40 protein-coding genes, 1 tRNA gene and 3 pseudogenes (1 of these 44 only partly in view) are annotated in these 57,671 nt (G+C 59.4%); 29 read left to right on the top strand and 15 right to left on the bottom strand.

Features of this window, described 5'->3' with window-relative positions:
- The first annotated feature begins 1,545 nt into the window (after nt 1-1,545).
- Nucleotides 1,546-2,271, top strand: coding sequence for a metallophosphoesterase (locus tag MA07_RS10635; protein ID WP_081928907.1), 726 nt, complete (start codon nt 1,546-1,548; stop codon nt 2,269-2,271).
- A 68-nt stretch (nt 2,272-2,339) separates the two neighbouring features.
- Here MA07_RS10635 and MA07_RS10640 read toward each other — a convergent pair whose 3' ends face one another.
- Nucleotides 2,340-3,221, bottom strand: a complete 882-nt coding sequence (locus MA07_RS10640) for a hypothetical protein (RefSeq protein ID WP_036350307.1) — start codon at nt 3,219-3,221, stop codon at nt 2,340-2,342.
- Nucleotides 3,222-3,774: 553 nt separating this feature from the next.
- Here MA07_RS10640 and MA07_RS27755 point away from each other — a divergent pair.
- The 3 genes from MA07_RS27755 to MA07_RS10660 all read left to right on the top strand — a co-directional run bounded on the left by MA07_RS27755 (nt 3,775) and on the right by MA07_RS10660 (nt 7,728).
- The gene (locus tag MA07_RS27755; protein WP_160195425.1) at nt 3,775-4,140 is read left to right on the top strand and encodes a DUF3572 domain-containing protein; all 366 of its coding nucleotides are present in this window, start codon (nt 3,775-3,777) and stop codon (nt 4,138-4,140) included.
- 1,001 nt (nt 4,141-5,141) lie between these two features.
- A complete protein-coding gene (locus MA07_RS10655) occupies nt 5,142-6,740 on the top strand; it encodes a hypothetical protein (RefSeq protein WP_036350311.1) in 1,599 nt (532 codons plus the stop codon).
- A complete protein-coding gene (locus MA07_RS10660; RefSeq protein ID WP_036350313.1) occupies nt 6,724-7,728 on the top strand; it encodes a PAN/Apple domain-containing protein in 1,005 nt (334 codons plus the stop codon). The genes MA07_RS10655 and MA07_RS10660 overlap by 17 nt, the downstream gene beginning before the upstream one ends.
- An 856-nt stretch (nt 7,729-8,584) precedes the next feature.
- Here the strand turns inward: MA07_RS10660 and MA07_RS10665 are convergent.
- Together MA07_RS10665 and MA07_RS10675 are read right to left on the bottom strand one after the other, a co-directional pair.
- Nucleotides 8,585-8,986 (bottom strand): ribonuclease H, encoded by a 402-nt coding sequence (locus tag MA07_RS10665; RefSeq protein WP_348270402.1) that lies wholly within the window; start codon nt 8,984-8,986, stop codon nt 8,585-8,587.
- Between the two features lie 621 nt (nt 8,987-9,607).
- Nucleotides 9,608-9,826: a hypothetical protein gene (locus MA07_RS10675; RefSeq protein ID WP_036350316.1), complete on the bottom strand. Its 219-nt coding sequence runs from the start codon at nt 9,824-9,826 to the stop codon at nt 9,608-9,610.
- A gap of 520 nt (nt 9,827-10,346) precedes the next feature.
- On the opposite strand from MA07_RS10675, the gene MA07_RS10680 reads away from it, so the two are divergent.
- The 10 genes from MA07_RS10680 (at nt 10,347) to MA07_RS10720 (ending at nt 25,921) form a co-directional block, all read left to right on the top strand.
- Nucleotides 10,347-10,913, top strand: a complete 567-nt coding sequence (locus MA07_RS10680; protein ID WP_152568821.1) for a hypothetical protein — start codon at nt 10,347-10,349, stop codon at nt 10,911-10,913.
- Between the two features lie 201 nt (nt 10,914-11,114).
- Nucleotides 11,115-13,820, top strand: coding sequence for a DEAD/DEAH box helicase (locus MA07_RS10685; protein WP_036350321.1), 2,706 nt, complete (start codon nt 11,115-11,117; stop codon nt 13,818-13,820).
- Nucleotides 13,821-13,825: 5 nt separating this feature from the next.
- The gene (locus MA07_RS10690) at nt 13,826-14,920 is read left to right on the top strand and encodes an SWIM zinc finger family protein (protein ID WP_152568822.1); all 1,095 of its coding nucleotides are present in this window, start codon (nt 13,826-13,828) and stop codon (nt 14,918-14,920) included.
- Between the two features lie 95 nt (nt 14,921-15,015).
- Nucleotides 15,016-15,456: a hypothetical protein gene (locus MA07_RS10695; protein WP_036350323.1), complete on the top strand. Its 441-nt coding sequence runs from the start codon at nt 15,016-15,018 to the stop codon at nt 15,454-15,456.
- A 421-nt stretch (nt 15,457-15,877) separates the two neighbouring features.
- A complete protein-coding gene (locus tag MA07_RS10700) occupies nt 15,878-17,218 on the top strand; it encodes a DUF6538 domain-containing protein (RefSeq protein WP_152568823.1) in 1,341 nt (446 codons plus the stop codon).
- Nucleotides 17,215-17,628 carry a tyrosine-type recombinase/integrase gene (locus MA07_RS29605; protein WP_152568824.1) on the top strand — a complete coding sequence of 138 codons (414 nt, stop codon included), beginning with the start codon at nt 17,215-17,217 and terminating at the stop codon, nt 17,626-17,628. Before MA07_RS10700 ends, MA07_RS29605 begins: the two co-directional genes overlap by 4 nt.
- 338 nt (nt 17,629-17,966) lie before the next feature.
- The gene (locus tag MA07_RS10705; protein WP_152568825.1) at nt 17,967-18,629 is read left to right on the top strand and encodes a hypothetical protein; all 663 of its coding nucleotides are present in this window, start codon (nt 17,967-17,969) and stop codon (nt 18,627-18,629) included.
- Nucleotides 18,626-21,784, top strand: coding sequence for a DEAD/DEAH box helicase (locus MA07_RS10710; RefSeq protein ID WP_036350326.1), 3,159 nt, complete (start codon nt 18,626-18,628; stop codon nt 21,782-21,784). The genes MA07_RS10705 and MA07_RS10710 overlap by 4 nt, the downstream gene beginning before the upstream one ends.
- A gap of 248 nt (nt 21,785-22,032) precedes the next feature.
- A complete protein-coding gene (locus tag MA07_RS10715; RefSeq protein WP_081928909.1) occupies nt 22,033-22,647 on the top strand; it encodes a DUF4231 domain-containing protein in 615 nt (204 codons plus the stop codon).
- Nucleotides 22,648-22,651: 4 nt separating this feature from the next.
- The gene (locus MA07_RS10720; protein ID WP_036350328.1) at nt 22,652-25,921 is read left to right on the top strand and encodes a TIR domain-containing protein; all 3,270 of its coding nucleotides are present in this window, start codon (nt 22,652-22,654) and stop codon (nt 25,919-25,921) included.
- Here the strand turns inward: MA07_RS10720 and MA07_RS28920 are convergent.
- Nucleotides 25,890-26,273: pseudogene (locus MA07_RS28920) on the bottom strand (transposase); the annotation flags it as partial. The gene MA07_RS10720 and the pseudogene MA07_RS28920 sit on opposite strands and share 32 nt — an antisense overlap.
- 2 nt (nt 26,274-26,275) lie before the next feature.
- Between MA07_RS28920 and MA07_RS10725 the strand changes: the two are divergent.
- Nucleotides 26,276-26,882: pseudogene (locus tag MA07_RS10725) on the top strand (IS5 family transposase); the annotation flags it as partial.
- A gap of 280 nt (nt 26,883-27,162) precedes the next feature.
- Here MA07_RS10725 and MA07_RS10730 read toward each other — a convergent pair.
- From MA07_RS10730 to MA07_RS10745, 4 genes are all read right to left on the bottom strand, one after another.
- On the bottom strand, nt 27,163-30,804 hold the full coding sequence (locus tag MA07_RS10730; RefSeq protein WP_036350330.1) for a FecR domain-containing protein: 3,642 nt from the start codon (nt 30,802-30,804) through the stop codon (nt 27,163-27,165).
- Between the two features lie 337 nt (nt 30,805-31,141).
- Nucleotides 31,142-32,050 carry a site-specific integrase gene (locus tag MA07_RS30125; RefSeq protein WP_160195427.1) on the bottom strand — a complete coding sequence of 303 codons (909 nt, stop codon included), beginning with the start codon at nt 32,048-32,050 and terminating at the stop codon, nt 31,142-31,144.
- 254 nt (nt 32,051-32,304) lie between these two features.
- Entirely contained in the window at nt 32,305-34,071 is a 1,767-nt protein-coding gene (locus MA07_RS30130; protein WP_036350333.1) for a tyrosine-type recombinase/integrase, read from the bottom strand.
- Nucleotides 34,072-35,437: 1,366 nt separating this feature from the next.
- Complete coding sequence (locus MA07_RS10745; RefSeq protein WP_052003058.1) at nt 35,438-36,673, bottom strand: site-specific integrase; 1,236 nt, start codon at nt 36,671-36,673, stop codon at nt 35,438-35,440.
- Nucleotides 36,674-36,809: 136 nt separating this feature from the next.
- On the opposite strand from MA07_RS10745, the gene MA07_RS29610 reads away from it, so the two are divergent.
- Nucleotides 36,810-36,881, top strand: a tRNA-Lys gene (locus MA07_RS29610).
- Between the two features lie 297 nt (nt 36,882-37,178).
- Here the strand turns inward: MA07_RS29610 and MA07_RS10750 are convergent.
- From MA07_RS10750 to MA07_RS10765, 4 genes are all read right to left on the bottom strand, one after another.
- Entirely contained in the window at nt 37,179-38,360 is a 1,182-nt protein-coding gene (locus tag MA07_RS10750; protein ID WP_052003059.1) for an adenylate/guanylate cyclase domain-containing protein, read from the bottom strand.
- 44 nt (nt 38,361-38,404) lie between these two features.
- Nucleotides 38,405-39,238, bottom strand: coding sequence for an SDR family NAD(P)-dependent oxidoreductase (locus MA07_RS10755; RefSeq protein WP_036350335.1), 834 nt, complete (start codon nt 39,236-39,238; stop codon nt 38,405-38,407).
- A gap of 87 nt (nt 39,239-39,325) precedes the next feature.
- Nucleotides 39,326-40,051 carry an SDR family oxidoreductase gene (locus MA07_RS10760; protein ID WP_036350337.1) on the bottom strand — a complete coding sequence of 242 codons (726 nt, stop codon included), beginning with the start codon at nt 40,049-40,051 and terminating at the stop codon, nt 39,326-39,328.
- A 279-nt stretch (nt 40,052-40,330) separates the two neighbouring features.
- Nucleotides 40,331-40,717 carry a DUF1330 domain-containing protein gene (locus MA07_RS10765; protein ID WP_036350338.1) on the bottom strand — a complete coding sequence of 129 codons (387 nt, stop codon included), beginning with the start codon at nt 40,715-40,717 and terminating at the stop codon, nt 40,331-40,333.
- A 153-nt stretch (nt 40,718-40,870) separates the two neighbouring features.
- On the opposite strand from MA07_RS10765, the gene MA07_RS10770 reads away from it, so the two are divergent.
- The 5 genes from MA07_RS10770 to MA07_RS10795 all read left to right on the top strand — a co-directional run bounded on the left by MA07_RS10770 (nt 40,871) and on the right by MA07_RS10795 (nt 46,390).
- Nucleotides 40,871-41,770 carry a LysR substrate-binding domain-containing protein gene (locus MA07_RS10770; protein WP_036350340.1) on the top strand — a complete coding sequence of 300 codons (900 nt, stop codon included), beginning with the start codon at nt 40,871-40,873 and terminating at the stop codon, nt 41,768-41,770.
- A gap of 435 nt (nt 41,771-42,205) precedes the next feature.
- Nucleotides 42,206-42,652 (top strand): nuclear transport factor 2 family protein, encoded by a 447-nt coding sequence (locus MA07_RS10780; RefSeq protein WP_052003060.1) that lies wholly within the window; start codon nt 42,206-42,208, stop codon nt 42,650-42,652.
- Nucleotides 42,653-42,712: 60 nt separating this feature from the next.
- Nucleotides 42,713-44,038: an extracellular solute-binding protein gene (locus MA07_RS10785; RefSeq protein WP_036350513.1), complete on the top strand. Its 1,326-nt coding sequence runs from the start codon at nt 42,713-42,715 to the stop codon at nt 44,036-44,038.
- A gap of 54 nt (nt 44,039-44,092) precedes the next feature.
- Complete coding sequence (locus MA07_RS10790) at nt 44,093-46,003, top strand: ATP-binding protein (protein ID WP_036350344.1); 1,911 nt, start codon at nt 44,093-44,095, stop codon at nt 46,001-46,003.
- Between the two features lie 9 nt (nt 46,004-46,012).
- Nucleotides 46,013-46,390 carry a response regulator gene (locus tag MA07_RS10795; protein WP_036350346.1) on the top strand — a complete coding sequence of 126 codons (378 nt, stop codon included), beginning with the start codon at nt 46,013-46,015 and terminating at the stop codon, nt 46,388-46,390.
- A gap of 361 nt (nt 46,391-46,751) precedes the next feature.
- Here MA07_RS10795 and MA07_RS10800 read toward each other — a convergent pair whose 3' ends face one another.
- Complete coding sequence (locus tag MA07_RS10800) at nt 46,752-47,666, bottom strand: LysR family transcriptional regulator (protein ID WP_036350348.1); 915 nt, start codon at nt 47,664-47,666, stop codon at nt 46,752-46,754.
- A gap of 154 nt (nt 47,667-47,820) precedes the next feature.
- Between MA07_RS10800 and MA07_RS10805 the strand changes: the two genes are divergently transcribed.
- From MA07_RS10805 to MA07_RS10825, 5 genes are all read left to right on the top strand, one after another.
- Complete coding sequence (locus MA07_RS10805) at nt 47,821-48,219, top strand: RidA family protein (protein WP_036350350.1); 399 nt, start codon at nt 47,821-47,823, stop codon at nt 48,217-48,219.
- A 98-nt stretch (nt 48,220-48,317) separates the two neighbouring features.
- Nucleotides 48,318-48,668, top strand: coding sequence for an AraC family ligand binding domain-containing protein (locus tag MA07_RS10810; RefSeq protein WP_036350515.1), 351 nt, complete (start codon nt 48,318-48,320; stop codon nt 48,666-48,668).
- A 238-nt stretch (nt 48,669-48,906) separates the two neighbouring features.
- On the top strand, nt 48,907-49,713 hold the full coding sequence (locus MA07_RS10815) for a DUF1194 domain-containing protein (protein WP_052003062.1): 807 nt from the start codon (nt 48,907-48,909) through the stop codon (nt 49,711-49,713).
- A gap of 73 nt (nt 49,714-49,786) precedes the next feature.
- On the top strand, nt 49,787-50,362 hold the full coding sequence (locus tag MA07_RS10820) for a DUF1349 domain-containing protein (protein ID WP_036350352.1): 576 nt from the start codon (nt 49,787-49,789) through the stop codon (nt 50,360-50,362).
- Between the two features lie 267 nt (nt 50,363-50,629).
- A complete protein-coding gene (locus tag MA07_RS10825) occupies nt 50,630-51,424 on the top strand; it encodes a dienelactone hydrolase family protein (protein ID WP_244445226.1) in 795 nt (264 codons plus the stop codon).
- Nucleotides 51,425-51,737: 313 nt separating this feature from the next.
- Here the strand turns inward: MA07_RS10825 and MA07_RS30840 are convergent, their stop codons facing one another.
- Complete coding sequence (locus tag MA07_RS30840; RefSeq protein WP_244445227.1) at nt 51,738-52,178, bottom strand: phosphatase PAP2 family protein; 441 nt, start codon at nt 52,176-52,178, stop codon at nt 51,738-51,740.
- A 24-nt stretch (nt 52,179-52,202) separates the two neighbouring features.
- Nucleotides 52,203-53,117, bottom strand: a complete 915-nt coding sequence (locus MA07_RS30845; RefSeq protein WP_244445228.1) for a vanadium-dependent haloperoxidase — start codon at nt 53,115-53,117, stop codon at nt 52,203-52,205.
- 602 nt (nt 53,118-53,719) lie between these two features.
- Between MA07_RS30845 and MA07_RS10835 the strand changes: the two genes are divergently transcribed.
- The 3 genes and pseudogenes from MA07_RS10835 to MA07_RS10845 all read left to right on the top strand — a co-directional run.
- On the top strand, nt 53,720-56,155 hold the full coding sequence (locus tag MA07_RS10835) for an EAL domain-containing protein (protein ID WP_244445229.1): 2,436 nt from the start codon (nt 53,720-53,722) through the stop codon (nt 56,153-56,155).
- Between the two features lie 32 nt (nt 56,156-56,187).
- Nucleotides 56,188-57,312 carry a GGDEF domain-containing protein gene (locus MA07_RS10840; protein ID WP_160195428.1) on the top strand — a complete coding sequence of 375 codons (1,125 nt, stop codon included), beginning with the start codon at nt 56,188-56,190 and terminating at the stop codon, nt 57,310-57,312.
- A gap of 97 nt (nt 57,313-57,409) precedes the next feature.
- Nucleotides 57,410-57,671: pseudogene (locus MA07_RS10845) on the top strand (transposase); its annotated part runs 97 nt beyond the window's last position; the annotation flags it as partial.

The raw sequence follows: 57,671 nt of genomic DNA on the forward strand, positions 1-57,671 counted from the left end.
TGACAGGATAAAGTTTCGGCAACAACCCGTCAATTTTCGCACATCGCTCAGGTGAGCTAAATCCACAGTGAGAAAATAAGGCGTTGGAATTTTGCATCGGATCTTTTGACCATGGTCATTTAGGTGAAATGCAAATCTGAGTCGTCAGATTCTCGCATATCCTTCCACAACGCGCATCGAGGGAATCATCGACGATGAGAAAATCTGCGCCCGCTGATTTGCACATCGTCGACACCCGTCAACTCTTTCGTCGACCGGAAACAAAGGCGGAGGCGCATGAGAAAATCATGGACATTGAAATTCTCACACTGCTTGGCATGGAACTCCTGGACAAGGCGCACGAGGTCCGAAAGCAGGAGGCTCAATACCTCAGACTGTCCGCGAACTGGCTCAGCAGGGGCCCTGCGGAGGCCAAGGAGCGGCTTCGATGCGTTTAGAAGGGTTTCGGAGCCGGGGGAGCGGCAAGCGGTGCAGGAGGCTCAATACCGCAAATTTTGTGGGTCGGGTTGGAGGCTCAATACCTCACCCGCGACGCAGCAACTATGTTGCGCAGCCTGCCGGGCTTAATTCCTCAAATTTTGTGCATCGGGTTGGAGGCTCAATACCGTAGATCCGACGCAGCAACCAAGTTGCATATATAGGAATTTTTATTCGGGATCGTCCGAGGCTCAATACTGTAAACCTTATGCAGGAATTTTATCCTTAGGATCTGGGCCCGATTGCGCCACCGGTCTACACCAATCTTCAGGGGCGGGACTGTCCCTGGTTCGGGTTGCAGGCTTGGGCTTTGCCCCGGCTCCCCCACAGCCACCCCATGGGTGCAATCACTGGCGCCGCGCCGCGTATTCGGGTCTAGCCCTAGATCGAAGCGGGGATTGCTGCAATGAGGCACAAAAAATATGACCGCTCCGGCATCCGTCGTTCGCGTCAGCCCGGTGTTGGCCGGAACTTCCCGATATCTTCTGCGACCTCGTTCTCTCGTATTTTGTGTGCCTCGCAGGTGAGGGCGGGTGAGCCCTCTTCGGCTGGATTAGTTCTGCCGTGAGTTGGTCTCTCAACCGGCTCGACGATGTGCCGGCGCACGGACCAGATGCATTATATTCGCACAAATATTTTCACCCCAACTGCTGGTCCTCGGCAAGCATTCCGCCGAGGTCACCCTGGAGCTCACGATCCAGCGCGATAGCTTGTTCAGGGCGCAAGAGGGCTCCTGAGACGGTCGACGCGTCTGGACAGGAAGGTGGCGAATTGTGATCGTGGACGCCAGCAAGGGGTCAAACACCGGCCTATGCTACAGGTCCTCAGCCGATTGGTTCTCAACAGTCCACGTGAGGCCGAACCAGCCACGGAGAGTTGAGGGCGGGGCTATAAAGGATCCTTGTGCGACACCTTACTCTGAAACGGCTTTCGCACGTCAGAATAGAACTCACTCCAGCTAGATATCAGTTCGCATAATGCTAGCGTTTGACAGGAAGGCGGCCTGGAGGGTGGCCGCACGGAACTGTGCCGATGTTATAGGAGCACAACTGAGCCAAGGAAGCACCATTGACCAGGATTGCGCTGATTTCCGATCTCCACCTTGAGGAGCGCAAAAACCCATCTCCGCTGGGGACACCGCCTGGAATGTTCCAGGTCTATGGCAGCCTCTCGCTTCCCCGTGAGATCGACGCCGATGTCATGGTGATCGCCGGTGACACACATCCTAATCCTGAGATCCGCAGTCAGGTCCTAAGGACAATTGAAGATGAACTCGGCTTGCCCGTGATTCACGTCAACGGCAACCACGATTACTATGGCGGCTCCTTTCCGAAGGGCTTGGGCGATCTGATCATGATTGGCGGGATCCGGTTCGCCGTGGCAACGCTCTGGACCTATCTGGATGAGGCCGGGCAGCGCGAGGCTGCTTGCTTCCCGGACTTCGTGAAGATCCAGGGCGTGACGGTCGACACGTGGAACGACCTGCACCTGGCGCAGCTCGCCTTCCTCGAGCAGGCCAAGGCTGATGTGATCGTCTCACATCATGGTCCTTTTCCCGGGTCGATCCATCCTGACTTCCAGGGGGATGCTCTCAATGCGTTCTTCGTTAACAACCTCGATCCGGAGCGCTTTCCAAGAACCCGGCTCTGGATCCATGGCCACGTCCACACCCCGTTCGACTATCTGGTGCCGGCTGGGAATCATCAGATGCGGGTTGTCTGCAACCCTCTGGGCTATCCGATGACCCGAAACCGCCGGCGTGTCGGGATCAAGGTTGTCGAGCTCCCGTCTTGAGGTATGCCGAACCAATGGCCTCTGGAAGCTATGATCTGAGGCTCGCGCGCAGCACTGGCGACCAAGCCTCACGCCTGCTGACGTCCTCCCGTCAGCCGCAGCGATCCGCCAGCGCCGGTGACCCTCGGCTGGTCAAGGTTGAGGTTCCCGAGCTTCCAGGACTGGAGGACCACAGTGGTGCTCCCAACAGCCTTTGGCTTGACGCCCCCCTCAGTCACACGCTCGATGGTTAGGGTCTTCCCGCTCCAGTCCAGCAGGAGACGGTCGTCTGGACCGAATCCGGCTTGGTGCCACAGATCCCGCGGCAGGCGAATGGACGTGTAGAACCGGTCCGAACGCTTGGCATCGGGGATCGACTTCACCACAATGGCCGCGGAGCTGGTCTGACGAACTTGAGTCTCGGTTTTTGTCGAACGCTGGCCCGTCCTCGAGCTCTCTTTTGCTCTGGAGGCCTTCCGAGGTTCTGGCTCTGAGCCGGGTTCAGGATCCTGCTGCTCGACAGGTTCTGCCTCGCGCGTGAGCGGCTCTTTGGTCTTGGACGGCTCTGGCTCAGGAGGGGAGGCGCTCGGGATAGACTGGATTGCGCTTACAACCTCCCGCAGGCCGCCGGCAATCTCGTCAGCCGATTGAACTATCAGGGGTGCAATCCGCGCGATAGCCTCGATCTGCTGGCCGCCGAGAGCCACCAGTTTGACCATCTGCTCCGCCATGAGCTCCATGGTCGAGCGAAGGTCCTTCAGTTCTGCGGCCATTCCCGTCAGAGCCTGTTCCACCTCGCGTGACAGGGCAGGGGCTGATGCGGTCTGCGGGAGCGCCTCCGGAGCAAAGGGGCGAGGGGACTGCACGGGCTTGGGACGGAAGACCTCCGCAGCGAGCGCTTCAGGCTTGCCCAGGTGGCGGGCCAGGATATCAGCCGTATCCCAAGACCGCTTGTCCGCTGGGGCGCTCACGCCACCTGAAGGCTTGGCCGCCTCTGGCGACCTTTGGGGCCTGCGTCATTGGACAGCTGAGGCTGCTGAGCCTCTCGGGGTTTTGCCAGGCAAGCCGAACACAGATCATAGGCCCGGTCGCGGCCGAGAAGCCAGCCGCGCTCCTTGAAGTAACCTTTGACGAGCTCATCACCGGCAGGCCTGCCGGCCTCGTAAGTGTCTGTTTTGGGGCACCCGGAACACCGGGCGGTGAAACGGTACTTGGAAGGGGCACCCCCGGTACGGGTAATTTGCGGCTCGAACTGACGTGCGATGCCGGGCATTGCAATAATCCTGATCGTTGGAAGGCGGTCTTTGGGGCGGGAAAGACACACTGTCTCCGCCTCTCGACCTGGAATGAAGTTGTAAGGATGGGCAGTGGATTACCACCGAATCTGCCAAATTCCAATCAGTTGGGCCTAGCCGGCCACGCCGGAGCGGTTGCCATTCGCGATAGAAGTGACAGTTCAGGATGCCTGCGCTGGGATCGTCAGCATTATATATCAAGGTATCGGCGGAAGCGACGGAGGCGGACATGAGCGAGACATTCCAGGGGAGGACTATTACTGGCCGAGGCGACGCTGAGAGTGTCGCCATCCAAGTGCTGAACTTTATTGTCGCAGACGTCGATCGGATCATCCAGTTTCTGAATGTCACCGGTCTCCAGCCCGAGACCATCCGCACATCGGCGACATCATCGCATTTCCTGCTGGGTGTCCTCGAGTATGTGGCGAAGGACGATGAACTGCTGAAGGCGATCGATGAGGAGCTGAAAATCCGGCCAGCCGCCATCCTGGCAGCTATCGTGCATCTGTCGCCGGAACCCGAGATGAAGCCGCTCGATAAGGATAAGAAGGTCGACGCAGCCCCTCAACTGCCGAGGCGTAACCTGTTCCACTAGAGGGGAAAGGCCTCCTCACCCGCCGTTGCCAAGTTGATGAGGAGGCCTCCCGCTCCGGAAAGCCAGGATTGGAGTGCCGGCTCCCATTCGGGGTAATGCTCAAACCCAATGACGGTTACGTCCCAAAGCAAGAAAAAGCCTCGGCTCGCGGCCGAGGCTCCCTTCGTCGCGCAACCTGAAAGTCAGGATGTCGGTGGAGCGACTTCTTTGACTGGTCCACGTTGAGTTGCAGGCTTGCGGCTCCTATACCGCGAAGAAACGGCAAGTGGGGCGAGACTGACGGTGACTGGATTGGGATAGTGCTCCAAGGTCGAACCTGTCGCAGCGTCAACGCCCATTCCTATGATGCCACCGACGAGAATGTTGCCTGCAAAGCCTGCCGCTCCACCACCCGCAACCCGCGTCTGGACCGCCACGTCTTGGCTCGCGTAACCCTCTTTGGAAAAGGTTGCGACAAACTCCGACTTCCGGTCGACTTGAAGAGTGCAGGGCGTCGTCGGGCAGGTCAGGCCCGTTGACGTCCGCATGGCGGCCGGCGGCTCGGAGTCGAATGTAATTTGTTCAGTTGTGCCACGGGTAACTGTTGCGCAAGCGCCCAACGACAGGGTGCCCGCGATCAGTGCAAGGAGAGAAATGCGCATAATGCCCCAAAAGTTGGCTCTTGGTTAGAATAAGACGTTGTTCAAGAGCTCACATTCAACGCTAAAGCGGAGGGTGTTCGCCGGACAACAACATTCCTAAGGGAGGTGATGTCTTGCAGGGAAACTGTGCTTTCAAGGTTACACGCAGCTGAACCCTTGCAGCATATCCACGCACACAGGAAGCGGTAGTGGCATCCTGTCCTGAGCTTCCCCGTTCAGCACGAGCAGGACGATTCATCTGGCCGCCTGCTTAACCAAGATCCTAATGCTTCTCCAACCAACATTCAGAGTTCTGTTAAGCTCCGCCGAGATGGTTAAGCTTTTCCGGATGATGATATTCCGTTCGGAATGGGGGCATGAATGGTATCAGCGTTTAATGCGAAACTGGCGGTCTACGGTCAGTGGACCTACCGTGTGGCGTGGGCGCTTGAGATCGTTGCCGCCTCAATCGGATTAGCGACAGGTCTTGCGCTCGGTTATCAGGCTTATAGTGCCAGCGTCGGTACCGAGTTGTCCGTCAGTGGCTTGGATCTGGCCCTAGCCAGCGCCCCGTTCTTCATGGTCGCTTTGGCTGAGTTGACCAAGATTCCAATCGCGACGCTACTGTTTTCCGTTAGGTGGATCTGGAAGCCGGTTCTTGCGATCGCCCTCTGCCTTCTGGCACTTATCACCTTCGAGACGGTGTTCCTTGGGTTAGAGCGGGCCTCTACCCAACGGCAGATTCAATACGAGGAAATTCAGGCTCGGAAGAATACAGCGCAAATCGATCTGCAGAACACCGAAAAATCACTGATCAACCTCGCGGCTGCAAGCCATGTCGCCGACGTTAAGGCAGAGGTCGATAAGCTGAATGAGATGGAGGCTTCTGAAGTCCAGCGGAAACAGGGAGAGATCCAGCAAATTCAAAGCCAGATTGAAAACCTGAAGATGCAGAACCCTCAGTACGCATCGCTCGCCCGACAGATTGCGGCGAAGGACATGGAGTTCAAGCAGCTCATCGAGCGACGGGACAATGAAATCCGCATCCAGCTCGAGCCGTTTGAGCGGCAGAGAGATAGTTTTACAAAGCGCATCGAAGCAGCCCGCGAGAAGGGTGATTTGGCGACGGTCCGCCGGTTGGAGGACGAGCTGGCACGGCTGAGAAATCCTCTCCCGGCCATCCGCGAACGTTTTGGTTTGGAAGAGCAAAGGCTCCAGAGCGACCTACGTGGCCTGCGGGATCAGCAGGTTGCCTTGGAGAACAGCGAGACTGATGCTGAAAAACAAGCCCGTAGTCGCCTCGTCGAGCGCCAGAACGTGCTCGAACAGGAGGTACGGGGCCTCCAGACAACGTGGCAAGACCGTCGCAACCTAACCCTCTCCCAGTTGCAGGATGCCCAGCAGAAAGCAGCCCAAAACACCGCTGAGGCTGACCGTCTTCGGACGAGGGTCTCCCAGCTGCAGAATGAACTCACCGTTCTTGAAAAGGAGCGCGTCGTTACTTCCCGTAACGATCAGATCCGGCGCCTGGCAGGGAGGTTCTATGGCAAGAATCCAGAGGCTGTGAGTGTGGAGGAGGCCGGCTTCATCTCCGTCGTCTGGTTTGGGTCGCTCGGTGCTCTGGCGGCCTTTGCGGGACCTCTGACGGCCATCGTGGCTCTCGGCCTGCAGCGCTCGGCAGAAGTCCGGGAGACGCGGGGAACCCGAACCCTCTCCGACTATCTGCGCCGGTGGCTCATCCGGTGGCGTTTCAAGCGCACCCGGAAGGTTCAAGTACCGGTTGAGGTTCCGGTCGAGAAGGAAGTGGAGAAGCGCGTCGAGGTTCCTGTCGAGAAGATCATCAAGGAGGTTCTCTACGTTCCGATCCTGACCGACGATCCGGAGGCCGTTCGCAGGTCTCTTCAGCAGGACTTGCCAGCTGAAATCGCAGACCTTGTTCGGGTAAAGTTTAAGGGCACCCCCAATGCAAGTGCGGCATGACACTTCACTGCTCGAGAAAGCCATCGAGCAGGTTCTGCTCCGTGCTTCAATTCCGGCGCTGCAGGCCCAGGCGGAAGCGCTTGAGAGGACCAACAAGGCCGTTGCCATCCGGCGCATCGCGTCAGGGGCAGCTATAGCACTGGTCGCGATCGGCCTTGGCCTTGGAATCAAGTTTGCCCTCGACCGGAATTTGACTTTTGCGGGTCGTGAGCCTCAAATCCATGCTGAGGTTCGGCCTGATCCGACACCACAGCCGCCGAGCCCTTCTTTGCGTCCGGAAAACATCTCCGCGCCTAGACCGGACCAACCTCCGTCGCAACCCGAGATCGTAACGACAAACTTCACCAAGTTCGCCAATCGGCAGGTTGACCTTCTGGGCAGGAAATGGACTGTCAGTGCAGGTCATCACTTCGACAACGAAGCAGATCCATCCTGGAAGCACGCATGGTGCTACACGATGACAGAGGTCAACGGGGTCGAGGTGAAAGTCGAACTGGCAAACCGTGTGACGCCAGCCGCCAAACCGATCGCTCCGACCGCCAATCTGGCGACGATGCAGCATGCCGGGTTGGACATCAACGATGCCTTGAACCTTGCCTCTCAATGCCCCTGGGACGACAAAGAATTCAGTGTGGTAGACCTTCAGGTTCCGCCGAGCGCGAAAGGACCAAAGCCGCTCCCGCCTGTGTCACAGCCCCAATTGCCAGCTCCCACTGTACTGCAGACACAGCCGCAACAAGAATTTGTCGCAGCGGACGAATTCGACATCCCAGGTGGTGACTACCGAGTCGAGAAAGAAGTGCCATTGGAGCTTTGTACATCACTGTGCCGATCTGAGGCTCAATGCAGGGCGTACACCTACAATAAGACCGCCCGGTGGTGCTTCCTCAAGGATCGTGTAGGCGAAGCCCAGCGGTTTGTTGGCGCTTTCTCCGGCATGAAGAAGACTGCGCCGACCGCCGGTGTTACCAGCGGGGAGTGGCGCTAGGCCGGATCGGTGTTAATCGACAGACCTATGTGGTGCCGTGCGAAACTCTCTGGCGGCACTTTCGTCTGGTCAGGTGGTCAACAGGCTTAATGTGAATGTCCGCATGCTTGCCAGCTTCATGCGCTTTCAAACTGGAATCGACCCAGAAGCAGAAACGCCCCAGCCGGGGAGGGGGCGACCTCGGCTAGGGCGCTGTGGTGCCTGAGCGCACCACCTTGGGCAGATACGCAACGCGCCCAGATACTCACCGAGTGGACGGCCAAGGTTAATGTCTGGTTCCCACGGCTGAAGCTCTCCCCAAATGGCTCACTTGGTCGACTGCTGTTCAATCGACGTATGGAACGTCCTCTGGTAGCGGCTCAACTGGACTGGGATAGCGGTTGTGGTGAGGCGCTCGGCGCTCCCAAGGCTCTGCGGTTTCTATCTCACCTGTAGAGCCGCAAACGCGATCCCGTCTAACAACCTCTTCTCCGAAGCTGTCGATGCGCCGTCTGACAACGGTTCGGCACCTCTCGCTCTCGATACCACGGGACGGATCTGCGTAGAAGTTACGCTCATAGGTGCGCTCAGTCCCGCCATAGCGGTCATACTGATACTCGCTGTAGGAAACATCGGTACCGGTCACGCACCCGCCGAGCAATGTTGCCACGGCGATCACAGTAGCAGCGGGGCTTACTCGTCTGGACCAGCTCAGCATAAGAGCCTCCCTGTGTTCGCTGGCGACGCCGGCAAGCATCGTCCAGCACTAACAAGGAGGGTCGGGCGACACCCGTGAACCGCATCTGAACGGCTCAGCTATCATTGCTGGTTCGGTAAACGAGCCTGTGGACGGGACCGCCTGCTTCAGGTGTCTTGCTCAGGCCTTAGCCGCTTCAATTGGCGTGGGGTCTGTGCCGGCTCCCGCCGCGGCCCTCACAGCTTCCCAGTTGGCCAGCCGATCCACCCGCTCATTCTCAGGGTGGCCGGCATGGCCCTTCACCCACTTCCAGGTGATCATCCGGCCAACCATGGCAGCATCCATCTGCAGCCAGAGTTCCTGGTTCAGCACAGGTTTCCCATCTGCCTTACGCCAGCCTTTGGCTTTCCATCCCCGGAGCCATTGGGTCGCTCCTTTGATAACATACTGGCTGTCGCTATGTATCATGATGGGTAGACCCTGAGGTACAGCCTCAAGCGCCTTGATGGCTGCCGTTATTTCCATCGTGTTGTTAGTCGTGGAGCGGTCGCGTCCCACGATGACCTGCTCTTGGCCTGCAATAAAGCCGGTAGCATGGTGACGTTTTCACTGCGCCAACCCTGTTCTAGCGCTCAAGAGTGTTAGTCGGCTAAATAATTTCGCATAATAAGGCTTTTGACAAGAAGTTTGTTGTCGACCGCGAGATCACCCTACAGCCTAAGAGGTCTTCGGCTCTCGGAAGACCCAATGTTCCGCGTACGCCGACATCGTTGGGACCAAGGATGTTGGGGTCGAACAGCTTCGGGTATCTAAGCTTATATAGCGCCTTGCTCGCCCCATGCCGCCTTGGCGGGAACTGCAGCACGATTAGTCTACAGCTCATAATTGCGCATCAGGTCCTCAGTTTCCTCCGCCAAGGCTTCGAGAGCGTTCTGCCGCTCATCCAGCGTTGCTTTCAGTGCCAAGACTGTCTGCATTGTCGTGCACCGTCGCGTGCCGATGTCTCGGTACGGTAAGTCACCAACGTCCATCCAGTGCATAACTAGCGATGGGGCAATCCGAAGGATCTCGGCCGCTTGGACTGGGGTTAGCTCCTGCTCGTCACTCACTGACGCCTCCTGACACCTATCACATTTTTAACACGGAGTGCGGTTGACGACGAGGTCTCGGCCAGATCGAAACGCAAGAGGATCCAGCAAGCGGTCACCGCGTGAGAGCCTCAATCTCGCCATCGGTAAGCCGGCGCTCATGGCCGTCCGGCATCATCACACACAAGCAGCCCGCATCGTCCGTGAAGTACACAGGAATACCTTTTCTGTGATGCTCCGCGACAGCCTCGGCGATGGCCTCCCGGATTGCACACTTGAGCTGCTCGGACCATTCAGGTCCTCCGTACTCAAGATCCTGAGGCTCGGCGATCATCCCTTCTTCCTCGGTATCTGCCCAGACTTCACTAGACTTGCCCCAGCCACCGTTGGGATTCTATGGGTCTGTCGCTGCAATGGATCGTTTGAAGACGTATTTCAAGCCATTTCGTTAACCAGCCGGGGAGGGCAGGGCTTTCCCGCAGCGGCCAAAAATTCTTTGAAAACAAGGACTTTAGCAGTTCGTCTGGCAACGAGAGGCCTGCATAGGTGCCTGTGATCAGATCTCTGATGAAGCAGTTCACGATATAGCCGAGCAATATGACGTTTATCCAACCATCAGACCGTAGCCATTTCCTAAATATCTTCCCCTGGAGTAATTAAATCCAGTAAAATCGAAGGCTTATCCTGAGGGAAGCAAGCGTGGCTTTTGGGATAAGCGGGGCAGATTAGGGGGCAAGAGCTCGATCTTTGACCCGGCTGGGATCGGTCTCCATTCTCCGTTTTGACGCTCGATTGGAACGGGTTTGACCATGAGGCGACCCACACGCCGCGAGATTGCCGTGCAGAACTGCCAGATGCTGGACCGGCAGGCGCAGTTTCGCTTGGCAGCTGATGTAGTCACGGCAGCGCTCGCCGACGTGCCTGATGTCGAGGCGGTAACATTAATCGGCTCGGCTGCCCGGCCGTTGTGGCGGGAGGTGCCGCGGTTTGAGCCGTTCCGACACTGGGGCATCCCAATTTGGCACGAATGCAAGGATGTCGATCTGGCGGTGTGGCTCGATCGCCTGAACCGGCTCCACACCCTCAACCGGGCTCGCAGCGTCGCCCTCCATCAGCTGTTCAAGGAACGGCAAATCGGGGTGGCTCACCATCAGGTCGAGATCTTCATTCTGCAAGGAGAGGCGAACGCCTATTGCGGCCGGCTCTGCCCCTTCTCGCAGTGCCCGAAGGGCAAGCGGGAATGCCTGGTCCCGGAATGCGGACGGGATCCGTTCCTGCAGCAGCACGCCGGCTTTACCTTCTGGCCGGACGCGCTGGCACCAGATAAAATCATGCTCCTTTTTGATCGGCGACGCGGGATCCTGCGACGTGCCTCCGAGACACCGGCAGCGGGACAGGACGATCATGGCGCGACAGGGTGAAGCCTCGTGCGACAGGCGGAGAGCATGAGCATATGTGGCGCATTCCTGTGAGCCATGGTGCCATGCCCTTCTCAGCGGCGCCAACTGCCCGTCAGGTTCTTGTGCTTCTTGTGAAGGGCCCTCAGCCGGGTTCACTGGCTCCTGTGGTTTTTGTAGAACGGACAGCGCGAATTGAATCGTTTCGGAGCTCGCTCAGCCATCATGCCCCGGATGCAGTTGCGTCTCACCCCGCGTGGGCACCTCCTGCTCGAGGAAGCAGACGACGCGCCCATCCTGGATGACACAGTGGCGGTACGGCTGACCGAGGCTTTTGGCCGTAGTCCCGGGTATGGGTTGTTGCAGCTTGGCGCGGGCGAGATCGGCCAATCCTTACCACCAGCCTTCATCTGGTGGCGCGGTTTTGCCGTACGCTATGTGGAGGCAGTCTGCCTTCATGGGTCTGGTGGGGGCAGAGAGGGGCCGTCCGCCGCTTTCCTGTCCGCCATGGCCCCGCCGGACGAGGCCGAACTCGCAACCCTTGTGCTGACTGCCCCGATGATGCCGGGGGCAGAATACCTGACCGCTGATATCCTGCTTGGGCTATGGGCCGATCTCAGCACCGCGTTTACCGCGTCGTTCATAGCTGCCGGAACTGATCTGCAGGCTTTCCTCAAGACGCTGAACCCGGCCTGGAACCTGATCGGCCGCGTCCACTTCAATCTGGCCGAGAACCGCCGCGACCCGGAATGGCCCTTTGCCTTCCTGGCCACCTACACCACGCGCCTGTCAGCCCAGGCAAGGGCCCAGCATGTGCCGCTCGGTCAAGCCTTGCGCGAATACGCCGGCGGCGCCGATCGGGACAAGCTGTTGTCGCTGCTGGCGCCCGTGCAGCGGGCGGCGGAGCACTTTGGCTGGCTCAAGGCCATGGTCGATGCCGGGGAGATCTTTCATCCCTTGCGCTGGAGCCCAGCCGAGGCCGCACGGCTTCTGGACAGCGTGCCCGACCTGGAAAGCGCCGGTGTGGTCGTGCGCCTGCCCGCACACTGGCGCGCGGGCCGGCCATCGCGCCCGCAGGTGACTGCCACGGTTGGCGCCCGTCCACCATCCGGGACAGGTCTTGACGCCCTGATCGACTTCCACATGGACGTGACCCTGGAGGGTGAGCAGCTCACACCTGAGGAAATGGCCGCATTGCTCGCTGGCACCGAGACGCTGGTGCTGCTGCGGGGCCAATGGGTAGAAGTCGATCGTCCGCGTCTGGAACGCGCGATGCGCCGCTTCAAGGAGGTGCAGGACCTCGCCGAACAGGAGGGGCTGACCTTTGCCGAGGCCATGCGCCTGTTGGCCGGCACTGAGGCTACCGGGGACGACGAGCCTGCCGCCATTGCAGACTGGTCGCAGATCACGGCCGGAGCGTGGCTGACCGAGACGTTGAGGGCGCTGCGCAACCCCAACGGTGCTGGTGTTGATCCGGGCCCAGCTCTGAAGGGACGCTTGCGCCCCTACCAGCAAGCCGGCGTCGAATGGCTCCATCTCCTGAGCAAGCTTGGGCTTGGGGCCTGCTTGGCTGACGACATGGGGCTCGGCAAGACGATCCAGGTTTTGGCGCTGCTGCTGATCCAGAAGCGGACGAGAGCCGCGGGCAAGCCGAGTCTGCTGGTCGCTCCGGCTTCGCTGCTGGCCAACTGGGCGGCGGAGATCGAGCGCTTCGCCCCCGGACTGAACGCGAGGATCGTTCATCCCTCGGCGATGCAGGCCGAAGACATTAAGCAGGTGACGGTGGACGGATTGTCCGGCTTGGATCTGGTGATCACGAGCTACAGCTCGCTGCTGCGCCTGCCGGTGCTGGGCCAAACGTCCTGGCACTTCGTGGTGCTGGACGAGGCGCAGGCGATCAAGAACCCCAATGCCAAGCAGACCCGGGCGGCCAAGGCCCTGCAGGCTGAAGCCCGGATCGCCCTGACCGGAACGCCGGTGGAAAACCATCTCGGCGACCTGTGGTCAATCTTCGACTTCATCAATCCTGGCCTGCTCGGCAGCGCAAAGGAGTTCGGCCGCACCACCAAGGCCCTGGCCGAGCGGCCGCACAATCCTTATGGCCCACTGCGCGATCTGGTCCGGCCTTACATCCTGCGCCGGATGAAAACCGACAAGGCTGTCATCACCGACCTGCCGGACAAGACGGAGGTCAAGGCGCTGTGCCCGTTAAGCCGCAAGCAAGCGGCCCTTTATGCCGAGACGGTGACGGGGCTGGCCACAACATTGCAGGATGCCGACGGGATCCGGCGCAAAGGGCTCGTACTGGCCACACTGATGCGGCTGAAGCAGATCTGCAATCATCCCTCGCAGTGGCTTAATGACGGCAGGTGGGCTGAAGCCGACAGCGGCAAGTGGGCCCGCCTGCGCGAGATCGCCGAGGTGGTCGCCGCCCGCCAGGAGAAGATGCTGGTCTTCACCCAGTTCCGCGAGATGACGGCGCCCCTGGCGGCGTATCTGGGCGGGATCTTCGGCCGACCCGGGCTGGTTCTGCACGGCGACACCCCGGTCAAGCACCGCAAGGCGCTGGTTCAGACCTTCCAGGAGAACGAGACCGTGCCGTTCTTCGTTCTGTCGTTGAAGGCAGGTGGCTCGGGGCTGACGCTGACTGCGGCGTCTCACGTCGTCCACTTCGATCGGTGGTGGAACCCGGCAGTGGAGAACCAGGCCACTGACCGGGCCTTCCGCATTGGCCAGAAGAACAACGTGCTGGTCCACAAGTTCGTCTGCCAGGGTACAGTGGAGGAGAAGATTGATGGGCTGATCGAGGCGAAGAAGGGCCTGTCGGACGATCTGCTGGCCCAGGGAGACGAAATCAATCTGACCGAGATGAAGGACGAGGATCTGCTGCGGATGGTGACCCTTGATCTGAAGTCGGTCATGGCGGAGTGAGGCGGATGGCCCCTTGGTTCGATGGAGGATGGCCCCCGTACGTTCCGGTTGCGGAGCGTCGGAAGCAGGCCGCGCGTGAGATGGAGAAGCTGCGCAAGAAGGGACACCCGGTCGCTCCCGTCATCCTCGAGGGGCGTACCATCGCCCGGACCTTCTGGGGCAAGGCGTGGTGCGAAAACCTGGAGAGTTATCGCGATTTCGACAACCGCTTGCCGCGCGGCCGCATCTATGTCCGCAATGGTGCGGTGATCGATCTTCAGATCTCGGCGCTGGAGATCAAGGCGGTGGTCAGTGGATCATCGATCTACAGGGTGTCCATCAGCATCACGGCATTGGCGCCGGCGGCGTGGCGGTCGATCTGCGCTGGTTGCGCCGGTGGCATCGATTCCCTGGTCGAACTACTGCAGGGCCGGTTTTCCAAGGGAGTGATGGAGCGGCTCTGCTGCCAGGACCGGGGCCTGTTCCCGAAGCCCTCGGACATCCGGTTCTCGTGCACCTGCCCGGACGGAGCTCTCATGTGCAAGCACGTCGCTGCGGTCCTGTACGGCGTCGGCGCCCGGCTTGATGAGGCACCCGAGCTTCTGTTTCGGCTGCGTGCGGTCGACGAGAAGGATCTGGTCGCCAATCTCGATACGGCGCTGCCAATCTCCAATCGGCCGCTCGATATCGGTAAGATCCTGGAGACGGACGACATCTCGGCCTTGTTCGGCTTGGACATGGCAGAGACCGGAGACGCTATCCCAAGCCCTGATGCTATGCCAGCCACACCCGAGCCATTGGCCCGAACTGGCCAGAAGCGGACCAGCACAAAGGCTGTGGGACACAAGGCCGTCGTTCGACCCCATCCGGCACCCGCCGCCCCAACAGCCAACACGCACATCGTACTGCCGGCACGGCAGATCCGTGAAACCAGCAAGGCCAGTAAGGTGCCTCATTCTGCTGAGCCGATCGCGCAGGCTCGGCCTCTCGACGCTTCCCCGACCCGAAAGGCGTCCAAGCGAGCCCAAGATCCCAAAATCGTGAAAAGCAAAGGGAAGCGGACCATGCCGAAGCCGGAGATAGAACTGACCCCGGACGGGTTCGTGAAGTGGTGGAAATGACCTCCCAACCCACCGGAACCAGGAGCGCCAAGATGTCTCTAAGCACGGTGTGACGAGTTCCTTCCAAGCTTGGATCAGAGCGGTCGAATGCCCATATGAAGCCCATGCCGCACAAGCGATCTTCGCCCCGCACCCCTGACCTGTTCGAAGTCACCCTGACTATCCCGACGCCTCTGTCCGAACCGGCTCCGGCCAAGCCGGCGGCGCTGGCAAGCCTGTCCGACGCTCAGCTGGCCCAGCAGCTTGGGCAAGTTCTGGAGGAGGTGCAGCGCCGGATGGAGGAGGGCAGGGGCAGCCGACCTGAGTTGAAGGCGGCGATCAGAAACGCCAGCGTAACCCTTGAGCGCCTCAGTCCGCAGCCCTTAAAACAACGGGTCAAGTCCTCACGATCCGGCAAGAGCTCATCCCCCTTACAGGAGGGGCAGCGCAAGGCGGTGCGGGCTGCCCTTCTGGCGGGGGTGGCGCCGTCACAAGTCGCCAAGCACTTTGGCCTGCCACTGGCGGCCGTCCGCAAGGCGCTTGAGGAGACCGCATAGGCATCCGGCAGCAGGCACGCTCCCAATCTGGATCACATCCGAATACCCGTTCCCCAGCCTCATTGAGAACCTCTGTCTTTTAATCAGAGGGTCCTGGGTTCGAGTCCCAGCGCGCTCACCACTCCAAACCCTTATCTGGCAAGGGTTCTGTAACCTTCTAGTACCTTCGGCCCTGCTGGGCATCCTCTTTCGGGTAACGATACGGGTAACAGCAGACAAAGGTTCGCCTTATTCAGCAACAACCGAAGCGCAGAGTTCAACTGGCATGAGAGGGGCCTCTCTCGTCGCGAATGCAGGGGTTCGAGTCCTGCCGGGCCCACCACTTACTTGCGAAAGCTTTGCTTTCCGGTAAGTTTCTCGAATGCTAAAGCTTTCTCAATCGCGCTGAAACACAAATCTGTCCCACAGAGGCGACGAGGATATGGCGCGTCATCCCAATCTTATGCTGCGTAAGGGCGTCTGGTACTTCCGCCGCCGTGTGCCCTCTGAGCTCGTCGAGCTGTGGGGCAGAGAATTTATCACCAAGAGCTTGCGGACAGGGGACTACAAAGAGGCACTAAAACGGCTTCGGATCGAACAGGGCGAGGTTCAGAAGCGGCTGGACGAACTCCAGGCCCAAGCCGCCCGGCGCTCAGAAGCCGAACTCCAGAGCCAGATGGGACGCCCTATAGACCTTACCCCCGATGAGATGGAGCAACTGGTTTCAAGGTGGCTGGAGCAAGAGCGGGTCCGGATCCTAACGGAAAAGCGTCCTGCTTGGCCAAAGGAGGAAAAGCAAGAGCGTCTTATAGAACTGGAGGATGAAGAGGCGCGACTGCAATCCCCTTTTGCTGAGGATCATGAGCAGCTTGTGGAAATAACCCTCAACCAAGTCTTGGCATCAGCGGGCTATCCCATGCGGAAAGAGGTCGGCTCTTTCGCGCTGGCGGCAACGAATGCCGGAATACCTGCCTTTCAGCTCAGCGCAGATAGCCATGAAGAATTGTATCGATTGGTACGAGAGGCCCGGATTGCCCTTAGCGACGCGCAAAAGAGGCGCTTAGTGAATGGCGGGCCGGTGAGGCTGGCGTTTCCAACGAGCCGACCCGCTGTCAGCAGTAGCGGATACGACCTTGCACAGTTGATCAATGACTTTCGAAGCGATCCAGGTCGAGGGGCAAGAACAGACAAAACCGAGCTCGATTACGGGATGGTGTTTCGTGCGCTGACTGAGGTGATTGGCGCGAGAAAGCAGGTCGAGGCGATAACCCGCGACGATTGTAAAGACGTTCGGCGCCTTCTTCTGGCAATTCCTCGCGATGCCACCAAACGTTATCCAGGGAAGAGCCTTGTTGAGATTGCGAAATTGGCTCCAGAGACCGAGAGGCGATTAAAGCCTAAAACGGTCAACTCACACCTTACGAAGATCAGCACTATTTTTAACTGGGCTGTCAGGGAAGGAAAACTCGGACAGTCTCCGGCCCGCGGCCTCATAATAAAGCAATCGCACGAGGATGATGAAGATGGTCGTCGCTCTTTCACTACTGAGGAGCTCAGAACGATATTCTCGGCCCCGCTTTATACAGGCTGTGTGGATGATGGGCGAAACTACTGGAAGGCCGGGTCCAACAAGCCCCGGCGCTCACGCTTCTGGATCCCTTTGATTGCCCTATTTAGCGGACTTCGACAGAATGAGATTTGCCAACTCGCAACGTCTGATATCGAAGTCATTGATGAGGTTGCTGTCATCCACGTCCGAAGACATATGAATGGCAGAAATTGAAGAGCAGATCTGCTCGTCGCGTTGTGCCAATACATCCAGAACTGCTTAAAATTGGCTTTATCTACTATGTTAATGAAATCCGGCGGCAAGACCACATCCAACTTTTTCCTGAGCTGAGACCAGACGTTCGTGGCTATATGTCTGGTGCCTTCCAGAAGCGCTTTAATACCTTCCGCCACCGGATTGGCGTCACTGATCCCGAAGGCGTTTTTCACTCGTTCCGTCACACTTGGCGTGACGCACTACGGCAGGCACGGGTTGCAGAAGAAGTTGCTCAGCAGCTGGGAGGTTGGAAAGGAGCGGGAGAGGACAAAAGGTATGGAATGGGCTTGTCAGTACGAGCCAAATTTGAGGACATGAAGCGGATAGAGTACCCGGATCTGGATTTGACGCACCTGTACTCGACCTAAACCTCACGTGTTTGAGGTCTGTTCTCCTAAGACTTTGGTCGGGGAAGGCTGTTCTCCATAAGGTGTCGCAGCTTGCGCCAGGAGCGAATTAGAATATTATCCTGTGGCCTGTCGCCAAAGACGCTTGATTTTCGGGTGCCCCCCAAATCAGCTTCAAACTCCTACCTCGCACTTACTCCCATTTCGTTCCTCATATCCGTAGCTCCAGAATGCCCCTTAACCTCAGCTGTGAACATTGCTACCCCGCGGATCAGACCATTATCCACTGGCGGGGCATGCGGCTAACGGATCCGCAGGAATTCGACCTGTTCCTGCAAGGACCCGTGCGGGCGCGGGTTATGGATGCTGCATTCGAGCACGACTTCGAAGAGGAGCTTCAGGCCCTGGCTACAACGGATATGGCGTCGGATACGATCCGCAATCTGCTCAATTCTGGAAGGGAGCCGCTAAATTGGGAGATTGGAGAGGGGATCGCTGAATGCCTCCTAACTGACGAACTGGGGGTAGTCTGGCCGTGGAATGAGAACCGAGACCAAAAAACCCCTGGCGCAAGTCTACCTGGAGCTGATCTAGTTGGTTTCCTGAAATCGGGCGATGATGTTATGTTCCTGTTTGGCGAGGTGAAAACGTCTTCTGACACATCGGCGCCACCCAACGTACTATTTGGCCGGTCTGGGCTGGTCCATCAGATTGACACCTTAGCTAATGCAACTCGTGTACATTTCTCGTTGCTGAAGTGGCTTCGTGCACGGTGCACAGGAAATGAATTTGAGCCACTCTACCAAGAGGCCGCCACACGGTATATTCACTCTAAAGGGCGTGACATTGCCCTCGCCGGAATATTGCTCCGTGACACGGGTGTGAATGAAGATGATCTGCGTTCTCGCGGCGAGGCATTGGTTGGAGTAACGCAAGGTGTTATGAGGGTCCGCCTCGACGCCTGGTACTTGCCTCGTAGCGTTGAAGACTGGGGAGCGATCATCAAGAGTGCAGCAGCATGAGTTCGATCGCGTGGATTGAGGAAGCCCTTGGAGAGGACCGTCTAAGTTGGTCAACGGCAGAGGTTGGCCGAGATCTCTTGGCGCAGGCTCTCCAGGCCAATCCAGAGCAACATGATGATCCTGATCTTGTCTTTGTAGCAGAGACACTTGAGCTCGCCATTTTTGACCTACTAGACGACACAGATCGGATTGCAGATCTCCGACGGACGGCAGGTCGTGCCTTTGATATCTTGAGGGTCATCGCTGTACCTCCAGAGGCCTCCCAAGCGAGGCAACATCTCCTTCGAGCTGGATGCCTAGGCATTCTCGCTGATCGTGGTCCGGATGTTGCTCGTTATCTGCGAGAGAAAACTATACCGGAGGTGCAAACGGACGAAGAAGACTGGGGGAAGCGTGTTCGGAGCATTACTACGCACCTGTGGCTTTGCCTGATCCGAAAGGATGGGTGGCAAGACCTCGACCGTGTGCAAGAGCTTGTTGTTGGGATGAGGCAGCAACAGCAGATTTATGAAACTAACTTCCTTGAGCAGTCAGGCGAACATGCACGCGCTGCTGCTTGGGAGTTGGTGGCGCTGTACCACCTCAGCAAGGCCGCTGAACTGCTGGCTGTGTACACGTCCCAGGGCTCAGTTCAGGGTTCATTTGACATTCGAGAACAGCTGCAGTCGCAGTTCGACCGTAGCCGACTGGCATGCGAGCGGGCAGAACTTGCGGAGCTCTTCTCTTTAACGCGTCTGCTAGCGCGAGCGGCTATCCAGCTTGTCGAGAATAGTATTTGGACGGTCACTCGTGCTGTGAACAGCAGAGTTACACGGTTTGTTCGGAGCCTCACAGATCGAGAACGGCTCCGTCCTGTCTTCGAGATGCTTCCACCTCAGCGAGTAGCGCTTCGAGAGCAAGGCCTGTTAGGATCAGGATACCGATCTGTTGTTGTCAGTCTGCCTACATCGAGTGGGAAGACATTCATCGCGCAATTCAGAATTCTCCAAGCTCTTAATCAGTTCGATCAAGAACGGGGATGGGTGGCGTATATCGCTCCAACACGGGCGCTGGTGAACCAAGTATGTGCACGTCTGAGGCGCGACTTTGAGCCTCTAGGAATTGGTGTTGAGCGGGTTAGCCCAGCATTAGAAGTGGACAGTGCGGAGTTCGCGATCCTAACGGATCAAGATCCTACTAAGGCTTTTCGAGTATTGGTTGGTACGCCCGAAAAGCTTGATCTTCTTCTTAGAGGTGGGTGGGAGGCAAAAATTGGCCGCCCATTGACACTGGTCGTTGTCGATGAAGCTCACAACTTGGGACAGGGTGAACGCGGGCTGCGCTTAGAACTGTTGCTAGCCACAATTAATCGCGAGTGTCGCAATTCTCAGTTCTTGTTGCTTACACCGTTCGTGCCTAACGCGGCTGAGATTGCGCGCTGGCTGTCGCCAGATAGCAACCGTGACGTCACGGCCCAGTTTGATTGGAAGCCGAATGATCGAGCCATAGTGTTGGCTCAACCTCGAAGGCAGCCGAGGCGCGGTGACTACTCCATTGAGCTAAAAACCGTCCACACAACAAGGAACACGATTGATGTTCCCGGTGCGTTTACAGTTCAGTCTGGGCGCGCTCTCAATATGACATGGGGACAGGTTCGGCTTTCACAAAGCAAAGTTGCTGCGGCGACAGCTGATGCTTTGCAGAGCAGAGGCTCAGTGATTGTTGTAGCCAACAATGTCCCAAGGACATGGACAATTGCTCGCCAACTTAGAAGCGGCAAAACTCCTACACACGCGACTTCTCCTGACGTTGCCCTCGTTCGCAGATTTGTTGAGGACGAACTGGGTTCTGACTTCGAGTTACTTGAGTGCCTCGATTATGGGATTGGGGTGCATCATTCTGGTTTGTCTGAAGATGTTCGATCTTTGATGGAGTGGCTAGTCGAGAATGAGCGCTTACCTATGCTCGTAGCGACAACTACCATCGCCCAAGGAGTTAACTTTCCGGTATCCGCTGTAGTACTCGCTGGGCATCAATATCCCTATGGTGAGGATATGCCCCCGCAAGATTTCTGGAACTTGGCTGGGCGTGCTGGACGTGCTGATCAGGCCAGTACTGGTATTGTGGCTTTAGCTGCAACCGATGATCAACGGGCGGCCATTCTAGAAAGCTATGTCCGCAGAAACGTTGCCGACCTGAACTCGTCTCTAATCCAGATGGTGAGGGACGTCCTAAGAAATTTTGGTCAGATAGAGCTGAACCAGCTCTTCTATAAGAAGGAATGGTCGAATTTCCTTCAGTACCTTGCGCATACTTATCGCCAAATAGACGACCACGACCAGTTCGCCAATCAGGTCGAGCAGGTGTTGCGCGGAAGTTTAGGCTTCCAGAAACTTAGAAGTGAGGATCTTAGGTCGGCCAATCTGCTCATATCAGCAGTGCAACGATACGCATCCGTAATTCGCGGAAAACCTTTGGCGCTAGTGGATAGTACTGGGTTTTCGTGGGAGAGCGTGAGTATTGCTATGCGACGCATATCAGAGGAAAGGCTAACTGAGGACCTTTGGGATGCGGACAGACTTTTCAACCCTAATGACGGCGGATTGCGTAAAGCAATGGGCGTATTGCTTGAGGTGCCCGAGCTAAGAGAGAACCTCGAAAGTGCCACTGGTGGACGAGGCCGCGACGGAGATCTTCTTGCTAGAGTTGTTAAAGATTGGGTGCATGGGGAAAGCATAGCTCACATAGCTCAGGAGTACTTTTTTCCTGATGATCCACAGGCAAACAAAACTGACGCAATAACCGAATGCTGTAGAAACGTTTATGGCAAGCTTATACAAACAGCTGCATGGGGGCTGTCTGCGCTTCAATCACTTACCCTTGGTGATCGTTTTGAGGGAATGAGTGATGATGAGCAAAAGCGCATCCGCAATTTACCTGCATATGTATATTATGGTGTCGATAGTGATGCAGCTGTGGGGCTCAGGCTCCTAGGTGTACCACGTTCTGCTGCGCAGCCATTAGCAGCTGTATTGGGCGCAGATGCGGAAGGGCGCCCACAAGACGTAAGAACTCGGCTCCAAAGTCCAGATGACGGGATCTGGCGGCAAGCATTTGGTGCTAGAGCTCAGGACTACAAGCGCATTTGGAATATTCTTGAAGGGCGTGATCGCTAACACTGTTACAGAACATCAACTACCTTTAGGTGCTCTAAAGATGAGCAGAAGAAGCGAAGTGCCTCCTCTAACGGCCTCAAATTGTCTCATAGTGTAAGCCTGCAGTAGGAGGCGTACGTTCCAAGAGGGCAATTTCCAAGGAAACCCCATACTGAGTTTACGATATTTCATATTGTTTCAACCCTTATGGATAGGCTGGGCTGACATCATCACCTGCATGGGCCATCCTGGTCCACTAGAGATAGGCCATGCGGTTAATGCGGGAACTGGACGGACAGCAGGCCCAAGGCGGCACTTCTGTCACCGGGAACATGGATGCCCCGGCCAGTGACTCGCGTGAGGAGCCACCCGCTAGATCCCGCGAAGCCCGTGCTGATCAGTATTTCCAGCGCGACCTTCAGGACCAGCGCCGCTGGTACAGCAAGCACGCAACACAGTTCAAATCTCGCGCGCAGGTGCTCGGCATTGCCGTGGTCGCTGCCGGTGCAACCACCTCCTTTCTCCAAGTCTTCAGGGACGCTTTCTGGGTGCCAGTGCTGACCGCGCTGCTCGGTGCCGCCGTAGCGCTGATCGAGGGCTGGCGCCAGATTGCCCGTTACGATGAGACTTGGGCTGCCTACCGGGTGGCCAGCGAGCGGATGAAGCGCGAGCGGCGCCTCTATGTGAACGGGGCCGGTGAGTACCGCGGCGCCAAGGATGAGGAGGAGGCTTTTTTGCGCTTTGTCGAGGCGATCGAGACGATCATCGCTGAAGAGCAGCACATCTACTGGCAGAGCCGCAGCGAAAACAGTCCATCAGCCTCGCGCCCACCGGCAGCAGGCTCGGGAGCAGACCAAGGCGGTCCCGAGCGCAAGCGGGAATAGAACGATGACCCTTCCTGATTCAAACGGTGGTCCCCTCCTGTTCCTATCACATGCCGGCGCAGACACGGAGGCGGCGCGGCGGCTGAAAGCGCGGCTCGAGGCGGCGGGATTGCGGGTCTGGTTCGACAAGGACAATCTTCGAGCAGGCGAGAAGTGGCGACCACAACTCGAGGAGGCCATCAGCCGCCGAGCGACAGCCTTCGCGGTCTATATCGGCTCTAGGGGCGTGGTGAACTGGGTTGAGGCCGAAGTCGACCTCGCTCTCTCACGAGCGATCAGCGGCGAGGGGCACTTCCCGTTCATCCCCATCCTGGCTGCCGGAGCAGACGGCTCAGGCGCGCTGCCTGGCTTTGCCCGCCAGTTCCAAGGGGTGCGGAACGTTGAAAGCAACCCCGACGAGTTCCAGAAGCTGGTCGCAGCTGTGCTCGGGAAAGATAAGGCCGGCACACTCGTACTGGAGAAAGAACCCTTCTTTGGCCTCAAGGCCATTGACGAGACGCGTAGCCATCTCTTCTTCGGCCGTGAACGCGAGACGCAGGAGTTGGTGGATCGCTTGGCGGCCACGCGCCTGCTGATGGTCACCGGCGATAGTGGATCCGGCAAGTCGTCGCTGGTGCGGGCTGGTCTGGTGCCCCGCTGGCGCGGCGGTGCACTCGCGGAGTTGAAGGGGCAGCGAGCTAACGCGGAGATCTGGCATGTAGTCGAGGCTCGGCCACGGGCGAACCCACGCCGAGCGCTCGGAGAGGCAGTGAACGATGCTGCCCAGCGCCTCGGCCGCGACCTGTCGGATCGCAGTACTCTAATAGAGTGGGCGATCAACGGCGACTGCGAGAAGGTACGTCACGCCTTGCGCTGTGACCTGCCGGCGGATCGCACCCGGACGTTGCTCGTGATAGACCAATTCGAGGAACTCTGGACGCTCACGCCTCCCGAGCAGCGTCAGCCCTTTGTGGATCTGCTGCTCGGTCTTGCTGATCCAAAGGACGATGCGTTTGCAATCGTACTCACGATGCGGCGCGACTACTACAATCTCACCTCGGAGTTCCCAGCTCTCCATAACCGATTGGAAGAACATGACCGACAGGCGCGCTATCTGCTCGGCCGGATGCTAGACGAAGATTTGCGACGGATCGTGACCGAGCCTCTCAAACTAGCAGGTGTGAATGCAGGGGAGCGGGAGGCGCTCGCCCAGGCTGTGCTCAAGGATGTCGGCACGCGGCCCGGTGCTCTGGCCCTCGTGCAGTTCGCACTGACAGAAACTTGGCGGTTGAGAGGCAAGTACAGCGGCGATCTTCTCCAAGCCTATGTCTCGTCGGAAATCGGTCGCGTGGAGGGGGCGCTCGCTCGGGCCGCCGAGCGCATCTACGAGCAAGTACTCCGCCCCGAATACAGCGAGAGCGACATTGAGGCAGTCTTCATCCGCTTGGTTCGCCTGGGCGATACAGGTGGCGCCTCCCGGCGGCTGGCACGTCGGCGCGAGTTCGACGATCGGCGCTGGACTATGGTGCAGACGCTAGCACGTGAGGAAGGCAATCGGCTGGTTCTGATCAGCGGGGCGGAGGGCGATGAACGAGCCGAAATTGCCCATGAGGCGCTCGTCACCCAATTGCCTCGCTTCCAGCGCTGGCTCCAAGCAGCTGCCGCAAATAAGCGGACTTTAGATGCACTGATCGATCGGACAGCAAGCTGGGTTAGTGCACACGACGAAAAGGCAAAGAAAGATCGCCTCGCGACCGGGGCCGATCGAGAACTCTTCTCTCAGCTTGCCACAGGTCATCCGGATTGGCTCTCAGCCGACGAAAAGGTTTTTGTACGAAGCAGCGAAAAGCAGCACAAGGATCTTGTAGAAGCCGACCAAAGACGAACTTACCGGACGCGTGTTGCTGCAGTCGCTTTCGCTACTCTCTTTGTGATTGCCAGCCTGATTGGAACATATGCTAATTGGCAGAGAAATGTCGCTCGTACAAATGCTAAAGAGGCAATATCACAAAGGAACTTGGCGGAGCTCGAGCGCGATCGGGCCGAATTAGCTTTCAAGGCGGCAAAGCAGTCTGTTGACAGTCTTATTTTCGATATCGCACAAGGATTAAAGGATGTTTCTGGAATGCGAGCCGAATCCGTACGCCGCATTCTTGAAACAGTTAACAAGTCCGTTGAGAGTCTCGCACTTGCTATTCCTGGCGATCGCGATCTCCAAAGTAGTATCGCAGCAATGCAAGATAACTCGGGAAGCATATATGAGCGAACAAATGACTTAGCAATGGCGCTTCAGGCTTATGAGAAAGGCTTGCAGATCCGACGCCAACTTTCTGCATCCGATCCAGCGAATACTGAGAGGAGACGCGATATCTCAGTTAGCCTCAGCAAAATTGGTAACGTGAAATTAGGTCTAAATGACCCGCTTGGAGCACTTCAGGCTCACGACGAGGCAGTGAAGATCCAGCGTGAGCTAGTGGCATCGAGTCAAGATAACTATGGATGGCGACACGATCTCTCGGTCAGCCTCAACAATAGCGGCAATGCAAAGTTCACGTCGAATGACTTGGATGGCGCACTTGCTGATTATGAACAAGGACTTAAGATCCAACGTAGCCTTATGCAGCTGGACAAGGGCGGATCTCATGAGTTGAAGCGTGATCTTTCAGTAAGCCTCAATAATATTGGCAGCGCGAAGTACTCACTGAACGATTTGGTCGGCGCAGGTTCGGCCTACGAGGAGAGCTTGCAGCTTCGACGCCAGCTGTTTGAAGCTGATCCAGCCAATAGTGGATGGAAACGAGATCTCGCAGTTGGCCTCAACAACGTTGGTAAAATAAGATCCTCATCAAACGATCTAGCCGGCGCACATCTAGCTTACGAGGAAAGTCTAAGGCTCCAAAGGGAGCTTGTGAATTCCGATCCAGGTAATATTGAGTGGAAGAGAGATCTCTCGGAAAATCTAAACCTCTTTGGTAATTTGATGCTGTCTATGAATAATCAAGCTAGTGCACTCAGTGCCTATGAAGAGATCGTAGACATCCATCGCGATCTCGCATCATTAAAGCCAAGCGATCCTGGGTGGAAGATTGATTTGATCATCAGTCTCAAAGTCCTAGCATCTGAAAGTAATAATTTGGTGCGGAAGCTCGCTCTGCTCGAAGAAGCACTAGGTGTCGCTCAGGGCTTGGACGCGAGCGGGACTTTGAAAAGCGGCCAACAGGTATCACATGAAGACTTAGAAGCTGAAATTGCCAAGCTAAGATCTAGAGACTGTTGTGGACTGCGATGTAGTTGACGGCCTGTCGCAGCATAATACAGACGAGTGCAACGACATGCAGATCAGCAAGAGTTTGAGGTAGACGCTCGTAATCACGCACTAAACGCCGAAAGCGCGTAGCCCAAGCGAAGGTCCGCTCGACCACCCACCGGCGCGGCAACAGCACAAAGCCGCGCTTGGCCTCAGCCAGCTTCACCACCTCCAGTCCGATCCCATGCCCTCGGGCTGTCGCCGCGGCCCTCTCCCGGGTGTAACCCTGATCGACATAGGCCAGATCGACACTCTCGCCGGCGGCCACCTGCACGGCTTGCGCCAGCTGCCCTACCTCGGCTCGATTATCGGCGGTAGCCGGCGTGACATGGGCCGCCAGTTGGTCTCTGACAGCGCCTCCTCTCCGCCCTGCAGGCCGGGGCTGATGCTCGTGGTGAAATCGACTAGAACCTCCACTTCGTGGACGCCACCATTGTTCGCGCTCATCAGCACGCCGCCGGCGCCCGTCGGACCGGCGCCATCAGGGGGTGAGGCGCCGGCCGAAGCTCTGGGCCGCTCCTAAGGCGGGTTCTCGACCAAGCTGCACCTGCGAGCGGAAGGCGGAGGCAGGCCGGTCATCGCGGTGCTCACCGGAGGCGAGCGTCACGAGCAGATCGTCTTGGAGGGCCTGCTGGATGGCGGCACCATTGGCCGATCAGGACGAGGGCGTCCTCACTTGCGGCCGCGGCGGCTGGCCGGTGACAAGGGCTATTCCAGCCCAACCGCGCGGCGCCGGTTGCGCCAGCGGTGGATCTCACCGGTGATCCCGACCCGCAAGGATCAGCGCTCTCAGCCAACCTTTGATCGTGAGGCGTATCGGGAGCGCAACAAAGTTGAGCGCCTGATCATCTGCCTCAAGCAGTTCCGCCGCATCGCCACACGCTACGAGAAGCGTGCTGCCAACTATCTCGCAATGGTCAACCTCGGCATGATCATGCTCTGGTTATAGCCCTTTGCAGACACGCTCTAGTCCATCGGCATCTCAGTGGCCTCGCCTCAACTCTAACCTAGATATTGTGGCCACGTCGACGCAGGACCTTAGTCAGAGGTTTGAGGTTGGTCGGGAGGGCACCGAGCCAAAGGCGGCGGCCTACTCGTCCGCGCTTCAGATCGTGGTCTCCTTCTTCGAGACGCTCAGGCTGGAATAGTGGGTAATCGCCTTTGCCGGAGCTCCCGCGCCACTTGTGAGTGTCTGATACCCACACGTGAACCACGGCTCTACACCTGCTCTAGAAACGGGTCTTCAGGATTGCTTGTATGGTGCGCCCCGGCCCGCTGATATCGGGGGCGAGTTCGTAATCTTCATCGAGCATGTTGAGCACGCTCAGGCCGAAAAGGAGACGGCGGTCGGGCGATTCCCAGGTCAGGGCGGCATCGGCCGTCCAGTAATCGTCGATCTTACGTCCTGCGAGATTGGCGGTGATATCGCTCACGAAGTTTCCGGCGAGGGTGAACCTGAGCCGGCTCGGATGCACAAAGGTGAAGCCTGCGCGGGCAAATCTGCCGGCCACGAAGGGCACGTCGGCGCCCCGCGCCTCCCCTGAGCGGACCTCCGACGAGATCGTGCCGATGGTGCCGAACACGCCGATGCCATGGGTGAGCCAGAGATTGGCCGTTGCAGCAAGACGGTCGATCCGCGCCTTCTCAATGTCGATGCTGTCGAACCTGTAGGCGATGGGAAGGCTCAAATTCTCCGCATCCTGACGCTGATACTCGACCGAGGTGAAGACATAAGGCGACCATTCCGCATCCCAGCGCAGGGCCAGGGTCTTGGTTTCCGCGCCCAGCTGCGTAGGCAGGGCATTCGGCACCAGACCGACCGTGGTCACCGGCGCCAGAGTAAAGGCGATGGGAGAGCCCGTATCCTGGCGGTAGGCCGCACGGAGCCATTGTCCCTCGAAGGGCGAGATGCCGATTCCGACGTGCGGCGATACCGCATCATCGTCCGGCTGATCCTCGACCTTGACCGTGCTGCGCTCGATGCCGGCTTGCGCCTCGAACCAGTCGAAGGGGCGCCAGAAAACATCCGCGTAGAGGCGGGTTGTGCGGAAGGTCGCGCTCGAGCGCTCGTCGATGTCGGAGAACTCGAACGTGTCCGTGGCCGTGTTGTAGACAAAGGCCCGGCCCGTATCGCGGGTGATCATCCGGCCCCTTTGCGCCTCGAAGCCGTAATGCATGGTCAGGTCCCCGAGGCCGATCATGTGGGACAGGGCGGCCGAGGCACCCTCCGTCCGCGTCCGTTGCCAGTTGCGGCCCCCGATGACGAAACCGGGGACGGTTTCGAAATTCGCGGTGTTCGTGAAGCTGCGCTCGATGGCGTTGATGCCGAAGACGGCACCCGTCAGGACGTTCCGGTCGCTGAAGCTGTGGCTCCAGCCTGCGCCGCCGAGCATGGCGACATTGTTCTGCGTCCCCTCGGCGAAATTGGTCGGAGTGTTGATCGTGGCGATGGCCGGATCGTTGTTCGATGCAGCCCCGAACACGAGGAAGCGGTCGGTGGCCGAGGGCGCCATGCCGACGAAGAAGGCGGCGTTGTCCACGTCCTCCCGGTCGATCAGGTCGCGCCCATTGGTCTTCTTGCGGCTTGCAGTAACCGAGAAGGATGTAGGAACCGGCTCGTTCGAGAAGCCCTGCACCGTCGCATCGGCGCCCCAGCCGATGCGGCCGTTGTGGTGCAGCAGCGAGCCGCCGACCTCCGCATCGAGGAAGGGGCGGCGGAGCAGGTCGATGCGGCCGATGCGTCCGGAGACGGCGAGCGGATCGAAGAACAATCCTTGCACAATGAGGTTGAACGACGAAGGATCGCTCCCGACACCGCTTTCGATATTGGCGATATCCCGTCTGCCGGTCACGAGGTTCGGGCGCTCGACAGCGGCCTGATCGAAATAGGTCGAGGCGCTGAAAGGATCGAACACCCGATCGCCGTAGAAGCGCGACCACTCGTTGAGGTTCAGGAAGCGATAGGCCTGGCCTGGGTAGGTGCCGCCCTCCTTGTTGACGGCAAGACCGGCGAAATCACCGCCTCGCTGACGATAGCGGCGCACGGCATCGCGGGCGGCCAGCACCGCCTGATCCGCCTGATACTGGTCGATGGCAATGGCGGTGCGGACGCTGGCAACCACGGGATCGTTCGGATCGAGCCGGTCGGCATTGTCGAGGGCTTGGTCCGCCAGCTCCTCATCACCATCCTGGTAATAGGCGACAGCCGCCATGAGCAGGCCTTGTGACAGGCCAGGATTGGCTGCCGAGCCGGCGAGGATCGCCTCAAGCCCTTTGGCAGCCTCGCCCTTCTGCAGCAGGTAGCGGCCACGGGCGATGTAACCCACGCTGAAGGCCGGGTCGAGGGACAAGGCCTTGTCGATCAGGACCCCTGCCTCCTCAACCCGGCTCTGGTCGAGCAGCAGGATCGCCAGATTGGCATAGGAGACGGGGCTGCCCGGATCGGCCTTGATGGCGCGGCGCAGAGCTTCTTCTGCGGCGAGGGGCCGGTCCCGTTCGGACTCGAACAGGCCGAGGCTGTTCCAGACATTGGAGTTGCCCGGCGCGATGGCCGCAGCCCGGCGCAGGGCCTCGACGGCCGCGTTGACCTCGCCGTCGATATCGCCGCGAATGCTGCTGTCGGCGGCGATCACTTCGGGGTCGTCAGGATCGAGCGCCTTGGCGCGCGCGATTGCGTCCCGCATCTCCTCGCGCCGGTTAAGGGCATAGGCGATCTGCGCCGCCGTCACGGCGAGGCGTGCATCGTTGGGAAAGCGCCGCTGTCCGTCCTTCAGGACCTCGGCCGCGGCCTGAAGATCCTTCCGGAAGGCGATGATATGGGCATGAGCCAGAATGGCGAAAGGATCGTTGAGCGCGATCCTGGGCTCCGGATAGGCCCGCTTCGGATCGGCCAGGGATTGGGCGATGTAGCGCCCGTAAGCAGCGAAGATGCGCCGCTTAGGATCGACACCCCGCTCTGCCCTGGCAAACAGCGTGGCGGCTTCCGACCAGCGGTGCTGTGAAGCCAGGAGAGCCGCCTCCACCAGGTCGGCGCGGGCGCGCTGCGAGGCGCTCAGGCCCCGGCTCCGCGCCCGGGCCAGGGCTTCGGCCGCAGCCGTGCGTCCGTCGAGCGACGGCGCCACTTCGGCGAGGCTGAGCCAGTCCTCGGTGCTGCGCGCCTCCGGGGGGATCGCGGCGATCCGGCTCCGCTCCGCCCGCAGGGCAGGCCCGGTCAGGGGCGAGGTGGAGATGGACGAGAACGTATCGCGCAGGCTCATGTAGAAGAGCATCTGCTCGCGGTCGTTCGAGTTCGTGAGAATGAACTTCGTAGGGGCTTGGCCGATTGTGGCGACGGCGCCTTCGCCCTGGCGCACCGTGACGGAGCCCTGCGCGTTGGAGAGCTCCACCACCCCTTCGAGCACGATGAGCGAGGTGCGGCTCCCGTCGACCGAGAGCGACCAGTCGGTGCCGCTCGTCGTCACAGTGCCGGCTACAGTCTTGATTTCGACACCCGAACCACCCCTGTTTGCACGAGCCCAGAGTTGGCCCGACTGCAGCTCGAGGTGGGTTGTGCCACCGATATGTGAGGCAACTTCTTGAATTGTAAGAACCGAACTGCGGCCAAGACGAACGAGCGTCTGGTCCGCAAACAGGATTGCAAGGTTGCCAGATGCGTTAGTGCGAATGGCATCTCCATCGATAAGCTTCTGCCGGATCTCTATCGGGCGCCAGCTGCCCTCCTGGATCGGCCGCAACTCCTCGCCACCTCTAGCGGCTGTAATGGACCCCGCTAATGGTGAGAGGCGGGAGACTAACCCTTGTGGAAGGGCAGCCTCCGGGCAACATGCAAACAGACCGCTTACGGCAACAAGCCGTAGGAAACGGAATGGCATCAATAGCGCACCATTGCGAAGCGTGACAAGGGCGGTGACGATACCGCGTCGTCAGAGACGATAAAAGGGTCAAGTTCGGTGCAAGTGCCAAACTTAACGCCGCAGGGAGGGGGAGAGTGTCAAGATCATAGTGAGGCGTCAACAAAAACCTCGGTGAACTCTCTTGCATGAGAGTGTTGCCCCAATAAAGCCCGCTTCTACGTGACCTCTCGGGTACAGTCCCATAGCAGCCAGGACAACGAAGCTGGTACGGCTATCGGCGAGCGCATCAGACGTGAGCGGCCGACTTGGCCTCTGTTCTACGCCAAGGACAACATCCGCGCTGGCCAACGCTGGTTTATTCGGGGGGAGGACACGGCCCGCTGCGCGGCTTTTTCGTCAATTGAATGCGTACCGGTCGGGTGCTTGCTGCCGGGCCAATCCGTCTCTCGATGATTTGGGCATAATGCCGGGCTGCGGGGACAGTCTGGGCGTGGCGGTAGTACTGGTCAGTTGTGTCAATATTCCGATGCCCCAACAGATCGCGTGTGCCCAGAATTGCCTCCGGGCTTTCCATGCTCCAAAAGGTCGCTGCCGCATCACGAAACAGGTGCAGATACACGCGCTGCCCGAAGGCGGCTTTCGTGCGCCGGCAGACTGCGTCATAGATAGCCCCGCCTGTCATCGGGCAGCCCTTGTCGGATGCCCATAACCCTGGATGGGTATGGCTGCCGTAGATGACCGGCCGGTAGCGGGCAAGATACTGATCCAGTCGCTCGCCGATCCGGGGCGGTACAGGATACTCCAGCGCGCGCCCACCTTTCGTCTCGGCCGCCGTGAGCACGATTGTCCAGGCCGATCCGGACTTCATCAGACTACACTGGATCGCTAGTCCAGCGAAGTTGCTCCGCCGGATCGGATCAGCCGCAAGCAGAGCAATCATCAGCCCGTCCCGATACGCGAGGGCGTCCCTCTCTCTGGTCCTCGTGCCCTGCGCCACGGCTGCGTCCGCCTGGTCCATCAGATCGAAACCAAGCTGGTAGAGTTCGTCGCTCATCCGCAGACTTGCCATTTTAGAGCGCGGCGTGGACGAGCTCGTGAGGCGCTTGGCGATCGCGTGTAGCCAGTCCCAGTCAGCGCCGGGGGCAAGATGCAGAAGTACGTGCCGCATCTTATGTAGGACGGCAGCTCCCCCTCTGGCGGAGTTAGTTTCGGCCAGAGCCCGGCAGAAATCCTCGACCCGTGCAGACGTGACGCGTTCCGCCACTGGAAGCTCCAACAGGTGCGGGTCGATGCTCCTTAAGAACCCGAGCCACCGACCGTAGCAATCGATGAGCCCCTTGAGGGTGCGCGACCCTAAGTGGCTCGCTGATCCGGGATGATCGAACACATCCGCGGGTTGGGTGGCGTCCTGCCACTTCGCCCGGTCGTCACTCGGCCAGTCCTCTAGACGGAGTGACACCCGCACACGCGTGTTGGGCCGGCGCACCTTGTGCACTGGCCAGGACCAGGACTGCCGCGTCATCGCGCACTCCCGCGGTTCTTGTGTCCGCCACCGGTTGGAGCCTGCCGACGGAGTTTCACGGGCGACGCTGTCGCGGCCCTGTGCCGTGCGATCGTGCGCTCGAGCAGCATCGCGTGATGGCGTGCAGCCCGCTTCGTGTCGAGCCCGGCGTAGAAGCGCACGGCTGTCTTGAGGTTGGAGTGTCCGAGCAATTGCGATAGCAGAGGATAGGCCCCGGGCTCCTCGTCCAGGATGATCTTCGCTGCCAAATGCCGAAACTGATGCTGGGTCATCTTGAACCCCATGTGGCGCCGGATCGTCCGCTCGATCAGCCATGACACAGTGACCTCACGCTTGGGCTGCCCCTTTCCGTTGTCAAAGATCAATTGGCTCCCAAGCGGACGTAAAAAGGCCTCCTCAAAGGCACGGATCATCGCGGTCACAGGGGTCGGAAGAACCACCTTATACGGCGCACGGTTCTTAGTCTTGTGAGCCGGGATCTCAATGGTCGCCTGGCCATCCCGGTGGGTCGGCAGAATGAGCGTGGCGCCAATCTCGAGAGCAGCAAGGTTCGCGACGCGTAGTGGAGAATAGAGCAGGATTGCAATCGACACCGCCGCTTGGGCTCGCGCCAGCGACCTTTCCGAGCGCGACACTCCTTGCAGACTCTGCCACAGGTCCAGCGGGAGGTTAAACAAGCGCGGAAGCGCCTCAGGATCATCAAAGTGGCGCAGCAGAGCCGTGTTCTTCTCCGTCATTTCAGGTCGGACGGCGGGAAGCTTCGCGCAGATCTGTTTGATGACCACCAAGCCCTGTTGATCGACCTTGACCCACTCGCGGGCGACGCTCACCAGGGTCTTTCCAATCCCGTCATTGTAGGCGTTTGCGCTCCGTCCGACGTGCTCATATCGTCCGCGCAGAATGCTGCGAACCGCATCAACAGTTACGAGATCACCAAGTGAGAGAAGAGATCCGGCAGGGGTGCCCGACTGAACCAGGGCGGTGACGGCGGACTGGATTTGCTGGCGTCTGAGCTGTACGGTCTTTGGTGCAAGTGGCCTCGTGCGGGTATTCGGGTCAAACAGATCCTGTCCGAGCGCCCAGGCAAGATAGGCCTCAAGATCTTCGACAAAACTGGTGGGCAGGGCGCCAAGATCCACTCTTGTCGGAGCCTGTCTACGGCTCGCCACCGTGACATCGTTGAGGTCGAGATCGGGTCGTAGGTGCACCAGGCGTTTCCACAGAGTTGCCGTATCCCGAACGATCGTGTCTGTATTGCGGGCGAAGGTACTGGTCCGCAACGCGTCCGCGAAGGTGAGAAGAACCTCGGTATCCACCTGCCGTGGCGCGATGTTGTTGCCGCTGCAAAAGCGCTTGAAACGCGAGAGACCCTCCCGAAACCGCCGATCAGGGAGGTTCTGCGCCAAGGCCTGCCACTCTGGCGTCAACGGGATTTTTGCTGTTCTGAGAACCTGATTGAGGCCAGCAACCTCCAGTGCAGTCAAAAGGTTTGAGCGTAGGTTGGCCCAAGTCTTCGGGCTGAGGTGAGTGAAGGTTGGACTGGCTTTCTCAAGCCGCGCCCGGAGGACCTCCGGATCTGCCGGTAGGCTCGAGAGCGGCTCGTGGAGCAACTCACTCACACGGCGCAGAGCCGACAAGCAATCACGCTTGCGAGTCTGTTTTAGACTGCTGGCGGCGATCTGCTGGGACACGTCGAGTAGGGTCGGCATTGTTGGGTGAATGAACGGGCTGTTGAACGTTCGGGAGGTGAGGGGAGCATTCATGTCCAGTTCTCATTGGGAAGCTTCGGGAGAGTCCGCGCCGGTCACGGGAGGACAGAAGCGGACAGAAGGTGACATTCGGGAAGACTAGCACGGAAAAGCTGGAACGTTTTCAGCTAGGGAGTCTTCCCGAAGACTTGTAAGTGGCTGACAGAGCAGGACAAAAGCGGACAGAAAAAGTGCTGTCAGCGGGTCCGCCGAGCGGCCCAAAATGCATGGGCGTCTTCCTCTGTGATGAGGTACTGGCCACCGTCTTTGAATGCGCGGAGGTCACCCGACTTGATGCGGCGGAGAATGGTACGTGAACATCGCGATGACCTTGCTGCGAATTCAGCAACCGTCATCATCTGTGGCACGACTTTGCCCTTGCGAGGAGGAGGCGAAGCGGTCATTCGGGCCTCCTCTTGGATCTTCCCAAGCCAACCGGAGACGCCTCCCAAGTGACAACCACACTGAGCGGCCAGTATTTGCGCCGATTGATGATAACGGGACTTGGGAACTCAAGCGATGGATCGCGCTCCCACCGGTACAATGTCATACCGCTGACGTTGTAGCGCGCCCGCATCATGCGCCCTGTCAGATAGATCTCTTGATCAGTCATGTTCGCTCCTGTGTTAACGAGCGAGACCATGATGATCTGTATTCCAAAGCTCCATAATGGTGTGGTTTGGCCTATTTGAGCAGGAGTCACACCACCTGGCTTTCATGTCAGGTTACTCAGGTGCTCTTTCTTTTCCGCCAACCTTTGACTGCGTCACGAACGGTGTCTGGACTTGGCCGGTCCAGTGCAAGTCCATCGTGCAAAGTGTTGAGGATCGACATAATAGGTCCCGCTCGAGAGAACCGGACGCCGCGACGGCCTGTATTCCAAAGATCGAATATGGGCTCCCAAAGATAGAAGCGCTCCCGACTCCTCATCCCTCGGTTTGTGTCGAAGCCAGCCCGAACGTTCGGGCGAGTGCGAGTTCTACTAACGGCCCACGGCGTTGAGCCCAATGTCTTGAGGACGTATTCGAAACTGTTCCAATGGTTGGTAGCCTGTAGAAGCGACGCAGCAGGATCAAACACAAGTGATACTGACCTCATCTGCTCTGCATGCAGCTCAATGAACTGGTTGATGAAGCTGCTTCGACCGGATATCGTTTTAGCGAATGAACTCGCTGAGAAGTCTTTTCTAGATGAGAATGTTTTAGAACCATTCACCGGTCGTCGAAGTATGGACTGGCGATACCTCATGCATGCTAGATCGAGCGCCAGCTGTACCTGAACAGCGTCAATCAGGCCATTGGTTGCAAACACATCGCAAATAGCCATCTTGTATCGCATGGGCAATTTTGCCAGTTCGGTATCGCTATCAGCCTTTACAGGTTCATGCACTGGCATGACGCGCTTCCTTCACCAACGTGCTGACTATAAGCATGACGTGCTCAGACCAAGCAGCAAGGGCATGCCGTCTCTCGTCCAGAAAATCGTGACGTTGATAGACAGCAACGATACCGCTGAAGGTTCCAGAGGTGTGGTTCAGGCACTTTTCAACTACGTGGAGAGCCACCCCTAAACGGGCACAACCCGTCGCGAAAGTGCGCCGCAAGTCATGTAACCGCCAAGCCTTAAGTGCACTGTCCTCGTCCATGTACCTCTCTGCTCCGACGGAGAGCCTCTCGACAGCTTTCGACACGCCGGAAAACGGACTGCGCCCATTCGTGGTGAACAGGAGCTTGGGGGATGAGCCGATCTTAGGCAGGCTCCGGATCAGCGCGACGGCAGCCGGGGCGAGCGGCACCACATGCCCAGAGCCATTCTTGGCTCGCTCGCGGGGGATACTCCAGAGCCGCTGCTCTAGGTCAAATTCGTGCCACTCCGCTTCCAATACTTCGGAGCGGCGCTGCCCCGTCAAGATCATCAATTGTACCGCGCGCCCGAACGGGTAGCCGACCTCATCGGCTGCCAGCCAGATTGCCCGAAGTTCCTCGTCCGAGAGAACTCGGTCGCGGTGGGTCTCAGCAGATGGCGGCTTCAATGAGGCTATAGGGGAGGTGTTGATCAGTCCTCGCTCGACCGTCCAGCCAAAGAAGCGACGAAGAGCAGCGACAAGCCGGTTGGCCTGAATGGGCGAACCTCGCTCCACCATGCCGTCAAGAATGGATAGGATATCTTGCCGGCTGATAGTTCGTAGGTCCCAGTTCTGCCAAGGGGCGAGATCAGCTTTGGTGAGGAGGCGTTCGGTCTCAGGCCAAGTGCGGTTTCGCGGCTTGGCGTAGCGTTCAATAAACTCGGCTACGACAGCCCCAAAGCGTAGTTTGGCTGTCGCCTCTGCCTCTTGCTCTGCAGTCATCCGTATGATTGCGGGATCTCGACCCTCGGAAGCCAGGCGAAGAGCCGCGCGCGCCTGCTCGCGGGCTTCTCCGAGGGTCAAACGAGGGTAGGGGCCAAGAGTGAATTTTTTCGGCTTCCCGGCCGCTCGATAGCGCACGGCCCACGACTTGGCCCCGGAGGGCTGCACCACAAGGTAGAACCCAGGCAGGGCACCGTCTGGCAGCTCGAGGCGGCGGTTGGGATCCGGTTTGGCATTCTCGACGGAGCGAGCGGTGAGAGAGGCAGGCATGTGAGGTCCGGGTAACGCGAGGGTAACGGAGGAGGGCTGTTAGCGGCTGTTATGGAATGAGGGTAACAACACATCACAAATGCTCTCAATGCCTTGATTTGCTTGATCCACAGCGCTTATGAATGTGATGAATTGTGAGGTACTGAAAACGGCTGGGCACTGACTTTTAATCAGAGGGTCCTGGGTTCGAGTCCCAGCGCGCTCACCAAGCCATACCAATCACTTAGATGCTGATTGGTTTTGGTCCTTCTTCCCAGAAAACCGGATTGGGAAGCGTATGGGAAGCAAGCTCAATTAGACAGCTTTCCCCTGCTATCGCGTCGGTTCACCCGCAGGTCGAACCCTGCCGCCAGAATCAGCAAACGTCAGGAATCAGCCAAGGAGCGGACTTTGTCACGGTCGCGCTGAATGCCTCCGATTGACCCAAAGGAGACCTTCCAGGGGCGAGTGAAAATCGGCACAGGTTGGCAGGTGCTGAGCGGATGGAAATCACTTGGCGTGCCGATCAGTGCGATCGGACACTGCCTTGCCTGGGCAAGGTAAAAACCCGCTGCGGCTTCTCGACGTCCCGCAACGGATGGCGCCCAAGATCGACCAGAGGCTGATCCAGCTCCCGTGCAACGGCATGCGAGACCAGCACTTGCTGGTCCAGCCGCTTGGCCAGATCCAGGAGCCTGCTGGCCCGGTTCACCGCTGGGCCGATGACCGTGAAGTCGAGCCGGTGCGGAGCGCCGACGTTGCCATAGGCCACCTCGCCGACGTGCAGCGCCAAACCGTGGGAGAGAAGTGGGTTGCCAGAGGAACGACGCAGGGCATTTTCCGCGTCGGTCCGCCGTCCGAACTCCTGTGCGGCCGCCAGTGCCTTCCGGCAGGCTGCCATGCGGTCGTGTTCGCCCGAGGTCGGGAAGATCGCTAAGACGGCATCGCCGATGAACTTGAGCACCTCGCCGCCATGGGCCTCAACCACATCGCCGATGGTGCCGAACCAGGCATTCAAGTTCGCCAGTACCTCGGGGATGGGGGACTGCTCGGACAGGAGGGTGAAGCCCCGCAGGTCTGCAAACCAGATCGCAGCCTCGATCATCTCGACCGCGCCGCGATCCACCCGGCCCTCAATGATGCGCTGCCCCGTTCGAGGGCCGACGTAGGTGTCGAGCAGGTCAACGGCGATGCGGCGCAGGACATGCCGCTCCAGGTACGGGCTCAAAAGCCTGGTGGCGAACTCCAATCCCCCAAGCGATGCCGGGTCAAAGCCTTGCGGGTGCTGCGTGGCAAAGGAGATCACGGCGGTCCGGGTCTGATCCAGGAACGGCAGGGGATACATGACGTAATCCGTCCCTCCGGCAAGGCGCAGGTCTTCGAGCAGTGGCATGTCGGGGCAAGGGCCATCGAGCCGGCGGCGGAACGGCCGTCCCGTCTCGTCGACGACACGGGTGGGACTGTTCAGGTACGACTCGGAGGTCGACGCCGTCGCGCGGTCGGACGCACGCACCGACAGGCTCTCGTCCGTCCAGACGTGCTGCCAGCCGCTCACCTCCGGGTGCAGCACCTCCAGGCCCAGAGAGGCGCGCCAGACCGGAACCCCGGACCGGACGATTTCCTGGCAAAAGCCGGCGAACAGCCCCTGCACGGTGTCATGGGGGGCCTCGTTGGCAAGCCAGAGCGTGATATCCTCCGTTCGCGTCATCGGCCGTGACCTTTCCGTGCAGCCTCAACCGCCACCGGGCTGGTTCAGTCGATGGCAAGCGAGCTCGACAGTTCCCGGTGCGCTTCAATCTGCTGCTGTAGCAACGCAATCTTCTGCTCGGCAATGTCGATAGCGTCAGCACCGGCGAGGAAGCGTCGCGGCAGCTCGTCCTGGTCCGTGAGCGTGATCAGAGCGCGAGCGAGCTTGGCCGGATCACCCTCTTGCTTGCCGTTCTGGGATCTCCAGAAGGCGATCTGCGCCGTCCGCTGTTCATGATAGTCCTCGATGGAGGGCTCGGCATAGTTGGTGGACTCCTCCGTGAGGAGCTCGGTGCGGAAGAAGCCCGGGTTCACGATCATCGTCTCGATGCCGAACGGGGCGACTTCGGTCTGGAGCGCCTCCATCCAGCCGTCGAGGCCGAACTTCGAGGCCGAGTAGGCGGTGCAGAACTCGAAGCCCATCAGGCCGGCCGTCGAGGAGATCGAGACAATCCGGCCGGACCGCTGCTGGCGCATCGCCGGGAGAAAGGCCCGCGTCACGTTCATGGGCCCAAGCAGGCTCGTTGCGAGCTGACGATCCATCTGCTCGGGCGTCAGCTCTTCGAAGTACCCGGCATAAAAGCTGGCCGCGTTGTTGATCAGCACATCGATGCGCCCGAACCGCTCAAGCGTGGCCAGTGCAGCCGCTTTGGCGTCCGCGGCGCAAGTTACATCGAGCTTCACGACAAGGAGGTTTTCGGACTCCCCGATGGCTTTTGCGACCTTCTCTGTGTTGCGGCCGGTCGCAACCACCTTGTGGCCGGCGGCCAGTGCGGCCTTGGCGATATCCAGACCAAGGCCCCGGCCTGCACCGGTGATCAACCAAACGTTGCTGCTCATCTCATCTTTCCTTTCGTTGATCCCAGTTCCCCGTTAGAGACCGATTGCGCTGCCGACGAGCGGGGGCAAGTTCATCGTGGGACACCCTCACATCGCCTGAATGGTTGGCCGCACCAGGATTTCATTGAGCGTGATCCGCTTCGGCCGGCCGAGAGCGAACGCAACCACCTCGGCGATGTCCTGCGGCGGCATCGCCACGTTATCGCGGTAATCCCGGGCAAGCTTCTTGCTCTCATCGTGGGTGATGTGGTCGGACAGCTCCGTTGCCACAGCACCAGGCTCGATGACCATGACGCGGATGTCGGGCTGAAGCTCGACGCGGAGCGCTTCGGACCAACCCTTCAATCCCCATTTCGTTGCCGAATAGGCCGCAAAGCCGGCCGGGGCGACACGCGCCGCGACGGAGGAGATGTTCACCAGATCACCCTTCCTGGCACGGAGCTGATCCAGGAAGACCTCAGTCACGGTCATGGCGCCAAGAAGGTTGATTTCGACCATCTGCCGGTGCTCGGATCGTTTGTCGGATGCAAAGGGCGCCGTGAGCATCACGCCGGCGTTGTTGATGAGGATGTCGGCGCCTCCGAGTTCCCGCTGGACGCGCTCAGCCGCTGCGACGATGGAATCCCGGTCCGTTACGTCAGCCTGGATGGCAATGGTGCCGTTGCTCAGTTCATCGGCAAGCGCAGCGATGCGTTCCAAGCGGCGAGCGAGCAGTGCGACACGGTATCCTTCCGACACAAGCGTCCGGGCAATGGCCTCTCCGATCCCGGAGGAAGCGCCGGTAATCACCGCAACTCGGTTGGTATCACTCATGACAATCTCTTTCCATTTCTGACCTTGATCCGGTCGGCGTCGATCCGGGAAGGCGGATGTTCTCACGGCCGGCCACAGGAAGCGGCGGCGTCAGCAAGGTGCCGATGCCGCCGGAGGAAGCGGTTCCCCTTGGCTTTTACCGCAGGGGCGACATGCCATTCCCGCGCCTTGAACTCGTCCCAAGCTTGGCGCCAACATCGATCATCGCAAGCATCGACGGTATGGTCTGCATGGGGCTGATGGCCCCATGCTCGACTTGCATCCACGTGCTTGGTCGCATCACTTCGTTGGAAGACCTGCGCCTTCGGTGATGATGCGAAATCCTTCGGTCGACCTAGTGAAGAACTGCCGAGCAGCAGTGTATTCTGGCGAGTTGTAGTAACGCTGGGCGTCAGCAAGGCTCGGGAACTCGGCGATGGCGATCACCGATCTGGAGCTTCCTTCGATGGCAGTCACGTTGGGATTGTAGACGATCACGCGACCGCCATACTGGGTGACAAGCGGTGACGCGGCTTCAATGTACTGCTGAAACACCGCTTGATCCTTGATGTCATAGCTGCCGATCATGTAGGCCCGGGGCTGCGCGCTCGTCGCAGTCTGAGCAAAGGCGGCCGGGCTCGCCATCATGGTGAGGGCGGTGAGAGCACTGACGACAAACTTCTTCATTTTGCTTCTCCTTCCGTCGAGCCGATTGGACGGTGGGAGGTGCTCGGAGAATTGCTCCGGCTGCCCGTCTGGTCTCGATGTTGGGAAGTTAATGCGACCTAACCTTTCCAAAAATAGCATACTGGTTGATGTCTCATTGACCGGAGGTTCACAATGGACAAGAACCAGCTCGACGGGCTCCTGGCCCTGAAGCTCGTCACCGACAAGCGCAACTTCACGGCCGCGGCCCAGGCACTCCGGGTCTCTCCGTCGGCAATCAGCAAGATGATCAGGCAGTTGGAGACGCGGCTGGGCGTGACCCTCCTGACGCGGACCACGAGGACCACGAGCCTAACTGAAGCCGGCGAGAGGTTCCTGAGCCAGGCGGGTCCTGCGCTGGAGCAGATCCTTGCTGCGATGGAGGATGCGGGAAGTCTTGCCGAGAAGCCTGCCGGTCGCCTGCGGTTGAATGCACCACAGATGATCTACCCAAACTTCCTGAAGGCGGTCGTTTCCAGCTTCACCAGGAAGTATCCCGATGTCTCAGTCGAGATTTTCCTGGAGAATGCGGCGACCGACATTTTTGAGCGAGGGTTCGATGCCGGCATCCGCGTATCCGACATCCTGGCCAAGGACATGGTTGCCTTGAAGTTGTTTGGTCCGATCCAATGGGTCGTTGCAGGCGCGCCGGGATACTTTGATCAATTCGGCCGTCCGAACCATCCGAAGGATCTGCTGTCGCATAATTGCATCTGCGTAGGGGTCGGCAACCGCGTCTACGATGGTTGGGAGTTTGAGTTGAAAGGCAAGGCCTTCGAGGTGCAGGTCAGGGGCTCGCTCATCCTGAACAACTCACTGCTCGCGCTGGACGCAGCCCTGGACGGCGTTGGGCTTGTCTATTCGACCGAGGATCTGATCATCGACAAGGTCAAAGCCGGCAGCCTCGAGATTGTTCTGGGGGAGTATGCACCGAGCAGCACCGGGTACTACCTGTACTACCCGCAGCGCTCCCAGGTTCATCCGAAACTCCGGGCATTCATCGAACACGTGAAAGCGTATCAAAAGCTCAAGTAGCTGGCAGGACTGTTTGTCCCCTCGGCAACGCCCATGGCGTAGGCAGGTAAGCAATGTCTCCTAATGGCACGGGGCTGACGAAAGCCGAACTTCCGCAGTCATGGGGTGAGCTGACCTTTATCAGGCCACGCCTAACGGCTCAGTTTGACCCGAAGCAGTCCTTGACCAGATGCCGCGAGGCTGGCCTGATCTGCCTGCGTTCTAGACAAGTTGCAGGGCTGCAGGTGGGCTCCTCGTCTCTGACCAAGCTGGACGTCATCCTGGATCGAACAGGGGGCGAGCCTGGGAAAAAGTGGTAATTGGCCATAAGCTTAAGGGCGCAACAGAGGCAAGATTGACAGAGTATCACCAAAGGCGCAGCTTCGTTCTCGGAATTTGCCCAGGCTTTGGGGCCAGTATATGCCCCAAAGCTTGACCATCTAACGGGAGGACGGAATGTCTGTACCGAGTGCGACAAGGCATATCCTGATTTTAGCAACTTTGATTGCAACCTCCTGCACGGCTGTAGCCGATCCGATTGATGATCAGATCAGGACAGCCTATTCGGCTTGGAATGCGGCCTTCAACAAGAGTGACCCTAAAGCAGTCGCAGCATTCTATACGAGCGATGCATCCCTTCTGCCTGCTACCCACGACGTCATTCAAGGTCCTGATGGCGTCCAGAAGTTCTTCTCCAGTCTCTTCGCCAATGGCGTCACGGACCATACCCTAGACCTGATCAGGAGCATGGAAGACGACAAGATAGTGATTGCCGCGGCCAAATGGTCGGCTGCCGGCAGGGATGCATCAGGAAAGCCAACCCGGTTTGGCGGTATCGCTACCCACGTGTTCGAGCGGCAGCCTGATGGCTCCCTAAAGCTCAAGCTGCATACCTTCAACTGAGTCAACTGCCGTTGCCCTCCCCCAGGAGATGCCGCGGCCCAGATGCCAGAGGAGAGCCGCATGGGTGTCGAGGGCACAATCACAAGACGTGGGTTGCTGGCTGCATCAGGAGCAGCGCTCGCCACGTCTGGGGTCGGTCTCGCCCCAAGACGAGCCCGTGCGCAGCGCAAGACGCTCAAGATTATGCAGTGGCGGCATTTTGTTTCCGCTTATGATCCTTGGTTTAATGACACCTTCGCCCGACAGTGGGGCGAGGCAAATGACGTCGATGTCATCATTGATCACGTTGGCTTCGCCGATCTAGCCCCTCGCGCGGTCGCCGAGATCCAAGCTCAACGGGGACACGACCTCATCCAATTCGTCACGCCACACGCCATGCTCGTGGACCACCTTATCGATCATCGCGAGATCTTTGAGGAGTGTTCTAGGCAGTACGGAAAGCCTGCGGAATTCGCCCTTCGAGCCCACTTCAACCCGAAGACCAGGACCTATACGGGTTTCGCTGCCGCTTTCCAACCGGCGCTCGTCACCTACCGAAGTGACCTGTGGGCCAAGGCTCAGGCCGCGCCGACTACATGGAACCACGTGCTGACAGGAGCCAGACGCATCAAGTTGCTTGATGGAAAGTCGGCGGCCTTTAGCCTAGCGCCAGAGCACAACTGCGAGCAGACACTGCGCTCGATCATGTATTCCTTTGGAGCATCGGAACAGGATGCGGATGGTAGCCCAACGCTGAGGTCTCCGGCGACCCTGGATGCGCTGCGCTACGTGAAGGATCTCTTCGAGCAGGCGATGATTCCGGATGTGCTTAGGTGGGACGGAGCCTCGAATAACCGGTTCATGCTCACCGGAGAGGGCTGCCTCACGATCGATAGCCTGTCGATCCCGAGGGCCGCTGAGGCAATGAAACTGGACTTCGCGGGCGACCTTAGGCTGGCTGCGATGCCCGCAGGACCGGCGGCCCGGCTCGGCTCCTTCGGCTTCTATACTTATTCTATCTGGAGGTTCGCCGAAAATCCGGAAGGGGCCAAGCAGTTCCTGGTTGACTATGTCGGCCGGTCCCGGGAAGCCTTTCTCGCAAGCAGCTTTCAGAACATGCCGTGCTACCCCGAGACTGTGCCGGATCTTGAAGCGCTAACAGGGGGCGCTAGTAGCGGTGTCGCGGCGAAGTATGCGCTCATGAAGGACGTGGCGTCCTGGACGACGAACGCGGGCCATCCCGGATACACGAACCCAGCCGTCAGCGAAGTCTACGAGCGGGGGATTATTTCAAAGATGTTCGCCAATGTCGCTACCGCTCGGCTGACCCCCGAGCAGGCGCTCGAGGAGGCGGACCGCGAGGAGCGTGCAATCTTCGACAGGTGGCGCGAGCGGGGGCAGTTGTGACGCGACGTCGTTGAAGCAGGAGAGGCCGACGTTTGGCAGGTAGAAAGGGCCCGCATGCGTATCCGCAACAAAATTCTCCTGGCCATGTCGGTGCCGATCAGTCTGCTAATTTTCCAAATAGTAGCGGTCAATCACTTCGTCCGAGAGCTTCAGAACGCCACGACGTTCATCGCGTCGGCTCATAAGGCTATCGAGGCGGATTTCAGTGCGCTCGATCTCGTCGGCAAGCTGAGGCAGGAAATCAGAAAGTTGCCTTCAGGGGCGGTCGCTGACCAAGGGATGTCAGACAGCCGCAGGGAGCGGCAAGAGCTGTGGGATGGGCTCGATCGTGCAGCCGGAGCGGTTGCAAGCGCGACCGCCTCTCAGCAAATCGACCCGCTACAGCTCCAAGCTCTGCGTGCCGCTCTTGACCTGGCGCGCCAGCGCTATGCCCGTTCGGAGGACCTCGCCGCGCGCGCCGGAGGGGACATCAATAGCCTCATCGAGAGTGCCATTTACGCGGACCAGGCGCTCCTTGCGCTAGAAGGAGCGCTCACCTCGACAGCTGTGGATCTCCGACGAGAACTGCAGGAGGCCGTCGACCACGAGAGAACAATCCATGACAGGCCGGTCATCGCTGGGATCGCCATCGGCGGCTCGGCCGTCCTGTTCCTTCTAGCATTCGCGTGGCTCTATGCCGACCGACACCTCGCTGGCCGGCTGGTCGCTCTGAGCCGCAGTATGCTGGCAATCGCCGCCGGGCACTTGAGGACTCCGCTGCCAGACTTCCAAGGCAAAGACGAGATCGCTGCGATGGCCAAGGCCCTGTCGGTCTTCCGCGACACGGCCGTCGAGATAGAGGAGCAGAATCTGCGTGAGCGCCAAGTGGTACTCGACACCATTGACTACGGAGTACTAATTCTCGACCCGGATCTCCGGGTGCGGATGTTCAATCGCGCCTTCCGTGACCTCTGGAGTGTTCCTCAAGACGTACTGCACCCGCATGTCGGGATTGAAGACCTGCTGGAGGCGCTCCGGTCCACCGGTCTGCATGGCGTGCCGGACGAACAATGGGAGTCCTACGTCGAGCGAAGGCTCGCTGAGATCCGGGCCGCCGACGTGCCCCCGAGGGAATGGTACCGCCCGGATGGGCGCGTACTTCAGTACGAAGTAGTGGCCCTGCCGGACGGCGGACGGATGCTCACCTACTTCGACCTGACTGAACTCAAGTTAGTCGAAAGTGAGCTGCGAGCGGCCAAAGAGCAGGCTGAGATAGCCAGCAGGGCTAAGTCCGACTTCCTCGCCAGCATGAGTCACGAACTGCGCACCCCGCTCAACGCGATCATCGGAATAACCGAGATGCTCAAGGAGGACGCCGAGATTGACGGCAGTACGGAGCTCAACGAACCGCTTGGGCGCGTTCTGCGTGCGGGCAAGCTCCTCCTGCAGGTGATCAACGAGGTTCTCGATCTTGCTAAGATCGAGGCTGGCAAGTTCGATCTTCTACCCGAGGAGATTGACGTTCGCCTGTTGCTGGACGACATCGTCGATACTGCGAAGCCCTTGGCGGAGAAGCATGCCAACCAGCTCAGGTTACAGACGGAGCAGGACCTTGGACGGGCGGTACTTGACCCGATGCGACTGCGGCAGGTCCTTCTTAACCTCCTCTCCAATGCTTGCAAGTTCACCGAAAAAGGAGAGGTGACGCTCTTTGCAAGGCGAGGGGGACAGCAACTTGAATTCCGGGTACGTGATTCCGGCATCGGGATAGATGCAGATCAGCTACCACGTCTTTTCCAAGATTTTCACCAAGCCGGAGTCGCGAAGCATCAGAAATACGGTGGTACTGGCTTGGGCCTCGCTATAAGTAGGCGTCTGGTCATTCTCATGGGGGGCGAAATCGAGGCGACGAGCGAGAAGGGTAAAGGATCCGAGTTCACAGTCAGGCTGCCGGCGAACACGCCGACCCAGGCTGAGGCAGCTTGAGAGGCGAGTATGGTGCGCATCCTCTATGTCGAGGACAACGACGACAATATCTACATGTTACAAACTCGGCTGGAGCGGCAGGGCTTCGACGTACTAATTGCGCGGGACGGGGCGAGTTGCATTGAGATCGCCAATGCCGAGCACCCGGACTTGATCCTGATGGACCTAGGTTTGCCTGTCATGGACGGGTGGGAGGCCGCCCGCCGGCTCAAGTCGGACGACGCTACGAGGCACATCCCAGTGATCGCGTTGTCCGCCCATGCTATGTCGACCGACAGGACGCAGGCTCTGGAAGCGGGTTGCGACGATTACGACGTCAAGCCCGTCGAACTGGCGAGGCTCCTACGAAAGATCAGAGCTCTGCTCCCGCCTGAGGGAGCGCCATGAACGAAAGGCCCATCCTTGTTAGGCTGGCGTACAAAGGTGCTGGAGATCGTTACACAGCTCAGAAAGCTGAAGAGCCAATCCTCTGATTTCTTCGCGGACGAGGCTCTGTTGAGTGGGTGGATGATTGAGTCCCAGAGCAATCATTATTGAACAATCGTTCGACTTTGGAAAAGGCTTCAACTGAGCCACGTTCGCTCCTGGAGAGAGCCGAAAATCTTTAATGAAGTGGAACAGACCAGTTAATCGAACTCGGAATGTCGTGCTATGGCACCGGGCGGACCTTAGCCGAAATTCCGCACTGGCGGCGTGAGCTGACCTTCATAGACAAGAACTCAATGGCTCAGGTTGACCCAATGCAGACCTACAGCGATGATCCACTATTCACTTGCCTCACATCCCTGATGACGTCGAGGAAGGCCCGTAGGGCCGGCGGCACGGCTCGGTGTCCCGGGTAGTAGACGGCCACTGGCCCCTGTTCGTGCATCCAGGCGGACAGCACCGTCCGCAATCGCCCCTCTGCAATGGCGACTTCGGCAGCCCAGCTTGCCACATAGGCGATCCCCAAGCCCTGTGCGGCCGCGTCCGCCATCAGGCCCTCGTCATCGAGAATGATGGATCCGTCTGTATCGATCGTCAGTTCATGCCCAGCCCGCTCGAATTCCCACCGGTACAGTTTGCCGCTCGGCGTGCGGTGGCCGATGCAGCGATGATGCTTGAGGTCGTCCGGAGTTGTGGGCTCACCGGCGCGCTTGAGATAGGCTGGCGATGCAACGCAGACGAACCCGATCGGGCGGGCGAGGGGCACCGCGATCATGTCCTTCGGAATGGACTCAATCAGGCGCACACCGGCATCGAAGCCCCCCGACACGATGTCAACCAAGCGTCCCTCGACGACGAGATCCACCGTCACATCAGGGAACCGTTCGGCCATGCGCGGGAGGACCTCGCGGACGAGAGCGGCCGCGGCAACTCGCGGTGCATTGATCCGGACCTTGCCTGCCACCTGGCCCCGAAAGGTAGTGACGGCGTCCAGTGCCTCATCCAAGGCCGTGAGTGCCACCTGTAGCCGGCTAAGCAGCTCAAGTCCGGCTTCGGTCGGCGAGACGCTGCGGGTCGTTCGGTTGAGAAGGCGTACGCCCAAGCGTTCCTCAAGGCCTCGCATTGCGTGGCTCAGTGTGGAGGGTGCTGTGCCGAGTTCATCCGCGGCGCGGCGGAAGCTGCGGTGAGTCGCTACTGCCATAAAGGCGGTGAGATCGTTGAGGGAAGGGCGCGTCATTGGTGGCGATTTTGCATCAACCTATGCCAATTTCAATGTCTAATCGCGCAAGTCGAGGGCTGCTATCTCCTGCTCCAGCAAGGCAGATCCCAATACTCTCATTAGGACAAGCCCTTGTTCTGAGGTTTCATTCGATCTGAATAAGGAGACATAAGTGTCCAAGCGCAACACCGTCTTCCCTGCCGGACGGCAGGCACTCTACGAGATGCACCGCTACTCTGCTGCCATCCGGTCCGGCGATCTGCTCTTTGTCTCAGGGCAGGTCGGCAGCCGCGAGGACGGCTCGCCTGAGCCTGACTTCGCAAAGCAGGTTGAGCTTGCTTTCGACAACCTCAGCGAGGTTCTGAAAGCGGCTGGCAGCACGTTCGATGACATCATTGATGTGACGACATTCCATACCGATCCGGAGGCCCAGTTCGGGACCATCATGTCCGTCAAGGACAAGGTATTTTCTAAAAAGCCTTATCCCAACTGGACTGCTGTTGGAGTGAATTGGCTCGCCGGCTTCGATTTCGAGATCAAGGCAATCGCGCGGATTCAAGCGGCCGTCTGAACCGCCACCAGACCTGATCATGCTCTTAACCCAAGAGCGTGCTTCTGCAATCGATCACGTATAATATTTAGATCTTAGCGGAAACTGGAGCTATGCCCGTGAAGGTTCGCAAGTTCTCTGTCGCCGATGCACCGTTCGAGCGCTCGCCTGGCCAGGACGGGGAGGTGTGGGCAGGCAATCTGATAGACCAACACCACGGTGGGCCCATCACCATTGGCTACGGTCGCTACGGGCGCAACCAGAGCATTGATGAGACGCTCGCCGTGCACGACGTGATGGTGGTTCTGGAGGGAAGCCTGTCGGTGACATCGAGTGACGGCACGGTCACTGCTGGTCCGGGCGAGATCGTCTATATGCCCAAGGGCGAGGTGGTCACCATACGGTCGCATGATCAGGGAGCGATCACCGCCTACGTCACACACCCGCACTGGCAGGAGCCGCTTGCATAAGCCAATGCGCCGCAACCCTCGCGACGCCTGAGCAGGTGGCGGCTGTCGAGTAGACGGCGCAAATCACTGCAGGTCGGATCGTGGCACATCTCGGAAGTAGGCCATAGGTCGGGTTCTGGCAGGAACAGCGGACATTCGCGAAGGGCAGGTGATTTCGTGAGTTGAACCGTGGCCGACATTCATTAGCCTCAAGTGCATGGCATGACAGCTTGAAAGAGCATCCCACAGGGAGGCCATCATGCCGCGGCGACGTCACGGTGCGTGCCTGGGTCTAACCTTGGCTTGCCTCTGGGGTCGCGCCGTCGCCGCCTCCGAGACGACGCTCGACCTTGCCCCCGTACTCGCCGTGGACGTGTCGTCCTCGATGGCGCTGGCCGAGCAGTCGCTTCAGCGCTCGGGCTTCATCGAGGCGTTCCGAGCCCCGGCTGTTCATAAGGCCATCGCGAGGGGATCCCTCGGCCGCATCGCCGTCGCCTACGTCGAATGGTCAGGAGCCGATGAGCAGACCGTTCTCGTGCCGTGGACCGTGATCGATGGACCGGACGCGGCGCGGACCTTTGCGTCTGAGCTCGGACGCCAGCCGATTCGCCAAGGAGCCATGACCTCGATCTCGGGCGTGATCGGCTTCAGCATGAGGCTGTTCGCGGATCTCTCGGACAAGCCGGCCCGGCGGGTGATCGACATATCGGGTGACGGCCCGAACAATGATGGTCCCAAGGTCAAGCACGTACGTGATCATGCCGTGGCCGAAGGCATCACGATCAATGGACTGCCCATCCAGATCCCCGGGATGGTGAGCGCCTGGGAGTTCGGTGACCTGGACCGGTACTACGCGGACTGCGTGATCGGAGGAGCTGGCGCGTTCATGATCTCGCTCCGCGAGGTTGACCAGTTCCCGTCCGTGATCAAGACCAAGGTCCTGCGCGAGATCGCCGGACCTGGCCCATCGCCGCTGGTTCTTCATGCCGGAGCGCAGGCCTACTGCCTCACCGGCGAGAAGCGCCGTAAGGAAGAGGAGGCATGGGAAGGCGAGGGAACCCCATAGGCGTAGATCGCCCTTGCTTTTACCAGTACCGGGTGGGGTCTGATTCAGGTGATCTGCACGGAGGAAGAGGCTGATGTTTGAGCAGTGTCGTTGGCTGAACGAGCCGGACCGCTGGGCTCTCGTACCCGATGGCCTCATGGTCGCGACAAATCAAACAACCGACTTCTGGCGGGAAACGCATTATAGCTTCATTCGCGACAGCGGGTACTTCTTCGGTCGTGAAGTTCGCGGCGGGTTCACCGCCGCGCTCCGCGTCCGAGCGCAATACAAAACCCTGTACGACCAAGCAGGAATCATGGTGCGGCTTGACGAGGCCACCTGGATCAAAGCCGGGATCGAATTGGCGGATGGTGAGGCGCTGCTCGGCAGCGTTCTCACAGTCGGACAATCCGACTGGGCCACCGGACCGTTTCGCGGCGATCCGTCTGATTTCTGGATCAGGGTGACCGTTGAGCATGGAGTCCTGCGGCTCCAGGCCTCGGCGGACAGTCAACACTGGCCCTTGGTGCGGCTCTGTCCCTTTCCGGTGGCAGAGCGCTACTGGGTTGGACCAATGTGCTGCACGCCGGAGCGGGCTGGTCTGGACGTCCTGTTCTCCGATTTCACGGTTGCACCACCGAGCAGGCATGCGCTTCATGACCTATCTTAGACGATTCGCAGCAGACACCCCCTGTACTCGCGAAAGCAGTCTTTCAACGGGAATGTCGCACTTGGACACTTCTCGCAAGTACGTCGAGTTTTCGTAACCGTGCGGTGAGTGGACCTTCGCGTGCAACCGCCAGCGGTCCTATGCGCCAGCAAAGTGGTCAGTCATAGCCATGAGGCTCGGAAAGGAGCAGAATCATCGCGGAATGGAGGCCACGGACTGTGCATCAAGAGATGTCAGATTCGTCTCCGTAGCCCGCAGGAGACTTTCATGCGAACGATAATGACGGCGGCGCTTTGCGCCATGGTGATGACTGCAAGCGCACACGCGGCGATCAGGGAGGAGCCGGTCACCTACCAGGACGGCACAACCACCCTAAGGGGCTTTGTCGTCTACGATGACGCGGTTCAGGGCAAGCGCCCCGGCATTGTCATGGTGCACGAGTGGTGGGGTATCACGAGCCACATCCGCAACGAGGCGCAGAAATTCGCGCAGCAGGGTTACACTGCCTTCGTCGCCGACATGTACGGCGACGCCAAGACGGCCGACAACCCGAAGGACGCTGGCGCGCTCTCAGGCTCTGTGATGAAGGATCCGAAGGTGATGGAGGCTCGCTTCAACGCGGCGCGGGCCCAACTCGCCGGGCATGCCTCGGTCGAGCCGACGCGGATCGGTGCCGTGGGCTACTGCTTCGGCGGCGCTGTCGTGCTGAACATGGCTCGCACCGGAGCCGATCTCGATGCGGTCGCAGGCTTCCATGCATCGCTCGGGCTCAACACCCCCGCGCCGGCATCGGGCACAGTCAAGGCGAAGATCTTGGTCCTGAATGGCGCAGACGATCCCTTCGTGAAGCGCGAGCAGTACGAGGTGCTCAAGAAGGATCTTGATGAGGCGAAGGCAGAGTACCGGGTCATCGAGTACCCCGGTGCGGTCCACGCGTTCACCAACCCTGAGGCGACTGAGCTCGGCCAGAAGTTCAACCTGCCGCTCCGATACGATCAGCAGGTGGACCGCGAGGCGAAGGCCGAGGCGTTAAAGTTCTTCAACGCTAACCTCCGGAAGTAGCGGGCATCGCCAAGCGCCGCGGCGTTAGCCAACGCTACGGCGCAACGCTTTATGTACATCCAAGCTTCCGCATTCGCGCGGTGAGCGAACCTTGAAACGGCTGCCTGCAGAGACGGTAGTTGACCCGCTATAGATCTTCCTCGGCCCTGCCCCAGGAATAGCCGAGCGAGCGCGGCGAACAGGGACACCGACTAAGCCGATCTACGAGAACAATGGGTAGGAACCTTGTGACATTGATGCTCAGAAGCAGGATTTCTCCTCGTCAAAGGAGCAATCCGCCACTCAGGCCGGTAGGCTTGCCTCATGCCCGCTTTTAGTTGCCGGGCTCATCGGTTCTTGCTCTGGCAATGAATTTTGCCGCGACTGCCTTGCCCAGTTCGACACCGGCTTGGTTGTCCATCTCGTAATGAAGGCCCGCCCAGACGCGCGAGTCACCAGCCTCCTTGCCGAGCATGCGAATGAAGTCCGCGCGAGTAGGGAAGAGATAAGCTAGGATCTCGCTGCGCGCTGTTGAGAGCACCGAGTGGTTGGACGGATAGCTCGGGAAGTTCGGCACCGCAAACAGCAGCGGGATGTCCGGGTCAAGCTGATGCGGCCGCAGATACCAGTAGGCGAACTTGCCGTCATTGCTCGCGAGGAAAGCGTCGTAATATACGGTCGCGAGCAGCGCATAAGCACGAGCCGCGCGGGGCGGGTTCTGGTCAGTCTTGTCTTCGAACAGCCACTTGCTGGCATAATCGTACCAGCCGGTCATTAGGCCGGCGGGGCTTTGCCAGAATTAGGCCTTGGAGTTCGACACGAAGGTCCGGTCATATTTGCGGATCGCTTCCGTTTGGGCCTTCACAGCCTCCGAGCGGCAATCGGGCGGAGGAGATGGCCTGAACTCAGCGGGTGAGGTCAGCAGGATGGGTTTCCAGTTGGGCAGGGTCACGTTGCCGGGATTGGTTCCTGACCACACACATGGGCCCGTCGGAACCGCCCCGGTCCACTTCGCCTCGGATCCATCGGCCTTTGCAGCCTCGATCACGCGCTCTGCAACACGCCGGCCGAGCGCAAGTCCGGCAGCCGCGCCGCTGGGGAACTGCACGCCTGCCTGGACCCGCGACTGCGCCTGCTCCTCGGCCATGGCCTGGAGTGATGCCGCTTCATTGGGAAAGAAATACGCCAGCACCGTCGCGGCGGCTCCGGCTGCGGCGGCATGCTCGGAAGGATAGGAGGGGCTGTTGGGCGTCGGCAGCACGGGCGTCAAGCTTGTATCGACTTCCTTAGGGCGCGGCCGCTTGTAGAAGTACTTCGACTCCCACGTGGCGATGGTGGCGTCGTGCATGGCCATGGTCATGTAGGTGTAGATGCGGTGCGACGACGGTGGAAGCGGTTGGCCGGTGAAGACGCGTTTGTTGACCAGCTCGATCCATTGGTAGCCAGGAGCGCCGGCATCCCAGAAAGCAATCCGCGCGTAGGTTTGCGGATCATTCCTGCGGACGAGGTCACGCAGTTGCTCCAGCTCCGCTGTGGTGGCGGAGGCATCGGGGGGAGGTGGGGCTCGGAAGTCCAGGCCGGAGGAAATTACCCAGGTCTTCCATGTTCCGGCATTGGGTTCGATCCCACCAGGTTGACCGAGCGAGGGCGGGGCAACGGCACAGCTTCCTGCCAGCAGCAGGGCCATGCACGCACTGCGAAGGGGATGGAGCATGTCGGGCCTCCCACAGGTGATCCCCAGCCCAAAAGTGAACGTCCGCGAATATAAGCGCAGTCTGTCGTGTTCGGATGTGCGTCCGATCACCTATGACACGCGACCGGCTGTTACGGTGAAGCGCTTGGCACGCGGGCCCCAGCGGCATCTCGATGCACGAAGAGGAAGGTCTGGTGATGGCACGAGGCGGAACTAGCTCGAATGTCCGTTCTGGCAGAGAACACCGGACGTTGCTGAAGGGTAGGGGATCGGCAGAGGATGACCCGTTCCTGACCATCCGCGGAGGGAAGGAACCAAGTCATTCTGTACAAGCAACATTATTGCCTGCTCCCCCCTTTGTTGTCTCATCGAACATAGACCGCCTGGGTTCTGGGTGCGCTGCTGTTTACCATTCTGGAAGACAGGCTTTCCGAAGCAGAGGTTTTCCTTGATTCACCGTGCCTGTCGCTGGATGCTCAAGGCTACGACAGTGATGGCAGATTGGACGTCGTTCATTAGCGACGGCCCAAAGGCATGATGCCGCTCCGCCATACCGGTGCGAACCCGGTATATTTCGTAACCTCATTTCAGGATCAGGGCTTCCGATCAAGCCACCATGTGCCATGGCTGCCGCGGTCGCCTGGAACGTAAGGCTTTCCATGCTGACGGTCTATGATTGCATCGTCTCAGATCATGATCTCCGGCTTGTTGCCCTGGCGGCTCTGGTGTGCGGCCTCGCGTCCCTGACCGCCATCCATCTTCTGCATCATGTTAGACGGTCGGAGGGTACCCGCCACAGCATCTGGCTCGCCATTGCGGCTACCTCCACCGGCTTCGGCATCTGGGCTACGCACTTCATTGCCATGCTGGCTTTCTCTCCTGCCCTGCCGACGGGATACAATATCGCCCTGACGGTTATCTCCCTGCTGGCCGCTGTCGCGCTAACCGGCCTCGGCTTCTGCCTTGCTCTCATGCCCGGATTTACTGGGGCGATGTGGCTAGGGGGAGCCATTGTCGGAGGTGGTATCGCCGCCATGCACTATACAGGAATGGCAGCCTTCGAGGTGGCGGGCACCATCGCCTGGGATCCGATACTGGTTGCAGCATCGATCGTGCTCAGCGCATTGTTCGGTGCCCTCGCCCTGCCCATGGGCCTGAGAAGTAATCTCGCGCGCTGGAGGCTTGCTGGAGCATTGCTGCTGACGCTGGCGATCTGCAGCCATCATTTCACCGCCATGGGTGCCGTCGCTATCACGCCCGACAGCACGATCCAGCTTTCGCCTCTGGCTATTCCGTCTCACTGGCTGGCGACCGGGGTTGCGCTCGTCAGCCTCGTTATTCTCCTGCTCTCCTGTGCGGCATTGGGCCTCGACCTCAGGGAGCGGCGGCGCACGGCTCTTGAGATGGAGCGAATGCGCGATCTGACGGACGCAGCAGTCGAAGGGCTCGTCCTCTGCGAGGGCGAGACCATCGTTTCGGTTAACCAGAGTTTTGCTCGGCTGGCCAACCTACGACCCGATCAGATTTGCGGCAGGAACTTAGGGTCGTGTGTGCCTGACGCAGCAAAGCTCAGGGCGCTTCTCGATAGTTCAGGACAAGCGGTCGAGGCCGATCTGCGCGACCGCCACGGGACCCTGATCCCGGTCGAGTTGATTGCCCGTCAGATCACGTATAACGGCCACCCGCACAACGTCGTCGCCTTCCGGGACCTGCGGGACCGCAGGAATGCCGAGGCTCAGATCCGCTACCTGGCCCATCATGATCCGCTAACCGGATTGAATAACCGGGCCAGCTTCGACCAGCAGCTGGACCGCGAGCTCAAGTTGCACCAGCGAGCCGGTCAGCAGTTGGCACTTCTGTGCCTGGACCTCGACGGCTTCAAGGAGGTGAACGACTTCCACGGCCACGCCACAGGCGATCAGCTGCTCAAGGACATTGCCCGGCAGTTCTCCGCTATTCTGGAGGACGATCAGATGCTGGCCCGCCTCGGTGGGGACGAGTTCGCCATCATTGTTCCCCATGTGAGGGATCCCGCTCAGGCCGGGCACTTAGCCGAGAGGCTTCTGAAGGCGCTTAAGAACGGAGATCGGACCAGATCTTCAGCCGGTACCGTCTCCGTCAGCATCGGCATCGCCCTGTATCCGTCCGATGCAAAGGACCGCACTGAGCTTCTGTCCAATGCCGATACTGCCCTGTACCGCGCAAAGCAGGAGGGCAAGGGTGCGTACCGGTTCTTCGAAGCCGCGATGGGTGCCCAGATCCGCGAGCGCCGCAGCATCGAACATGACCTGCACAACGCCATTGATAACGGCGAACTGAGCTTGGTGTACCAGCCGCAGGCGCAGCTCGAGACCGGAGAGGTCCTCGGTTTTGAGGTTCTGCTGCGCTGGACCCATCCGGTGCGGGGCCTTGTGCCACCTTCGGTCTTCATCCCGATTGCCGAGGAAAGCGGGCTGATCCTGACGATTGGTGAATGGGTCATGCATCAGGCTTGCCAGGAAGCAAGCACATGGACGCGCCCGCTCAGCATTGCTGTTAACGTCTCGGCCTTACAGCTAGGCAGCGACGGCTTCCCGCACCTGATTCGGGGCATCTTGGAGGAAACCGGGCTGTCACCCGAGAGGCTGGAGATCGAGATCACCGAGACAGCCCTGATCCGAGACCCTCATCGCGCGCTACTGGCCTTGCAGAAGCTCAAGGTGCTTGGCGTCACCATTGCCATGGACGACTTTGGAACAGGTTACTCGTCGCTCTCAAACCTTCAGGCCTTTCCATTCGACAAGATCAAGATAGATCGCTCCTTCGTTCAGGCGGTCCACACAAAGCCGCAGGCTGCCGCCATTGTTCGGGCTGTGCTCGGCCTGGGGCGGGGCTTGGGGCTTCCCGTTATCGCCGAGGGTGTAGAGACACCCGAGGAACTGAGATTCCTCGGGCAGGAGGGATGCACCGAGGTTCAAGGCTACCTATTCGGCCGCCCCGTACCGATCAACGAGTTGACTTCGCTGATCTGTGACAATGTCGTCGTGCTCCCAAGAGCATTGATGAGAGCCGCCGACTAAGCGACCGCTCCATGGCCAGGACGACTAGCCGAATGGACAAACTCCCACAACCTGACCTCATTCGCGTTGGCCTTGTCCGGCTGCTCTACTCAGCCCTGCCTCAAGTCGCCTCCGTCACAACCGGCGTTGTCGTGGGTGCTTGGCTGGTGGTCTGGCGCTCTGGATCGGGCTGGGACTTGCTCCTGGCGTGGCTTGCGATTGGCATGGCAGCGGGTCGCCTCGGGCTCCTCGTGGCATTCCACCAGTCTGGTGATGACAAGACCCTTTCGCCCATTGTCGCAAAGCGATGGGAGTGTGCCTACGGAGCAGGTTCCCTCCTGATGGGTGGCGTCATTGCCGGGATGTCGCTCCGGGCTCTGTCAGGAGCCGATGCAGGCATGCAGTTACTCTGCCTCGGCCTTACGATGGCAACCTGCGGCGGCCAGTCCTCAACGCGGGTCGCATGTCGAGCATGGATCTCAATCAGCACCGGCAGCATCGTTTTGGCCGCCTTTGCAGGCGGCTGCCTTTTGCATCCTGACACAAGCTACCAGATCGTCGGCGGCTTGCTGCTGCTTTACTGGTACAGCCATTTCGAGGCCTGTCGTCATGGCGCGCAGACGATTATGGCCTTGCATAGAGCGCAACACAGTCTCGCCCATCAAGCGGCGCATGATGATCTGACCGGACTTCCAAACCGAGCTGCCTTTCGCGAGTACCTCACTGAAGCGTCTGCGCGCCTGAAGCGCTTCGGCCAGAAGTACGCGGTTCTGGCGCTGGATCTCGACGGGTTCAAGCAAGTAAACGATATGTATGGCCACACTATGGGTGACGAAGTCCTGCGCCGGATTGCTCACCGGATGCTTGGCACGCTCCGCCCAGGGGATCTGGTGGCCAGGCTTGGGGGTGATGAATTCGCCGTATTGCAGGTGCCGGTCTCTGGGCGAGATGCGGCTATAACCTTAGCCGAGCGGCTCATGGCTGAAATCAATGCACCTTATCAGATTGAAGGACAGACGATTGTCTTGAACGTATCAATCGGCATCGCTCTGGCTCCGGAGTGCGGCAGCGGTGAGGAACTTCTGCGCCGAGCAGATGAGGCGAGTTACGAGGCCAAGAGAGCTGGCAAAGGGCGCTACTGCATTGCCGTGTCGAGGGCGCCCGAGCATGTTCAATGAGAGTGCATAAAGGTCAGCTAATGGGATGGTCCGGCCGTGCTCCTGCCCCGCTTGCCCGTAAGCTGTGGGGCTTTGAGCCACGCAAGGAGCACGTCCCATGACACAGTCTTCTTTCTCTTCTGCGATCGCCACCCTGGGCATCGATCTGGGCAAGAACAGCTTCCACCTTGTCAGGATGAGCGCGGCGCCATCGTGCTGCGCCTTAAGCTCTCCCGGTCCCAGCTCACGCAGCGACTGGCCAATATCCCCCAGTGCCTGATCGGCATGGAAGCCTGCGCCGGGGCCCACCACATCGGCCGGCAACTGCAAGCGCTCGGCCATGACGTGCGCCTGATCCCAGCCCAGTACGTTAAGCCGTT

Source organism: Microvirga sp. BSC39 (genome assembly GCF_000739015.1).
Classification (GTDB): Bacteria; Pseudomonadota; Alphaproteobacteria; order Rhizobiales; family Beijerinckiaceae; genus Microvirga.

Excerpts from the sequence above, each read along its gene's own strand:
- MA07_RS10730 (WP_036350330.1), bottom strand. The coding sequence starts at position 30,804 with ATGCCATTCCGTTTCCTACGGCTTGTTGCCGTAAGCGGTCTGTTTGCA.
- MA07_RS10685 (WP_036350321.1), top strand. The coding sequence starts at position 11,115 with ATGCCCCGGATGCAGTTGCGTCTCACCCCGCGTGGGCACCTCCTGCTC.
- MA07_RS10765 (WP_036350338.1), bottom strand. The coding sequence starts at position 40,717 with ATGAAGAAGTTTGTCGTCAGTGCTCTCACCGCCCTCACCATGATGGCG.
- MA07_RS10800 (WP_036350348.1), bottom strand. The coding sequence starts at position 47,666 with ATGACGCGCCCTTCCCTCAACGATCTCACCGCCTTTATGGCAGTAGCG.
- MA07_RS30845 (WP_244445228.1), bottom strand. The coding sequence starts at position 53,117 with ATGCTCCATCCCCTTCGCAGTGCGTGCATGGCCCTGCTGCTGGCAGGA.
- MA07_RS10750 (WP_052003059.1), bottom strand. The coding sequence starts at position 38,360 with ATGACGCGAACGGAGGATATCACGCTCTGGCTTGCCAACGAGGCCCCC.
- MA07_RS10745 (WP_052003058.1), bottom strand. The coding sequence starts at position 36,673 with ATGCCTGCCTCTCTCACCGCTCGCTCCGTCGAGAATGCCAAACCGGAT.
- MA07_RS10835 (WP_244445229.1), top strand. The coding sequence starts at position 53,720 with ATGGCTGCCGCGGTCGCCTGGAACGTAAGGCTTTCCATGCTGACGGTC.
- MA07_RS10770 (WP_036350340.1), top strand. The coding sequence starts at position 40,871 with ATGGACAAGAACCAGCTCGACGGGCTCCTGGCCCTGAAGCTCGTCACC.
- MA07_RS10790 (WP_036350344.1), top strand. The coding sequence starts at position 44,093 with ATGCGTATCCGCAACAAAATTCTCCTGGCCATGTCGGTGCCGATCAGT.
- MA07_RS10705 (WP_152568825.1), top strand. The coding sequence starts at position 17,967 with ATGGATGCTGCATTCGAGCACGACTTCGAAGAGGAGCTTCAGGCCCTG.
- MA07_RS10710 (WP_036350326.1), top strand. The coding sequence starts at position 18,626 with ATGAGTTCGATCGCGTGGATTGAGGAAGCCCTTGGAGAGGACCGTCTA.
- MA07_RS10840 (WP_160195428.1), top strand. The coding sequence starts at position 56,188 with ATGGACAAACTCCCACAACCTGACCTCATTCGCGTTGGCCTTGTCCGG.
- MA07_RS10795 (WP_036350346.1), top strand. The coding sequence starts at position 46,013 with ATGGTGCGCATCCTCTATGTCGAGGACAACGACGACAATATCTACATG.
- MA07_RS10700 (WP_152568823.1), top strand. The coding sequence starts at position 15,878 with ATGGCGCGTCATCCCAATCTTATGCTGCGTAAGGGCGTCTGGTACTTC.
- MA07_RS10820 (WP_036350352.1), top strand. The coding sequence starts at position 49,787 with ATGTTTGAGCAGTGTCGTTGGCTGAACGAGCCGGACCGCTGGGCTCTC.
- MA07_RS30130 (WP_036350333.1), bottom strand. The coding sequence starts at position 34,071 with ATGAATGCTCCCCTCACCTCCCGAACGTTCAACAGCCCGTTCATTCAC.
- MA07_RS10825 (WP_244445226.1), top strand. The coding sequence starts at position 50,630 with ATGCGAACGATAATGACGGCGGCGCTTTGCGCCATGGTGATGACTGCA.
- MA07_RS10690 (WP_152568822.1), top strand. The coding sequence starts at position 13,826 with ATGGCCCCTTGGTTCGATGGAGGATGGCCCCCGTACGTTCCGGTTGCG.
- MA07_RS30840 (WP_244445227.1), bottom strand. The coding sequence starts at position 52,178 with ATGACCGGCTGGTACGATTATGCCAGCAAGTGGCTGTTCGAAGACAAG.
- MA07_RS10695 (WP_036350323.1), top strand. The coding sequence starts at position 15,016 with ATGAAGCCCATGCCGCACAAGCGATCTTCGCCCCGCACCCCTGACCTG.
- MA07_RS10655 (WP_036350311.1), top strand. The coding sequence starts at position 5,142 with ATGGTATCAGCGTTTAATGCGAAACTGGCGGTCTACGGTCAGTGGACC.
- MA07_RS10675 (WP_036350316.1), bottom strand. The coding sequence starts at position 9,826 with ATGATCGCCGAGCCTCAGGATCTTGAGTACGGAGGACCTGAATGGTCC.
- MA07_RS10755 (WP_036350335.1), bottom strand. The coding sequence starts at position 39,238 with ATGAGCAGCAACGTTTGGTTGATCACCGGTGCAGGCCGGGGCCTTGGT.
- MA07_RS10660 (WP_036350313.1), top strand. The coding sequence starts at position 6,724 with ATGCAAGTGCGGCATGACACTTCACTGCTCGAGAAAGCCATCGAGCAG.
- MA07_RS27755 (WP_160195425.1), top strand. The coding sequence starts at position 3,775 with ATGAGCGAGACATTCCAGGGGAGGACTATTACTGGCCGAGGCGACGCT.
- MA07_RS10780 (WP_052003060.1), top strand. The coding sequence starts at position 42,206 with ATGTCTGTACCGAGTGCGACAAGGCATATCCTGATTTTAGCAACTTTG.
- MA07_RS10720 (WP_036350328.1), top strand. The coding sequence starts at position 22,652 with ATGACCCTTCCTGATTCAAACGGTGGTCCCCTCCTGTTCCTATCACAT.
- MA07_RS10760 (WP_036350337.1), bottom strand. The coding sequence starts at position 40,051 with ATGAGTGATACCAACCGAGTTGCGGTGATTACCGGCGCTTCCTCCGGG.
- MA07_RS10815 (WP_052003062.1), top strand. The coding sequence starts at position 48,907 with ATGCCGCGGCGACGTCACGGTGCGTGCCTGGGTCTAACCTTGGCTTGC.
- MA07_RS10785 (WP_036350513.1), top strand. The coding sequence starts at position 42,713 with ATGGGTGTCGAGGGCACAATCACAAGACGTGGGTTGCTGGCTGCATCA.
- MA07_RS10715 (WP_081928909.1), top strand. The coding sequence starts at position 22,033 with ATGCGGTTAATGCGGGAACTGGACGGACAGCAGGCCCAAGGCGGCACT.
- MA07_RS10680 (WP_152568821.1), top strand. The coding sequence starts at position 10,347 with ATGCTGGACCGGCAGGCGCAGTTTCGCTTGGCAGCTGATGTAGTCACG.